General features: G+C 66.4%; 36 protein-coding genes, 1 tRNA gene and 1 pseudogene (2 of these 38 cut by a window edge). 19 read left to right on the top strand and 19 right to left on the bottom strand.

What is annotated here, in order from left to right; translation table 11 throughout:
* The 3 genes in view from AAF604_06555 to AAF604_06545 are tightly spaced (each overlapping or abutting the next) and all read left to right on the top strand, a layout consistent with a single transcriptional unit that may run on beyond the window.
* Window positions 1-7, top strand: partial view of an ABC transporter substrate-binding protein gene (locus AAF604_06555; GenBank protein MEM7049299.1) — the end only. Its footprint begins 1,259 nt before the window's first position; 7 of the gene's 1,266 nt are visible here — the last part of the coding sequence; its start codon lies off the left edge, out of view; its stop codon occupies window positions 5-7.
* Entirely contained in the window at window positions 4-1,092 is a 1,089-nt protein-coding gene (locus tag AAF604_06550; GenBank protein MEM7049298.1) for an iron ABC transporter permease, read from the top strand. The genes AAF604_06555 and AAF604_06550 overlap by 4 nt, the downstream gene beginning before the upstream one ends.
* Entirely contained in the window at window positions 1,089-2,132 is a 1,044-nt protein-coding gene (locus AAF604_06545; protein ID MEM7049297.1) for an ABC transporter ATP-binding protein, read from the top strand. The genes AAF604_06550 and AAF604_06545 overlap by 4 nt, the downstream gene beginning before the upstream one ends.
* A 53-nt stretch (window positions 2,133-2,185) precedes the next feature.
* On the opposite strand, the gene AAF604_06540 is transcribed toward AAF604_06545, so the two are convergent.
* Window positions 2,186-2,992: a methyltransferase domain-containing protein gene (locus AAF604_06540; protein ID MEM7049296.1), complete on the bottom strand. Its 807-nt coding sequence runs from the start codon at window positions 2,990-2,992 to the stop codon at window positions 2,186-2,188.
* Window positions 2,993-3,102: 110 nt separating this feature from the next.
* Between AAF604_06540 and AAF604_06535 the strand changes: the two genes are divergently transcribed.
* Window positions 3,103-5,538: an ABC transporter permease gene (locus AAF604_06535; protein ID MEM7049295.1), complete on the top strand. Its 2,436-nt coding sequence runs from the start codon at window positions 3,103-3,105 to the stop codon at window positions 5,536-5,538.
* A 73-nt stretch (window positions 5,539-5,611) separates the two neighbouring features.
* On the opposite strand, the gene zigA is transcribed toward AAF604_06535, so the two are convergent.
* On the bottom strand, window positions 5,612-6,856 hold the full coding sequence (zigA, locus tag AAF604_06530; protein MEM7049294.1) for a zinc metallochaperone GTPase ZigA: 1,245 nt from the start codon (window positions 6,854-6,856) through the stop codon (window positions 5,612-5,614).
* 152 nt (window positions 6,857-7,008) lie between these two features.
* On the opposite strand from zigA, the gene AAF604_06525 reads away from it, so the two are divergent.
* Complete coding sequence (locus tag AAF604_06525) at window positions 7,009-7,455, top strand: Fur family transcriptional regulator (protein MEM7049293.1); 447 nt, start codon at window positions 7,009-7,011, stop codon at window positions 7,453-7,455.
* 13 nt (window positions 7,456-7,468) lie between these two features.
* Here AAF604_06525 and AAF604_06520 read toward each other — a convergent pair whose 3' ends face one another.
* Together AAF604_06520 and AAF604_06515 are read right to left on the bottom strand one after the other, a co-directional pair.
* A complete protein-coding gene (locus AAF604_06520; protein MEM7049292.1) occupies window positions 7,469-8,401 on the bottom strand; it encodes a hypothetical protein in 933 nt (310 codons plus the stop codon).
* Window positions 8,402-8,514: 113 nt separating this feature from the next.
* On the bottom strand, window positions 8,515-9,378 hold the full coding sequence (locus AAF604_06515) for a DMT family transporter (protein MEM7049291.1): 864 nt from the start codon (window positions 9,376-9,378) through the stop codon (window positions 8,515-8,517).
* Between the two features lie 241 nt (window positions 9,379-9,619).
* Here AAF604_06515 and AAF604_06510 point away from each other — a divergent pair, with 241 nt between their 5' ends.
* Complete coding sequence (locus AAF604_06510) at window positions 9,620-10,564, top strand: LysR family transcriptional regulator (GenBank protein MEM7049290.1); 945 nt, start codon at window positions 9,620-9,622, stop codon at window positions 10,562-10,564.
* 897 nt (window positions 10,565-11,461) lie between these two features.
* Here AAF604_06510 and AAF604_06505 read toward each other — a convergent pair.
* A tRNA-Glu gene (locus AAF604_06505) sits at window positions 11,462-11,537 on the bottom strand.
* A 406-nt stretch (window positions 11,538-11,943) separates the two neighbouring features.
* On the opposite strand from AAF604_06505, the gene AAF604_06500 reads away from it, so the two are divergent.
* Both AAF604_06500 and AAF604_06495 read left to right on the top strand, forming a co-directional pair.
* Entirely contained in the window at window positions 11,944-16,803 is a 4,860-nt protein-coding gene (locus AAF604_06500) for a choice-of-anchor D domain-containing protein (protein ID MEM7049289.1), read from the top strand.
* 341 nt (window positions 16,804-17,144) lie between these two features.
* Window positions 17,145-21,995, top strand: coding sequence for a choice-of-anchor D domain-containing protein (locus AAF604_06495; protein ID MEM7049288.1), 4,851 nt, complete (start codon window positions 17,145-17,147; stop codon window positions 21,993-21,995).
* A 351-nt stretch (window positions 21,996-22,346) separates the two neighbouring features.
* Here the strand turns inward: AAF604_06495 and AAF604_06490 are convergent, their stop codons facing one another.
* Window positions 22,347-25,694: an ABC transporter permease gene (locus AAF604_06490; protein ID MEM7049287.1), complete on the bottom strand. Its 3,348-nt coding sequence runs from the start codon at window positions 25,692-25,694 to the stop codon at window positions 22,347-22,349.
* Entirely contained in the window at window positions 25,679-26,347 is a 669-nt protein-coding gene (locus AAF604_06485; protein ID MEM7049286.1) for an ABC transporter ATP-binding protein, read from the bottom strand. Before AAF604_06485 ends, AAF604_06490 begins: the two co-directional genes overlap by 16 nt.
* A 264-nt stretch (window positions 26,348-26,611) precedes the next feature.
* Here AAF604_06485 and AAF604_06480 point away from each other — a divergent pair, with 264 nt between their 5' ends.
* The gene (locus AAF604_06480) at window positions 26,612-29,461 is read left to right on the top strand and encodes a tetratricopeptide repeat protein (GenBank protein ID MEM7049285.1); all 2,850 of its coding nucleotides are present in this window, start codon (window positions 26,612-26,614) and stop codon (window positions 29,459-29,461) included.
* Window positions 29,462-29,628: 167 nt separating this feature from the next.
* On the opposite strand, the gene AAF604_06475 is transcribed toward AAF604_06480, so the two are convergent.
* The 4 genes from AAF604_06475 to AAF604_06460 form a co-directional block, all read right to left on the bottom strand.
* A complete protein-coding gene (locus AAF604_06475; protein ID MEM7049284.1) occupies window positions 29,629-33,438 on the bottom strand; it encodes a DUF4038 domain-containing protein in 3,810 nt (1,269 codons plus the stop codon).
* Window positions 33,439-33,665: 227 nt separating this feature from the next.
* The gene (locus tag AAF604_06470; protein MEM7049283.1) at window positions 33,666-35,024 is read right to left on the bottom strand and encodes a hypothetical protein; all 1,359 of its coding nucleotides are present in this window, start codon (window positions 35,022-35,024) and stop codon (window positions 33,666-33,668) included.
* 123 nt (window positions 35,025-35,147) lie between these two features.
* Window positions 35,148-36,431, bottom strand: a complete 1,284-nt coding sequence (locus AAF604_06465; GenBank protein MEM7049282.1) for a tetratricopeptide repeat protein — start codon at window positions 36,429-36,431, stop codon at window positions 35,148-35,150.
* 119 nt (window positions 36,432-36,550) lie between these two features.
* Window positions 36,551-37,915: an MATE family efflux transporter gene (locus AAF604_06460; protein MEM7049281.1), complete on the bottom strand. Its 1,365-nt coding sequence runs from the start codon at window positions 37,913-37,915 to the stop codon at window positions 36,551-36,553.
* A 353-nt stretch (window positions 37,916-38,268) separates the two neighbouring features.
* Between AAF604_06460 and AAF604_06455 the strand changes: the two genes are divergently transcribed.
* Window positions 38,269-38,928, top strand: coding sequence for a pyridoxamine 5'-phosphate oxidase family protein (locus tag AAF604_06455; GenBank protein MEM7049280.1), 660 nt, complete (start codon window positions 38,269-38,271; stop codon window positions 38,926-38,928).
* 174 nt (window positions 38,929-39,102) lie between these two features.
* Here AAF604_06455 and AAF604_06450 read toward each other — a convergent pair whose 3' ends face one another.
* Both AAF604_06450 and AAF604_06445 read right to left on the bottom strand, forming a co-directional pair.
* Window positions 39,103-39,729, bottom strand: coding sequence for a matrixin family metalloprotease (locus tag AAF604_06450; protein ID MEM7049279.1), 627 nt, complete (start codon window positions 39,727-39,729; stop codon window positions 39,103-39,105).
* A gap of 18 nt (window positions 39,730-39,747) precedes the next feature.
* Window positions 39,748-40,305, bottom strand: coding sequence for a hypothetical protein (locus AAF604_06445; protein MEM7049278.1), 558 nt, complete (start codon window positions 40,303-40,305; stop codon window positions 39,748-39,750).
* 268 nt (window positions 40,306-40,573) lie between these two features.
* On the opposite strand from AAF604_06445, the gene AAF604_06440 reads away from it, so the two are divergent.
* Window positions 40,574-41,143, top strand: coding sequence for a DinB family protein (locus tag AAF604_06440; GenBank protein ID MEM7049277.1), 570 nt, complete (start codon window positions 40,574-40,576; stop codon window positions 41,141-41,143).
* Window positions 41,144-41,245: 102 nt separating this feature from the next.
* On the opposite strand, the gene AAF604_06435 is transcribed toward AAF604_06440, so the two are convergent.
* Window positions 41,246-42,400: an AAA family ATPase gene (locus AAF604_06435; protein MEM7049276.1), complete on the bottom strand. Its 1,155-nt coding sequence runs from the start codon at window positions 42,398-42,400 to the stop codon at window positions 41,246-41,248.
* Window positions 42,401-43,091: 691 nt separating this feature from the next.
* Here AAF604_06435 and AAF604_06430 point away from each other — a divergent pair.
* Complete coding sequence (locus tag AAF604_06430) at window positions 43,092-43,883, top strand: delta-class carbonic anhydrase (GenBank protein ID MEM7049275.1); 792 nt, start codon at window positions 43,092-43,094, stop codon at window positions 43,881-43,883.
* A gap of 1 nt (window position 43,884) precedes the next feature.
* Here AAF604_06430 and AAF604_06425 read toward each other — a convergent pair whose 3' ends face one another.
* Window positions 43,885-44,118, bottom strand: a complete 234-nt coding sequence (locus tag AAF604_06425) for a hypothetical protein (GenBank protein MEM7049274.1) — start codon at window positions 44,116-44,118, stop codon at window positions 43,885-43,887.
* Window positions 44,119-44,424: 306 nt separating this feature from the next.
* Here AAF604_06425 and AAF604_06420 point away from each other — a divergent pair, with 306 nt between their 5' ends.
* Complete coding sequence (locus AAF604_06420; protein ID MEM7049273.1) at window positions 44,425-45,504, top strand: hypothetical protein; 1,080 nt, start codon at window positions 44,425-44,427, stop codon at window positions 45,502-45,504.
* 217 nt (window positions 45,505-45,721) lie between these two features.
* A complete protein-coding gene (locus tag AAF604_06415) occupies window positions 45,722-48,403 on the top strand; it encodes a cation-transporting P-type ATPase (GenBank protein ID MEM7049272.1) in 2,682 nt (893 codons plus the stop codon).
* 18 nt (window positions 48,404-48,421) lie between these two features.
* On the opposite strand, the gene AAF604_06410 is transcribed toward AAF604_06415, so the two are convergent.
* The 4 genes and pseudogenes from AAF604_06410 to AAF604_06395 all read right to left on the bottom strand — a co-directional run bounded on the left by AAF604_06410 (window position 48,422) and on the right by AAF604_06395 (window position 50,165).
* Entirely contained in the window at window positions 48,422-48,811 is a 390-nt protein-coding gene (locus AAF604_06410) for a hypothetical protein (GenBank protein ID MEM7049271.1), read from the bottom strand.
* An 11-nt stretch (window positions 48,812-48,822) separates the two neighbouring features.
* The gene (locus AAF604_06405; GenBank protein MEM7049270.1) at window positions 48,823-49,089 is read right to left on the bottom strand and encodes a hypothetical protein; all 267 of its coding nucleotides are present in this window, start codon (window positions 49,087-49,089) and stop codon (window positions 48,823-48,825) included.
* 91 nt (window positions 49,090-49,180) lie between these two features.
* Window positions 49,181-49,645 carry a hypothetical protein gene (locus AAF604_06400; GenBank protein ID MEM7049269.1) on the bottom strand — a complete coding sequence of 155 codons (465 nt, stop codon included), beginning with the start codon at window positions 49,643-49,645 and terminating at the stop codon, window positions 49,181-49,183.
* A gap of 268 nt (window positions 49,646-49,913) precedes the next feature.
* Window positions 49,914-50,165: pseudogene (locus AAF604_06395) on the bottom strand (RNA-binding protein).
* A 318-nt stretch (window positions 50,166-50,483) separates the two neighbouring features.
* Between AAF604_06395 and AAF604_06390 the strand changes: the two are divergent.
* From AAF604_06390 to AAF604_06370, 5 genes are all read left to right on the top strand, one after another.
* The gene (locus AAF604_06390) at window positions 50,484-52,550 is read left to right on the top strand and encodes a hydantoinase/oxoprolinase family protein (GenBank protein MEM7049268.1); all 2,067 of its coding nucleotides are present in this window, start codon (window positions 50,484-50,486) and stop codon (window positions 52,548-52,550) included.
* Window positions 52,547-54,451, top strand: coding sequence for a hydantoinase B/oxoprolinase family protein (locus AAF604_06385; protein MEM7049267.1), 1,905 nt, complete (start codon window positions 52,547-52,549; stop codon window positions 54,449-54,451). Before AAF604_06390 ends, AAF604_06385 begins: the two co-directional genes overlap by 4 nt.
* Window positions 54,448-55,464, top strand: coding sequence for a chromophore lyase CpcT/CpeT (locus AAF604_06380; GenBank protein MEM7049266.1), 1,017 nt, complete (start codon window positions 54,448-54,450; stop codon window positions 55,462-55,464). The genes AAF604_06385 and AAF604_06380 overlap by 4 nt, the downstream gene beginning before the upstream one ends.
* Window positions 55,461-56,537, top strand: a complete 1,077-nt coding sequence (locus AAF604_06375) for a VOC family protein (GenBank protein MEM7049265.1) — start codon at window positions 55,461-55,463, stop codon at window positions 56,535-56,537. The genes AAF604_06380 and AAF604_06375 overlap by 4 nt, the downstream gene beginning before the upstream one ends.
* Window positions 56,538-56,650: 113 nt before the next feature.
* Window positions 56,651-57,671, top strand: the 5' portion of a protein-coding gene (locus AAF604_06370) for a PQQ-binding-like beta-propeller repeat protein (protein MEM7049264.1). It continues 776 nt past the right edge of the window; 1,021 of the gene's 1,797 nt are visible here — the first part of the coding sequence; it begins with the start codon at window positions 56,651-56,653; its stop codon lies beyond the right edge, outside the window.

The raw sequence follows: 57,671 nt of genomic DNA, 5'->3' as shown, positions 1-57,671 counted from the left end.
GGCGTGAGCGAGACGCTGACTGCGGACCGCGCTCCGGCGCGCCCGGCCAGCCGCCGCATCGGCTTGAACGCGGTCATCTTCCTCGGTCTGGTCGTCGGACTGGTGGCGCTCTTCCTGTTGGAGGTCACCATCGGCTCGGTGCGGATTCCCCTGGGCGACGTGGTGAGCATTCTCGCCGGCGAGACGCCGGAGCGCGCCAGCTGGGCGCAGATCGTGTGGGAATTTCGACTTCCGCGGGCGGTCACGGCGATCTTCGGCGGTGCCTCCCTGGCGGTCTGCGGACTGCTGCTCCAGACCCTGTTCCGCAACCCGCTCGCCGGCCCCTGGGTCCTCGGCGTGCTCGACGGCGCCTCGGTCGGGGTGGGATTGATCGTGTGGGCGGCGTCGTCCGCCGGGCTGGCGAGTCTCGGCCCGTTCCACATCCTGGGCGACCTGTCCCTGGCCTTCGGCGCGACGGTGGGAGCATGCTTGATGCTCGCCCTGGTGGCGGTGGTGGCGCGGCGGGTGAGCACGGTGACGCTGCTGGTCGCCGGCATCATGATGGCGGCGATCGCCAAGAGCTTGCTCAGCCTGCTGTTTCACTTCATCGACGAGACCGACGTGCGGGTGATGCTCAACTGGCTCGACGGTAGCTTCGCGTCGGTGACCTGGGATCAGATCGGAGTGCTGATGCCGGTTTCCGCGGTCGGCCTGGTGGGGGCGCTCGCCATGGTCAAGCCGCTCAATGCGCTGTTGCTCGGCGAGCGCTACGCCACCAGTCTGGGCGTCGGGGTGGGGCGGGCGCGCCTGCTCTGCCTCGCCATGACGGCGGTGCTCACCGGCTCGGTGACGGCGTTTTGCGGCCCGATCGCCTTCCTCGGCCTGGCGGTGCCGCATCTCTGCCGCGGGCTGTTCAACACCTCCGACCACCGGGTGCTGATGCCGGCGGTGGTGCTCGTCGGGGCGACCCTCGCCCTCGGCGCCGATCTGGTCACTCACCTGCCGTGGGCGCGGCAGTTCCTGCACCTCAACACGGTGACCTCGATGATCGGTGCGCCGGTCGTTCTGTGGCTGGTTCTTCGGCGGCGCCATCTCAGGAGCCTCGAGCTATGAGCGGGTCGGACGTGACCCTCGTCGCCCGAGAGCTGGCGGTCGGCTATCGCAGTCGTGGACGCGAATCGGCGGTCATCGCCGGCCCGCTCGATCTCGAGCTGCGGCGCGGCGAGCTGGTCTGTCTGCTCGGTCCCAATGGCGCGGGCAAGTCGACCCTGATGCGCTCGCTGACCGGCATGCAGGCTCCTCTCGCCGGAAGGGTGGAGCTGGAGGGCAAAGCCCTCGCCGATCTCCCTCCTTCCGTCCGGGCTCGCCGGCTCGCCGTCGTCCTCACCGACCGGGTGGCCGTCGGAGTGCTCACGGCGCGGGCGGTGGTCGAGCTCGGGCGCTATCCCTTCACGCCCTGGCACGGCCGCCTCTCGGCGCGCGATCACGCGGCGGTCGATCGCGCCCTGCGTTCGGCGGGTGCCGAAGAGCTCGCGGAGCGCAGTGTTGCCGAGCTCTCCGACGGTGAGCGCCAGAAGGTGATGATCGCCCGTGCCTTGGCGCAGGAGCCGGCAGTGCTCGTGCTCGACGAGATCACCGCCTTCCTCGATCTGCCACGGCGGGTCGAAGCCATGCGCTTGCTGCGCGAGCTGGCGCGCCGAGAAGGCACCGCAGTTCTGGTCTCCAGCCATGACCTGGAGCTCTCTCTGCGCACTGCCGATCGGGTTTGGCTGCTCGCCAAGGGCGGCGCCTTCGCCTCCGGCGTGCCGGAGGAGCTGGTGCTGCAGGGTGCCTTCGCGTCCACCTTCGCCAGCGAGGGCTTGACCTTCGATCGCGCCAGCGGCAACTTTCGCCTCGACGCCGAGCAACGCGACTCGATCGCCGTCGCCGGCGAGGGTGTCCTGGCCACCTGGACGGCGCGGGCCGTCGAGCGCCTCGGCTATCAGGCGAGGTTGGATGGTGCCGAGGCCGACCGGCGGGTCGAGGTCGAGGGCGACGACGAGGTCCGCCGCTGGAAGCTCCACGGCGTTGGCGAGGAGCGCGAGGGCTCGACCCTTTCCGAGCTGGTGGTCGTGCTCGCGGCGTTGGCTGCGGAAGGAGATCGCGAGCGATGAAGGCCAGGCGGTCGCACAGGCCGGCGCTGCCGAAGGCGGGTGAGAAGGTCGGGCTAGAGAACCCGCCCGGTGACCGTGAAGCCGGTCAGCGACGCGACCAAGGGGCCGCGCTGTTCCCGGCGCTCGAGAGCGGTCAGCCAGCGCGCCACCTCCTCCGGCGTCAGGTGGTCCGCCTCGAGGGCTCGCAGCGGCGCGCTGGCGATGCCGAACAGGGCATCGGCGCTGGCGTAGCCCTCGACCACCAGGGTATGAGCCTCGGTGGTCACCTCCGCCAGTCCGGCCGAGCGCATGAGCGCCGGCAATCGGCGACCGATCCAGCCTTGAGGCACCAGGTCGCAGGCCGCCGCCAGCACTTTCCTCGTCAGCCCCTGGTCGTCGAGGTCGATGGCCAGCGTGCCCCAGTCCGGTTCGCTGATCGCCACCCGGCCGCCGCGGCGGCAGACGCGGACCAGCTCGGCGACGGCTCGGGCCGGGTCGGCGACGTGCTGCAGCACTCGTTCCGTTCGGCAGCCGTCGAAGGACGCGTCAGAGAACGGCAGCTCCAAGGCATCTCCTGCCGACAGAGCGGGACCGTCGGGCTTCGCGCCGCCACGGCTCCGCGCGGCCGCGAGCAGGCCGATGCTGAGGTCCATTCCGATCGTCCGCAATCCGTGGGTCGCGAGGCGGGCACTTTCTGCGCCTGTACCGCAGCCGACGTCGAGCACACGAGCGCCGGTGGGCAAATCGAGCTGCTGCTGCATCCGCTCGCGGTAGGCGCGCACGGCGGGCAGCTCATTGACCAGCTCGAGATAGGCGGCGAGACCGTGCGGTCGCGCCGCGGCGTCGACCTGTTCGAATCCGGCAGCGGGCAGGGTGCTCACCGGGTGGTCTCGCGGGCGCGCAGAACCTCTGCCGCGGCGGAATTGGGGATCGACAATCGTTCCATGACTGATATGCAAGTTTATCAATTCGAAGGAGTCGAGGTCGACCGATGATCGTACGATTCTTCACCTGGCTCGGAGCCTTGGTAAGGCCATACCGGCGGCGCCCTGGGGCGGCGCTTCTGATCGTGTTCACCCTCGCTCTCGGCATCGGCGCCAACGCAGCGGTGTTCAGCGCCATCGACGCGATCCTCCTTCGTCCTCTACCCTTTGCCGAACCCGATCGACTGGTGGTGGTGGAGGCGGTCCGCGGTGGCGAGGCGGGGCCGCTGGCGATGCGCGAGGTCGCCGACCTCGAGGAGCGGCGGGATCTTTTCCAACAGGTGGCGGCCTTCCTGCCGGACAGCTCCTACACGCTCTCGGGGCAAGGCGAGGCAGAGAAGCTACCGGCGATCCTGATGACCCACGATCTGATTTCGGTGCTGGGGATCGATCTCCTCTACGGCGAACCCTGGCCGGAGAGCTTCGACCGTGAGCGCAACTTCGGAATCCTCCTCGGCCATCGCGTCTGGAAGCGCAAGTTCGGGGGTCGCCCGGATGTCGTCGGCACCACCGTCGCCCTCGACGCCTCGCCGACCTACACGCCGTCATACACGATCTACGGGGTCCTGCCCGAAGGCTTCGAGTTTCCGGAAGACACCGCCATCTACCGGTCGATCTTCATCAGTCGCTTCTTCCCGAACATCGAAGACCGCAATGCCCGTCAGGTGGTGGCGGTCGCCCGCTTGGCCTCCGGAGTCGGGGTCGAAGAGGCGCGCCAGGGGATCGTCGCTTTGGGGCAAAGGCTGACCCAGGAGTACCCCGACACCAACCGCGGCGTCGGGTTGCAGCTCAGCCCGCTGCGGGAGCGCTTCCTGGGTCCGGTGCGGCCCTATCTGTTTCTGCTCTTCGGCGCCACTGTGGCGGTGCTCTTGATCGCCTGCGTGAACGTCGCCAACCTGCTCCTCGGCGTGGCCCTCTCGCGCGATCGTGAGATGGCGGTGCGCGCGGCCTTGGGTGCCGGCCGCCGGCGCCTGGCCGCTCAAGTGCTCGGCGAGGGGCTGGTGCTGGCGGCGGTGGGCGGAGTCGTCGGGCTCGCCGCCGCCGTGCCCGCCTTGAACCTGCTGCGGTTGGCTCTGGCCGACCGTTTGCCTTTGTGGATGAACCTCTCCCTCGACGGGCGAGCGCTGATCGCGGCGGCCGTGCTGAGCCTCGTGGCGGGTCTCGGTGCGTCGCTGGTACCGGCCCTGAGGGTGTCCTCGGCTCGCCTCCACGACGCTCTCAAGGAGGGCGGTCGCGGCGGCAGCGCCGGCCGTCGTCAAACGTTGGCGCGCCGCGCTCTGGTGGTCTCGGAAGTCGCTCTCTGTCTCGTGCTCCTGGTCGCCGCGGGGCTGGTGGTGAGAACCTTCCGCGCTCTGATGGCGGTCGATTCCGGTGTCCGCACGGAAGGCGTGGCGAGCTTCAAAGTCGCCCTTCCCTGGACCTACGCGGACGAGGATGCCGAGAGGTTTCAGCGCGAGGTGCTCGAGGGATTGCTCGGCTTGCCCGGCGTCCAGGGTTCGGCCTTCAACTCGAATCCTCCGTTGACCGGGATCGAACGGGTCGACCGCTCCTTGGTGCGGGCCGAGGGACAAGACGATGTCGAGGTTCAGAGCAACCCCTATGCCTTCAACCAAGTGATCAGTGATCAATACTTCGAGGTCGCGGGGGTGCGACTGGTCACCGGCCGAGCCTTCGACCGGCGCGACCACGCCGACGCGCCCTCGGTGGCGATCGTGAGTCAACGCCTGGCGGAGCGCCTTTGGCCGGGGGATTCGGCACTGGGCAAGCGGATTCGGGTGATGGGCGATAGTCCGGAGGAGGTGCCTTGGCAAGAGGTGGTCGGCGTGGCCGGGGACGTGCGCCGCGAGGGCCCCAGTGGAGAGCCGGGCTTCGACCTCTATTGGCCGCTGCGCCAGCGTCCCGAAGCCTGGGGACACTTCTTCGCTCGCACCACGGCCTCCGCCGAGGCGCTGTACGGACCGGTCCGCGAGGTCGTCGCCGGCGTCGACTCCGGCCAGCCGGTGTTGGATTTCCGCACCCTCGAGCAGCGGGTGCTCGACAGCGTTTGGCGGGAACGCTTGACGGGCACCATCTTCGGCATCTTCTCGGCCCTGGCGCTGGTGCTCGCCGCCACCGGAGTCTTTGGCGTGATGTCCTACCTGGTTCGGCAGCGGCGGCGCGAAACCGGTGTGCGCATGGCCCTCGGCGCCCGCCGCCGCGACGTTCTCACCGCGGTCCTGCGGGAAGCCCTGATTTTGGTGGCGGTCGGTGTGGCGGCCGGGGCCCTGGCCGCCCTGGTCGCGGTGCAAGGACTGCGAGGAGTCCTCTTCGGTGTCGCCCCTTGGGACCCCGGAGCCTTCGCCGCCGGCGCCGTCACATTGGCCATCGTCGGGCTCCTGGCCGCCCTCGGACCGGCCCTCCGCGCCATCGGTGCCGACCCGGCGGAGGTGCTGCAGGCCGAGTGATCGAGGGGATTCGCTTCGGCCTGCAGCAAAGCTACGACGACTTTGCCGTCGAAGTGATTCGGTTTCCTGGGGTTCAACCGTCCACGCTATCGATCATCTGAAGCTTCGGGAAGGGGTTCGGTAGCGCTGCCCATTCTTGACTGTCGCAGGAGGCGAGCCCCTCGTCGAGCAGGCACGCAGCCAGTCGGGCTCGCATCGCCGCCTCGTCCATCTGCTGGCCGATGAAGACGAGCGCCTGGTGACGATCACCGTAGCGTGGGTGCCAGTTGGGCTGCTGATCCGGCCGCGCACCCTCGGGGTGTTCCCAATGCTCGCGCGGCAAGGCGGCCCACCACATTCCGGCGGGGTTCACGTTGCTGATACCGCCGGCCTGCGCCCACTCATAGGCAATCCGATGATCGGCGGCGACCCAAAAGAAGCCCTTCGATCGCAGCACGCCGCGCCAGGCCTCTTCGTCGTTCAGGAAGGCCCAGAGCTTTTCAGCGTCGAACGGCGCCGAAGCCCGAAAGGTGAAGCTCGAGATGCCGTACTCCTCGGTCTCGGGCGTGTGCTCCCCCTGGAGCTCTCGGATCCAGCCGGCTGAGCTTTCGGCCTTGACGTAGTCGAACAAGCCGGTGTCGAGCACGAGCTCGAGGGGCAGATTGCCTCGCGTCGCCCGGTAGATCTTGGCACCGGGATTGAGGGCTCTCAGAATGGCCTCGACCTCGAGGGCGTGGTTGTCACTGACGAGATCGAGCTTGTTGAGCACGATGACGTCAGCGAACTCGACCTGATCGATCAGCAGGTCGGTGACCGTGCGTTCATCCTCCTCACCGAGCGACTCACCACGGTTCTGAAGCGCCTCGGCGGCGTTGTAGTCCTTCAGGAAGCTGGCGGCGTCGACGACGGTGACCATCGTGTCGAGGCGCGAGACATCACCCAGGCTCACCCCTTGCTCATCCTCGAAGGTGAAGGTCTGAGCGACCGGAATGGGCTCCGAGATGCCGGTGGATTCGATGAGCAGGTAGTCGAATCGCCCCTCTTGCGCCAACCGCGAGACCTCGGCGAGAAGGTCCTCCCGCAGGGTGCAGCAGATACAGCCGTTCGTCATCTCGACCAGCGTTTCTTCGGTCCGCGAGAGCTCGGCTCCACCGCGCTCCACCAGTGCTGCGTCGATGTTGACCTCACTCATGTCATTCACGATCACCGCGATCCGGCGACCCTCGCGGTTGTTGAGCACCTGGTTGAGTAGCGTGGTCTTTCCGGCCCCGAGGAATCCGGACAGGACGGTGACGGGGAGGCGTGGGAGGTCGACTCCGGGTCTTTGGTTCAGTGTCATCGAGGGTCCACTTTCATGTAGTTCTTCGTCTGTCTCGCACGCAGGATGCTCCTGCAAGTCGGTTGCATTAAGCATAGATTCAAGTGACTTGTAGATGCAAGTCGCTTTGCCTATGATTCTCGTATCGACTGACCGAGCACCTCATATCGACCATGAGCATCACCAAAGACGAGGCACGAAAGCTGCTCCACGGAAGTGCTCTACGGGCCACGGCTCCGCGGCTGGCAGTGCTCCGGGTGCTTGCGGAAGCCCAGGGACCGCTTTCCCACACCGAAGTGCTCGAGCGACTCGGCGAGACGGACTGGGATCCCGCGACGATCTATCGGAACCTCGTGAAGCTTCGCGACGCCAGCGTCGCCCCCGTGGTGAGCCGCGCGGACGGTATCGATCGCTACGCGCTCATCGGGGCAGAAGGTGACGGCCATCGTCACCCGCACTTCTTCTGCGAGGACTGCGGCCGCGTCGCGTGCCTGCCGGCGCAGCTCATCGCGTCGATGTCGATGGACGGACCGTGGGCTGCGTCGATCCGAAAGGCGATGGTCCAGTTGAGCGGCGAGTGCCCAGACTGCCTTCAGAGCGCTGGTGAGGATCCTCGGTGAGCAGGGTCCTCTGTTAGGGGATCCCGTTGAGCTCAAGGGTCCGGTAGGTGTCGAGGATCGACGCGTCGACCCAGTAGATGTCCCGGTTGCTGGTGTAGAAGAGGTAGCGACCGTCGCGGGTGACGAAAGGACAGTAGTCCTGACCTTCGGTGTTGATTCCGGGTCCCATGTTCTTCGCCTCCGTCCATTCTCCGTCTGCCTTTCGGAAGCTCACGTAGAGATCGCCGTTGCCCAGGCCGTCGGGTCGACTGGAGGAGAAGATGAGATAGGACTCGTCCGGTGCCACGAAGACGTCGCCGTCATAGCCCTCGGAGTTCACCTTGTCCCCGAGTCGAACCGGTTGTTGAAATTCTCCGTCGACCATGGGGGCTGCATGAATGTCGAAATCGAATTCTTGCCCCTCGGCTGCGGCGCGATTGGTCGTGAAGTAGAGGGTTCCCTCGGCGGTGAACGAGACGTAGTACTCGTTTTGATCGGAGTTGAGCGGCGAGCCGGCGTTTTGGGGCGGACCCCAGCCGTCTTCCGTCCGAACCGAGAACCAGAGATCAACGTCCTTCGGTTCGCCCTCGCCACGGAGGGGCTGATTCGAGATGTAGTAGAGGCGTTTTTCGTCCGGAGACAAGGCGGCGTCCATGAAGCTGTAGCGCTCGTGAGAGACGATCGTCCGAGGCTCGGTCCAGGTCTCGCCGATCAATCGAGTGGAGCGGATCTCGGCGCTCCTTCCGTTACTCACGCCGAAGATGAGCTCCGTTCCGTCCGCCGAGAACACCGAAGCGAACTCGCCACGGTCCGGAAGCGAGATCTCCCCCGGGGCAAAGATCTCGGGAACTTGTCGAGGCGGAGTCTGGTGGAAGTAAAGACGCGATTCGGGGGCCGCTTCCGGATTCCCCGAAAGGCCGAGACATCCCGCCAAACCGAGGCTGCCGAGCAGCGCCAAGCACCTCAAGGCCGCAGATAGGGCTCTTTCGTTAAATCTCCGTTGCATGGTCAGACCTTCCTTTCAACCGTTCCTGATCTCCCCTGAGGGACCAGATCCTTGGCGTTGCTCGACCGGTCTGGTCACGAGGTTCTTCTTAAGACTTGTTGTGACCGAGTGCCCCTTTCCTCCCGGCGCGAGGTCAACCAGGCCCCCAGGATGACCAGCGCCGTACCCGCAATCGCCGAGGGATGCACCGACTCTCCAAGGAACACGACTCCGAGGACCATCGCGACAGGGGCTCCCAGGTAGATGGGCACGGACCCGCGAGCGCTCCCCACCCGTCCGACCAGGGCGATCATCATCACGAAGGCGAGGCCCGTGCTGAGGGCTCCCAAGGGAAACATCGCCAGGACGGACTTGGTGTTCCACCTCGAGCCCGCCAGATCAGCGAGGCCGAAGGGCACGACGAACACCAAGGAGATGAGCTGAGCCCGAAGGAGCACGGGCAAGGCTCCGTAGCGCTGCTGGAGCGGCACGGCAAGGTTGGCCGCCAGACCGTAGAGGACGACCGAGAATGCGAGCATGCCGACTCCCAGGGCCGTAGATCTCGAAGCCATGAGCTGCGGCCAGGCGATGGCGACCACTCCACCGAAACCCACCAGGAGGCCGGTCCCTTGACTCGGCCCCGGAAGACGCCTGAGCAAGAAGGTGGCCCAGGCAGCGGTGGCCAGGGGCACTGCTCCATTGACCATCCCCGCGACGGCCGAGTCGATCCACTGTTGAGCGATCGGAAAAAGAACCAGAGGCAGGCCCATCCAGAGAATCCCCATCAACGCGATGGAGCCCAGGTCCGAGCGCCGGACGGGCTTCCAAGCACTGGGAAAGCACGCGATCACGGCAGCACCGAGGAGCAGCCGGCTGGCGGCGATAACCCCTGGGCGAAGGCTCTCGAGGCCGATATCGATCCAAAGAAAGGAAGAGCCCCAGATCAGCGCGACGGCCACCAGGCGTGCCCATTCTCCTGGGCCAAAGGCCCTCGAGGACGTCCCTTCGGCAGTTGCCAGAAGGCGGGGCCGGTTGGGCGCCGTAGGCTCCGATGGGTCGTTTTCGGTTCTCCGGCTCTCTTCCGCTCGCATTTCGCTCTCCGGCCTTCTCTTGGCGCTCGTCGGTTCCCAAGCAGAATGAGGCCAGATCGAGATTAAGACAAGCGAAACATTCTTACGATATTCATGTAGAATTTCTAATGTGTTCGATCTCCATCGCCTCCGAATCCTGCAAGCCGTCTCCCGCTACGGCTCCCTCAGCGGAGCCGCCGAAGCCCTTTACCTCACCGCTTCGGCGGTGTCCCAGCAGCTGAGCAAGCTGGAAACGGAAGCCGGCCAGAAGCTCCTGGAACGGCAAGGCCGTGGCGTTCGCCTCACCGATGCTGCCAGTCTGTTGGTGAGCCACGCCGACCGCATCCTGTCCCTGGTGGAACAGGCCGAGGCGGATCTGGAAGAGAAGAAAGGCGCCGTCATCGGGAGCTTGACCCTCGGGGCCTTCGCCACCGCCGCCCGCAGCCTGCTCCCGAGGGTTCTGCGCGATCTTCAGGATCGGCATCCCGGCCTTGCCGTCAGCTTGCAGGAGTTGGAGCCCGAGCACGCCTTGACCGGCGTCATTCGGGGCACGCTGGACCTCTCCGTCGTCGTCGCCTGGGCCAACGCACCCATGGAGATCTCGGACGACCTCACTCGGGAAGTCCTCTTCACGGATTGCGCGGACTTGGCTCTACCTCTGGATCACCCCTTGGCCGAGCGGGAATCGGTGAGCCTCGAAGAGTTCCAAGACCAAGCCTGGATCAGCTGGCCGCAGGGCTCCATCTGCCACCATTGGCTGGTGCTCACCCTGCGCGGTCTCGGAACTGAGCCCCAGATCGTCCACACCGCCCTAGAGCACGCCACCCAAGTCGCCCTCGTAGAAGCCGGCCTGGGCGCCGCCGTCCTCCCCCGCCTCGGTCGCGGTCCCCTGCCAGAGGGCGTTCGCATCGTTCCGGTAGTCCCAGCCCTCGAGCGCCAGGTCTTCGCCGTCTGGAGAAAAGACGCCGGCCGGAGACCCGCCATCACCGCCCTAGTCGACGCCCTACGCCACCACGCCAGCCATCAGCTCGTTGACACGGAGATCGAACAAGAGAGCCACCAACCTCCGTCCTAGGCTTGCCATCGAGGACGTCCCCGACCCTTGGCCGAAATCGCCGTGCCCAAACGCCATGCACAAGAGGCGAGCGTAGCCGTTCTTGAAACCGCAGGTGCTGCCCCAAGAGGTCGACATCGTGCTCCTCGACGGAGGTTCGCCGCCCTCGACCGTGCCCGCTGCCGAGTCAACACCCTGAGCATCGGGGCCCACGGTTGAGCGCCTTTCTATCCCTGCCCTGCTAAGGCGAAGGAGATTCCCCGGTCGTCGGCAATGCGTACGGCCAGCCATGGAGGTCGTTCGATCGCGGTGTGTAGAGCGGATCGGAACCGAAACCGCTCATCGAGCCGACGGCCAGTCCATCGGAAGAAGGATCTTCAGCTTCGGCGTCGCGAAGATGCGAGAACGGGGACTGAGAGATGACATTCGGCCCGACGTCTGTCGGGAGATGATCGGCTATGGCCCGCAAGCGAGAAACAAAGTCCCTTCTCCAAGAGTCGAACAGGTCGGCAATCGAGCCGACACGAGAAATCTCGGCATCCGATTCCGAAGTCGCCCCAGGGCCCACCGCCCCGATTGGAGTAGCAGTCCCCAGTAGAACCAAGACACAAACCACGGCGAGAGCTCGCATCACAGACACCTCCATCTAGTTGTTCAAGGCTTACTTCAGAGGTGCAGGGCAAACGGTCGTTGGGGACGGCAAAGTTCGCCGAGCCCAAGAGTCGAGCGTAGTCTGGCGAGCAACCGTTCGCGTCGCCCAAGGATTCGCCGTGCCCAAGAGTCGAGCGTAGCTCGACAATCAAGAATGCGGCCCCACCCCAGGATTCGCCGTGCCCAAGAGTCGAGCGTAGCTCGACGATTGGGCACACCGAAGCCCGTACGGGGTACTACTCAGAGCGACTGAAAGGGAGCGAGGAGTGGTAGCGCGTACGGGATTCGAACCCGTGTTACCGGCGTGAGAGGCCGGCGTCCTAGACCCCTAGACGAACGCGCCACAGGGATCGAGAACTTAGCAAAATCGCCTCAGCGGTGCAAGAGCCCGGCGCAACCCGGGAGTGAGGCCGGTACTGCTCCTCGGAGTCGCCGATCCTGGGAGGTTTGCGTCGAGCCGTGACGGCATCGGCGGAGTCGGGGCTCTCGTCTTTCCGGTCCGAGCCCTCTCCCCACCCCCAACCTCACTTTTCTGCGGCTCCCGGATCGGTCTTGAGCGCCCTTAAGGGATCTCTTTGTTTGCAGTAAAACTGTTTTGTGCAAATAATCTCATGCGTCACTAAACCTTCCGGTGAGCCCGCAGTACCTCTATGCATACAACCAGTTGTGTCGTCGGGTCGGCGACCGGAGGGCTCTTCGGGGCCGGCCCGCTTTTCATGCATGGGGCCCAACCCGGAGGTAGCACCAGGATGAGAGTTCGCTTGCCTTGGATTCCATTGTTCGCCGCCGCACTGCTGACGGCCGTACCCGCGGCCGCCCAGATCCAGTTCCGACAAGGGGGAACCGTCATTCCCAACGGCTCCACCTACAACTTCGGTAGCACGCCGATCGGGGTCGATCTGACCAAGCCGATCACGATCGTCAACGTCGGCTCGTCGCCGATCAACGTCTCCCACACGTCGGTGTCGTACAACGCCAACGACCCGGGGAGGTTCGTCCTCTCGAACATCGATATCGGGCTGCTCAACCCCGGCGACAGCGGTGGCTTCGACGCCACCTACACGTCGACCGGTGCGGGGACCGTGAGCAACGAGATCCGCCTGCTGGTCGGTGGGGTGCCGACCTACAGCTTCTTCGCCCAGGCGACGGCGACGGAGCCGATCGGCCCGGTGATCGAGCTGCGTCAAGGCGGCACGGTCATCCATCGGAACGACACCTACGCCTTCGGCTCGACGGTCCTCGGAACGGACGTGGTTCGCACCTTCACGGTGACCAACAGCGGTGACCAGAACCTGACCATCAGCCACATCGGAATGGGCGGTGACGGCAGCAACCCGATCATCTTCTCGCCCGAGAACAACAACGTCCAGAACGTGACGCCGGGCAACAGCGCGACCTTCGATCTGCGCCTCGAAGCGGACACCGTGGCCAGCGTCACCAACCTCGTGCGCCTGTTCGTCAACGGCACCTCGAACTTCGAGTTCGACGTCACCGGCACGGTCAACCCGGCGCCGGCACCGAACATGGTGCTGAAGCGCAACGGCACCACCATCAGCCACACCGGGAGCGTGAGCCTGGGCTCGACGGAGTTCGGCGACGAGATCCTGGAGACCTTCACCATCACCAACAACGGCGATGCCACCCTCCATATGGGGGCGGTGACCTGGACCGGCGACGAGGTCAGCATCGCCACCAGCCCGCCGGCGACGGTGCCTCAGGGGCAGAGCCGCAACTTCACGCTGCGCTTCGCGGCGTCGACGGAAGGACCGCGCTCGAGTGTGATCTCGGTGGCGTCCGACGATCCCAACCCGAACCCCTACCAGTTCACCGCCAACTGGACGGTCGACGATGCCATCGGACCGATCATCCAGTTGCGCCAGGGAGGCACGACGATCAATGGCGGATCGACCTTCGACTTCGGTGACACCGGCTTGGGACAGCAGCTTACGCGCACCTTCACGGCGACCAATGCCGGCGACCAGCCGCTGACCATCTCTTGGATCTCGATCTCGAGCCATACGTCCGATCCGGCTTCCTTCGGCTCTCAGAACAACAATGTCCAGAACATCCAGCCTGGAGCTTCGGCGACCTTCCAACTGGTCTTCGATGCGGCCGGTCTGGGCGAGGTGACGAGCGAGATTCGCCTGTTCGTGGGCGGGGTCTCACGCTTCTCGTTCTTCGCTCTGGCGGAGACGCGACCGCCTTCCTTCACGGTCAACGTTTCGCCGGGCTCCCGGACGGTCGAGCGTGGTCAGGCCACGACCTACACGGTGACGGTCAACGGTCAGTTCGGCTTTAGCTCGAACGTGGCGCTGTCGTTGAGTGGTCTGCCGGGATCGACCAGCCACACCTTCACGCCGGTGAACGTGTCGCCGGGATCGAGCTCGACGCTGCGGGTGACGACCACCTCGTCGACACCTCTGGTGACGCGAACCCTGACCGTGACCGGCACCGGCGGTGGCTTGACCCGCACCGACACGGCCCAGCTCACGGTGGTCGGCGACCAGGACTTCACGGTGGACGTGAATCCCTCGGCCCGTTCGGTGCAGCGCGGGAGCTCGACCACTTACACGGTCGCGGTGAATCCGATCAACGGCTTCAGCACCGGAGTCACTCTGTCCCTCTCCGGGCTTCCGGCCGGGGCCAGCCACACCTTCACGCCGGTGACGGTGACCCCGGGCAACACCTCGACGCTCGAGGTCACGACCAGCTCGTCGACTCCCCTGGGCAGCCGGACGCTCACCATCACCGGCAGTGCTGGAGGAGTGAGTCGCAGCGACACCGCCGAGCTGACGGTGACGGACACACCGCCCGCCGGTGTGCCGGTGATCAACAATGTCTCACCGGAGACCATCATCCACGGAGGGGTGAGCTTCTTGACCCTCCAGGGTGCCAACTTCCAAGGCTCCTCGGTGTCGATTCCGAGCCAGGCTCCGGATCCCAACGATCCGGTGCAGCGCTGGTTCCCGACGGTGTCGGTGCAGAGCATCAACGGCGCCGGCACCTCGATGGTGGTGCGGGTCGACGCGACCGATACGCGCATCATCGACTTCTACAACCTGTTGGTGACCAACTCCTCCGGCGAGGATGGGATCCCCTTCCGGGTTCTGCCGCCGGGACCGCTGGTCGACACCTGGACTCCGGGTGAGCCGGAGCGCGGTGACGCCTACGTTCTCTCGCTGGTGGGACACAACCTGAGAAACGCCACGGTGTCGCCTTCGCAGGGTGGCCGGGTGCGCATCTTCGGCATGGACAACAGTCGGTCCAACCGCCTCAACGCGATTCTCGAGGTCTTCCCGAATGCACCTCTCGGGCCCTTGAATCTGATCGTGCGGGATCCGTCCGGTCGCACCGTGACCCTGCCGATCACCGTTCGGGCTCCGGGAGCGGCCAGGCTGTTGACTCGCAACCTGATGGCCGAGCAGTCGCCACCGACGACCCTCAACCCGGGGCCGACCCAACCGCGGGACGGATCCCCCCAACCGGCCGTCTACTTCCAGGACTTCACCCAGCGGGCGGCTCCCTTGACGGTGGTCGACGGAGAGAACGTGGTGGTGCTCGATCCGGCCCTCGCGCCGGCCCGGGCGGGGCTGATGGAGGGAGGCGAAGAATCGCTCGGAATCGCCATCTACTGTCGCTTGACCCTCAACCTGGTGCGCTTCCACTGTCAGGTGGCGTTGATCTTCGATCCCGACACCGGGAGGATCGGCGATGCGGTGCTCCAGGGGCTGGGCCTCGGCAGCCGGGTCTCGATCGGTGCCTTCGTCTTGTCCTTCTACCTCGACGTCGATCTGACCATCTACTTCCGATGTGACTTCCAAGGCTGGAGCTTCCCGCTCTTCTGCCTGCGGATCACCTCGGGGTTGGAGATACCGGGCCGGGGCGGTTTCGCTTTCGTGATCGACTTCTGCTTCGGCGGCGGTGGGGATGACTTCACCTCCGGCAGCACAGACACCCTGGTGGTCACCGGCGGACCCTGCGCCGAGGTCACGCAGCAGGGGCCGCCCTCGGAGGGCTTGGTCTTCGCCGAGGTCGAGCAGACCGATTGCTGCGAGCAGCCGATCGCCGTGAGCGGCTCCGGGTCGACCTTCACAGGATTCAGTTTCGGGTTACCCAACTTCAATACTTTCAACCCGGAGGCGGGGCGAACGTCGCCCCTGTGTGGTGGCCCCTGTTCGGTCAGTATCAGTCAGCCGCCAGCCTGTATCGCACGCAACCGCATGCGCACCTACAACGCCTCCGGAACACCTTCCGGCGGCAACTACCAATGGAGCATCGAGGCGGGCGGAAGCAGCGCCTCGATTCAGGGGGCGAACGACCAGTCGAGTGTCTCGGTGAAGGGCAACGCCGCCAGTCAGTCGGCGGACGATGTTCGGCTGCGGGTCACCTACACGGATCCCTCGGGCAACCTCTGCGCCAAGACGACGGAGCTGTCGGTCATCGACATCGAGCTGACCTATAAGGACTTCGGCGTCCTCGATCCGGCGGCCGATATTTGGCTCGACCCGACCCAGGGACTCCCGAAGCTCGGACCGGTCTCTCCTGGACTCCCCCCGGGGACCACCGGCTGGTACAAGAACATGCAGGTCAAGGGGCGGATCACACCGTGTGATCCAGAGCTGCGTTGCGACTTCGACTTCAAGCGCGATCGGCAGGGTACCGCCGGTCACCTGGCGGTCTATCCCGACCGTCCGCCCATCTTCTTCGCCGAGCAGGGCATCGATTGCCCCCAGGGTGGCTGCGACGACGACCTGACGAACAACGACGAGGATCTCGACATGGATCCGGGTCCGAGCTGCGCGGTCTTCGTCTTGGACTCGGCCGGCGGACGTCCCGGATTCACCTGTGGTGGGCCCACCCTGCCCCAGGGGTTGTTGCTCAACTGCATGAGCTTCGACGAGTGGCTCAACGTCGACGGAGTGCGGGTCACCCCGAATCTGCCTTGGTTCGCCAGCACGCGAGTGGCCTGTGACGGCGTCAGCTGGCAGGCCCATCCTGGCGGTCAGGGCAACCAGATGGGACAGGGGGTTCTCGACTGCAGCCGCCAGGCGGTGTTCCCCACCGCGCCGTCGCCGGTGCAGGCCGACGAGAGCTATAGCCGGGCCGGAATCCTGACGCTGCTGCGCTCGGCCGAGCAATACCAGCGGATGGAGGGGGCGGCGATGGTCCAGGCCTGGGACGCCTCGGGCAAGCTGACCGGCAACCCGCGCACCAAGCTGATCGGCAACCTGATCAACTTCGCCAAGAAGCGCTGGGGCGGCAACGTGCCCTTCTCGAAGCCTTTCCTGGCGGTCCGCCTCCTCGGCACCCTGAAGGCCGAGGAAGCGGTGCCCCTGCTGATCGACCGTGTCCTCGACGAGTTCACCCGCTCGGAGTTCTCGGGACTCGCACCGATCACGCCGGCGGCCTCGTCCCTGGCCCAGATCGGGGTTCCCGCCATCGAGCCGATCCTCGATCAGGCGGCAGTGGCCAGTGAGCCCGAATGGGCGGAGCTGACCAAGGCGCTGCGCCGCATGCCGGATCCGGCCGATGTCGCCGACGCGGTGGAAATGCGCATGCTCCACGCCAGCGACCTCGAGGAGAAGCGCTTGAGCGAGCTGATGGAGTGATCTTCCGGTAGTCCGGGACCCTCTCGCGAGGACCCCGTTCAACGGCGGGCTTCCGTCCCTTACGGATGGGAGCCCGCCCTGCTTCTGGATGGTCGGCACTCCGTTCGGAATTGAATCTGACGCGCCGCATCGCGAGCCACAAATCATCGAATCTGGCCTGCTTATTGGCGTCGTCGACTTATTTTCATCGAAGAATTCTGAATATACGTCTTTGTGCCGATAAACCTTTTCGGTTCAATCTCGGTATTTGAATTGAGCATCCGTGTCATCGGGATCGCCTTCCGGGACCTCTCGGAGGACGGTCCACTTCACCGAGGGGCCAGACTGGAGGTAGCACCAGGATGAAACATCGTTTGGCTTGGGTTCTTCTTGTCGCCAGCGTGGCGCTCGCCGGTTCGGCGAATGCCCAGATCCAGTTCCGACAGGGCAGCACGGTCATTCCCGACGGCTCCACCTACGACTTCGGCAGCACGCCGGTCGGGGTCGACCTGACGCGCCCCATCACGTTGGTCAATGTCGGCTCGACGGCGATCAACGTCTCCCACTTGTCGGTTTCGAGCAACGCCTTCGATCCCGGCCGATTCACCACCTCGAACGCCGACATCGGGGTGATCCCGCCGGGCGGAACGGGCGGCTTCGACGCCACCTACACCTCGACCGGTGCCGGCACCGTGACCAACGAGATCCGCCTTCTGGTCAACGGGGTGCCGACCTACAGCTTCTTCGCGCGGGCAACGGCGACGGCGCCGATCGGTCCGGTGATCGAGCTGCGCCAGGGTGGCACGACGATCCAACGCAATGACCTGGTCAACTTCGGCACCACCACCGTCGGCAGCGATCTGGTGCGCACCTTCACGGTGACCAATGGCGGTGATCAGAACCTGACGATTGCGCCGATCGGCTTTGCCGGTGGCACTGGCAATCCAATCTCCTTCTCCGTCGACAGCAACAACGTCAACAACGTCGCTCCCGGCAACAGCGCCACCTTCACGCTGCGCTTCGAGGCCGACAGTGTCGGCACGCGGACCAACCGGGTGCGGCTGTTCGTCGGCGGCGTTTCGGACTTCGAGTTCGACGTCCGCGGCACCGCCAATCCTGCGCCAGCGCCCAACATGGTGCTGAAGCGCAACAGCGCGACCATTTCCCCCGACGGCAGCGTCAGTCTCGGAGCGACGGACTTCGGCGACGACCTGTTGGCGACCTTCACCATCACCAACACCGGCAACGCCACCCTCAACGTCGGCGGGGTGACCTGGACCGGCAACGAGGTGAGCATCGCCACCAGTCCGCCGTCGACGGTGCCGGCCGGAGGCAGCCGCAACTTCACTCTGCGCTTCTCCGGCGACAACGAGGGCGGTCGCGCGAGCGTCATCTCGGTGACCTCCGACGATCCCAGCCCGAACCCTTATCGCTTCACGGCGAACTGGACCGTCAACGACGCCATCGGCCCGATCATCCAGCTGCGCCAGGGCGGCACGACGGTGGCCCAGGGCTCGACCTTCGACTTCGGGGACACCGGTGTCGGCCAGCAGATCGTGCGCACCTTCACGGCCACCAACGGCGGCGATCAGCCGCTCACCATCGCGCCGATCTCGATCTCCAGCAACGGCAGCGATCCGGCCGCCTTCCACGCCCAGAACAACCAGGTGACCAACGTCGCGCCGGGTGCCTCGAGAACCTTCCAGCTGCGCTTCGACGCTGCCGGGCTCGGCACCGTCACCAGCGAGATTCGGCTGTTCGTCAACGGGGTGTCGCGCTACTCCTTCTTCGCCACGGCGGAGACCAAAGCGCCGAGCTTCGTGGTCAATGTGTCGCCGGGGACGCGCACCGTGCAGCGTGGTCAGGCGACCACCTATACCGTGGCGGTTTCCGGCCAGTTCGGCTTCAGCTCGAGCGTCGCGCTCTCACTGAGCGGCCTGCCCGGAGGGACCAGCCACACCTTCACGCCGGTCAACGTGTCGCCGGGCAGCACCTCGACGCTGCGCGTGACGACCACGGCGTCGACACCGCTGGTGACGCGAACCCTGACCGTCACCGGAACCGGGGGTGGTTTGACCCGCACCGACACCACTCGCCTGGTGGTGATCGGAAATCAGGACTTCACCGTCGACGTTTCGCCTTCGGCGCGCAGTGTCCAGCGCGGTCAGTCGGCCATCTACACGGTGTCGGTGAATCCGGTCAACGGGTTCAGCACCGGGGTGAGTCTCTCGATCAGCGGTTTGCCGACGGGCACCAGCCACACCTTCACGCCGGCGACGGTGACGCCGGGGAACAGCTCGACGCTCGAGGTCACGACCAGCAGCTCGACGCCGCTGGTGACTCGCACCCTGACCATCACCGGCAGCGGCGGAGGTATCAGTCGCTCGGATACGGCACAGCTCACGGTGACCGACCAGCCACCGGTGGGCGAGCCCGTCATCGACAGCGTGTCGCCGGACACCATCGTCCACGGCGGGGTCCATTTCCTGACCTTGAGCGGTGCCAACTTCCAGGGCGCGACGGTGTCGGTGCCGGACGAGGCGCCGGATCCGTCGGACCCGATGACGCGCATCTTCCCGCCGGTGTCGGTGGAGAGCATCAACGGCAACGGCACCCAGATGACGGTGCGGGTCGACGCCAGCGATACGCGGGTCCTCGACTTCTACAACCTGCTGGTGACCAACAGCGCCGGCGAGGAAGGGGTGCCTTTCCGGGTGCTGCCGGCGGGTCCCCTGGTCGACACCTGGACCCCGGCAGAGCCGGAGCGTGGCAATGCCTACGTGCTGTCGTTGGTGGGCCACAACCTGCGCAACGTCACGGTGTCGCCCTCGCAGTCCGGCCGGGTGCGCATCTTCGGTCTCGACAACAGTCGCGCCAATCGCACCAACGCCATTCTCCAGGTGTTCGACAATGCGCCCCTCGGGCCGATCAACCTGGTGGTGAGGGATCCGTCCGGTCGCAGCGTCAGCTTGCCGATCAACATCCGGGCCCCAGGCTCGGCCAGCTTGCTGACTCGTAACCTGATGGCCGAGCAGCAGCCCACCGATCAGCTCGGACCGCGGGGCGCTCCGAGCGCTCCCCAGCCGGCGGTCTTCTTCCAGGACTTCACCCTGCGCGAAGGACCGCTGACGGTGGTGTCCGGAGAGAACGTCGTGGTGCTCGACAAGGCGATGGCCGGTGGCCGATTGGTGGAGCCGGTGGAGGCCAATCTCAACATCGCCATCTACTGCCGTATCAAGCTCGACCTGGTGCGCTTCCACTGGCAGGTGGCGCTGATCTTCGATCCCGATACGGGAGAGATCGGCGATGCCGTGCTGCAGGGCTTGAACCTGGGGCAGCGGGCCGATATCGGGGCCTTCGTGCTGTCCTTCTATCTCGATGTCGATCTCTTCATCTACTTCCGCTGTGATCTCCAGGGCTGGAGCTTCCCGCTCTTCTGCCTGCGAATCACCTCGGGGCTCGAGATCCCGGGGCGCAGCGGGTTCGCCTTCGTCATCGACTTCTGCTTCGGCGGCGGTGGTGACAACTTCACCTCCGGTAGCACCGACACCCTGGTGGTGACCGGTGGACCGTGTGCCGAGGTCACGCCGCAGGGGCCGCCGTCGGAAGGCCTGCTCTTCGCCTCGGTCGAGCAAACCGACTGCTGCGATCAGCCGATCTCGGTGGCCGGCTCCGGTTCGACCTTCACAGGATTGGGGTTCGGCACAAACTTCAATGTCAACAACCCAGAAGCCGGCACCTCGACATCGGACTGCGGCCCCGGCGGCTGCTCGGTGTCGATTTCGCAACCGCCGGCCTGCGTGGCGCGCAACCGTATGCGCACCTTCAACGCCTCCGGCAACCCGTCCGGTGGAAGCTTCCAGTGGAGCATTCCCCAGGGCGGCAACCGGGCCTCGATCGAAGGGGCGAACAATCAGTCGAGCGTGTCGGTCAAGGGCACGGCCACCAGCCAGCAGGCGGATGACGTCGAGCTCAAGGTGACCTACACCGATCCGCAGGGCAATAGCTGCTCGCAGACGACGGATCTGTCGGTGATCGAGGTGGATCTCATCTGGCGCAATTCCGGCACCCTCGATCCCATGTTCAACGCCCCGGCGGTCACCGACGGCAACTTCGGACTCCCGACGCTGGGACCGGTGTCGCCGAACAATCCACCGGGCACGGTCGGATGGTTCAAGAACATGGAGATCAAGGGCAAGGTGACGCCCTGCGATCCGAACCTGAGGTGCGACTTCGACTTCAAGCGCGATCGCCAGGGCACCGTTGGCTTCCTGCAGCTCACCGGTCCGGGTCAGGCGCAGTTCCAACCGGAACCGAATCTGGATTGTCCCCAGGGTGGCTGCGACGACGACCCCAACGAGCTCGACGAGGATCACGATCTCGATGGGCCTCCGGGGTGCGGGGTTTTCGTTCTCGATGTGCCGGGTCTTTCGGTGGGCAGCGCCTGCACGCCGACCAGCAACAATGGGCTCTTCATCATCAACTGCCTGACCTTCGAAGAGTGGCTCAACGTCGATGGCGTGCGCGGTTCCGACATTCAGCGCTGGAATGCCAGCACGCGCGTCTTCTGCGACGGCAATAGCTGGCAGCTCAACGGCCTGGGTCAAGGCAACCGGATGGGTGTCGGCACCCTCGACTGCAGTCGGCAGGCGGCCATTCCCACCGGCGGTCCGGCCCCCAACCGGATCGAGGTCGCCTACGACGTCGACTCGATCCTCAAGCGCCTGTTCTCGGGGACGGCGGCGGAGCGTATGGCCGCCGCCGCCGAAGTGGTCGACTGGGATGCGAGCGGAACCCTCAACGGCGGCAGCCGCGACGACCTGGCCAAGATGCTGCGCCGCATGGTCGGTCGCCCGGCCCAGGCGGGCGAGGAGTTCGCGACTCCGCTGCAGGCCATTCGCCTGCTCGGAACGCTGCGTGATTCGGGGTCGACGGCGCTGTTGATCTCGCACATCGGCGACGAGTTCGTGCGACCCGATGTCGACGCTTTCGAGGACATCACTCCGGCGGCGGTGGCCCTGGCTCAGATCGGCCAGCCCGCCATCGGAGCAATCCTCGATCGTGCCGCCGTCGCCGACGAAGCCGAATGGTCGATGTTGACCAAGGCGCTGCGTCGCATGCCGGACTCGGCGGACGTCGCCGACGCCCTCGCTCCGCGGCTGGCCGCCGCCAGCGATCTCGAACTGAAGCGGTTGAGTGAATTGATGGAGTGAGCGTCGACCATCGGCGGAAACGCCGATAGCGACGCTCCGTTCGATCGCGGGCTCCCGACCTTTGGGTTGGGAGCCCGCTTTGTTTCTCGAGGTCGGGCTAAACCCTGTGGCGGTGGCTCGGCACTAACGGGCTGGAGCCTCGGCTCCGAGGTGGCAGGGCCGTGCGGAGTCTCGCGGCATCGAAGCTCCGAGGGGCCAGCCGGCCTGCGTCACCTCGCCGTGAGTCTTCGCTTCCCGAATCCTCCTCGGGCGCGAGGCTTGGCTCGACCCGGAAAACGGTGCCCGGGTCGAGCCTCTTTTCTTTTCGTTGCCGACAGCGAGGTGGCCCCGGCCATCACTCCGGCCCTACCGTCACTCCCGTTTCAAGGTCTCCAGCAAGGGAATCCTCAGGCTGCCGAAGGCAGCCACCAGACCGGCCACCATGCCGACCGAGAAGATGCCCGCCAGCAGTCCGGCCAGCGAGCTCCAGGGGGTACTGCCGTGGCCTGCCAACAGGTGCGGAGCGACCGCGGCCAGGCCGGCGACGCTGCCGATCACCATGCCGATGGCGAGCAGCAGGGCATTCTCCGTCGCCACCAGGCGGGCGAGCCGAGAGCGCCGGAAACCGAAGGCGCGCAGCGCCGCCAACTCGCCGCGCCGCTCGAGGACGTTGCGCACCATGACGATCGCCAGACCCAGAGTGCCGAGCAACAGGCCGAGGCCGCCGAGGGCCTGGAAGGTGGTCAGGTACATGTTTTCGACCGCCTGGTAGGTGGCGATCTTGTCGCGCGTCGCCTGGCCGTCGAAGCCGTAGTCGGAAAAGCCCCCTTCGAGCTGCGCCAGCAGCTCCGGCGAGCCGTCTTCGATGACGAAGTAGGAAAAGCCGCCGCGGCTCGGGAAGTGCTCGAGGAGGCGCTCCTCGGCGACGATCAGCTCGCTCTGGAAGAAGCTGCCCTCGAGCTGCGCCACGATGCGCAGCCGCACCTCCTCGCCGTGCTCGTCCTCCATCACCAGGTCGTCGCCCTGGGCGAGCTGGAGAATCCAGCGCACCGAGGCGTAGTCGCCGATCGCCGGCACCACCCCCGGTCCGTAGTCTTTGGCGAGCAAGGACCAGGGATTCTCGACTTCCTCGAGGGCGCTGCGGAAGTGGAACCCGCCGCGCTCCCGGAAGGCCGCCGGCGCGCCCAGCACTCGCGGGCTCTCGGGCTTGTAGAGGTTGAGACAGCTGGCGTCCTCGCCGGGCAGCAAGCGGAACGGGAAGAGTCCCGCCTCGGCGACGCGGGCCGCCTCTTCGGGGCCCCAGCCCATCGCCTCGAGACTCTCGAAGCGGGTGGGATCGCGCCGGATCGGAACGTCCGTCTCGGCGACCAGGCCGTAACCGCCGGTACCCTCGGCGCCTTCTTCCGGCGTCGCCTTGCGATTGGCCGTGACGCTCACCAACACGAAACAGGCGCAGCCCACCAGGATGACGCTCAGCAAGCTGCGGCCGGGGTTGGCGGCGCTGTTGCGCGCCGCCAGATTGGCGAGGTGGCCGGCGGTCAGCGGTCGGCGGCGATCGCGGCTCCAGGCGGCGAAGGCGGCGAAGCCGGCGCCGCAGAGGGCGGCTCCAACGCCGAAGAAGAGGGCCGGCGAAGGCTCGTCCTGGGCCAGTCCCAGGGCGATCATCAGAATTGCGAGCACCAGGCCGACCAGGGCGCCGCGGCGGGCGCGGGAAGATCGGCGCGGCGAGGCTCCTTCTCGCCCCCAGCGTCCGGCGAGGAGGGCGAGGGTGCGCTGACGGCCCATGCGCCGTACGGTGCCGAAGAGCACCAGAGCCACCAACAGCAGCGAAGCCAGGGCTCCGGCGATCAGAGTCAGCGGGTTGACGGCGAGGGTAAGAAACGGCGAATCGACGATCGGTGACCACCAGCTCGCCAACGCGCGCAGCAGCGCCGCCGCGTAGGCGATGGCGAGGCCGGTACCGAGGAGGACGCCCAGCAGAGCCAGGCCGAGACCCTCGGTGAGCACCTGCCGACGCACTGTCTTGAGGGGAAAGCCGACGGCCAAACGAAGACCCCACTCGGGGGCTCGGTTCTCGACCGCCAGGCGGAAGAGCAAGGCTACCAGCAAGGCCGCGGAGGCGATCAGGAACATGCTGAAGCCGAGGAACAGGCCGGTGAAATCGGTCGCTCCGGCAGAGCCCTCGAGACCTTCCTGCTTCAGCGAGCGGAAGACCAGGCCGGCGGGCTCGAGGGGGAAGCGCGCCGGCAGCTCGTCCCGCAGTCTTGCCTCGATGGCCGCTGCCCCGCCGGCGCCTTCGCCCGCGGCGAGGCGCAACGCCGTCAGTTGGCCGAAGCGATTGCTCCACAGGCGCTGGCCGGTGGCCAGTGAGACGAAGGCTTTGGGGGCGGCTCGATGGAGATCCCAGTAGTCCTCGTCGCGGGCGGTGACGGCGTCGAGATCCACCGGAAAGGGTGGGTCCCAAGAGGCGATGTCGCCGGCCTCGGCGATGCCCGGAAACTCCGGTGTCAGCCGCTGGTCCACCGCCAAGCCGTCGAGCTGCACCACGCCGGCGACCTCGAAGTCGGCCTGGCGGGTGATCAGCTCGTCCCGCGGGCCGACGGCGTAGTAGCTCAGGGTCAGGGCGTCGCCGGCCTCGGCCGCCAGGTCCTCGGCGAGCCAGGCGTCGAGCAGGATCTGGTTGCCGGTGAGGGCTGGCGCGGCGGCGCCGCCGACCAGGGTGAGCTCGCCAAAGGACGGCGCCACCGGGGTCTGGAGCGCTGCCACCGTGGCGTAGGAGGCCGAGCGGTCGCCGATCACCAGCTCGTTGGCGAGATAGCTCAGCAGCGGCTGGCTGTCGGCGGCGGCGACTGCGACCACTTCTTCGGCGATGGCGGGCCGCAGCACGAAGTCGCGACTCTCGACGATCAGGCGTTCGCCGTCGCGGCTCACCGAAAGGCCGAGATCCTCGAGGGAGAAGGCCTGGCGCACGGCGCTGTCGAGCGCCTGCGGGGAAACGGCACCGGTCACGAACAAGGCGTTGATCCAATCGTCCCGGTCGTCGCGCGGATTGCGATTGGCGGCCCGCTGCAGGGTGCGCAGGGGGACGAAGGCGGAGCGCGGTAGCTCCTGGGATGGAGTCAGACCGAAGCGGCCCGGGCCGCGATTCGGCAGGATGGCGGCCACCGTCACCCGCACCGCTTCGAGCGTTTCGTCGGAGTCGGCGCCGCCGACCAGCGTCTCTTGGGGAATCTCCTGGCGGCCCTCGAAGGACAGCAGCAGGGCTTCGCCGACGGCGACTCCGAGCTCGTCCGCCAGGGCGCGGTTGAGCACCGCCGGAGCGAAGATCTGGCCGCTCTGGCGCGCGATGCCGGCGAGCAGGGCAGCGCTGTCCGCGAACAGATCTCCGAAGTTCTCGTCGATGCCGTAAATGCCGACGCGGGAGGCGCGCCGCTGAGACTCCGGGTCTTCGGCCGTACCTCGCAGGACGACCGCCGGCACCACCTCGGCGGTCTCGTCGGCGATGGCGGTCTCGAGCTCTTGGGCGACCTCTCGCCGGAGCTGCGTCGGCACGATCAGCGCCTGCTCGATCGCCCCGAGGCGGTCTTCGGTCAGCTGCCGCAGGCTCTGGCGCATCGAGTCGCCGACCACCAGGGCGCCGGTGAGCACCGCCGTCGCCACCGCGGTACCGGCCACCACGGCGAGCTGCGAACGCCAGAAATGCTTCAGGCCGCGGAGCATCGGCCTTCCGTCAACCGGCAGGTGCGCTCGCAGCGCTCCGCCAGCTCGCGGCTGTGAGTGACCACCACCAGCACGTTGTCTTCTTCGCGGTGGAGCTCGAAGAGGAGATCGGCGACGGCGGTGGCGGTGGCGCCGTCGAGGCTGCCGGTGGGCTCGTCACAGAGCAGCAGGCGCGGCTTCTGGATCAGCGCCCGGGCCACCGCCACCCGCTGGCGCTCGCCACCCGAGAGCTCCGCCGGCCGGTGGTTCAAGCGCGGGCTCAGGCCGACCCGGTCGAGGAGCTGTCGCGCTCGCGCCAGTTGGCCTTCGCGGTCCCCCGGAAAGGCGAAGGTCGGCAGCAAGACGTTCTCGAGCACCGAGTACTGGGGCAACAGCCGGTGCTCTTGAAAGATGAAGCCGATGCGCTGATTGCGGAAGCGCGCCAGCTGTGGCTCGCTGAGCTTCGACGGATCGTCACCGTCGAGGCGGAAGCTGCCGGCGGTCGGCTGGTCGAGGGTGCCGAGCAGATGCAGCAGCGTGCTCTTGCCGGAGCCGGACGGACCGATCACCGCCAGGGCTTCGCCGGCCTGCAGTTGAAAGGTGACGCCGCGCAGCACTTCGACGGTCTCGCCACCGAGGGTAAAGCTCTTGTGAATGTTGTCGACTTCGAGCATCGAATCCTCCCGCGGGGATTCTCCCAGAGGAAGGGTTCAGGACAAAGGCGATTCGCCTCCTCCGGAGTCCCGAAGCAACCGTCCGGGCAGGCGAGACATTCCAGAAGCTCGCCAGCGGGCCTCTTTCCATCTCTTGACGGCACGGAAATCGTTGCGACACCCTAAGCCGAGGCGAGGAATCCCAGCACTTCGGGAACCCGGCGGTTCTCGAAAGCAGCGCGAGCTGGCCCACCGGGCGAGGCCCGCGCAGGAGCGAGCTTCGCCATGAGCACATCTCATTCCCCGAACGAGCCCTTTCTCCTCGGCGATTGGACCGTCGAGCCGACCGCCGGCACCCTGCGGCGCGGAGGGACTCTGCGTCGCCTCCGGCCTCAGGAGATGGACCTGCTGGTGGCTTTGGCCGAGCGCCGCGGTCGGGTGGTGCCCCACGAAGAGCTGATGACCACCATCTGGCGCGGTGCGGTGGTCGAGGAAGGTGCCCTGGCGCGCTGTGTCTCCCTGATCCGCAAGGCCTTGGGCGACCAGGCCCGGCAGCCGCGCTTCATCGAAACCGTTCCGAAGCGCGGTTACCGCTTGATCGCCGACGTGCGTTGGTCGCCAGACTCGCTGCGCGCGAGCGGTAGGGAGCCGGCCGTAGCTCCACCGCGCCACCAGCCGCTGTCGCCGGCCGACGGGCGCTGGCGCTGGCTGACCCTGAGCCTGCTGGTGGTGGGGGCGGTCGGTTGGCTCGGCTGGCAGTCTTGGCGGGATTCGCCGCAGGCCGGCGTGGCGCCGGTCCTCGAGGCCGAAGCTCCGACCGTTGCCGTGCGGAGCTTCGAGGACCTGTCGGGCCGTGAGGAGCTCGCCTGGCTGTCCCGCGGACTGGCCGAGATGGTGGCCACCGAGCTCGCCCTGTCGCCGCGAGCACAGCTCTTGCCCCGCGAGCTCGTCGAAGGTCGTGGCTCGGAACCCGGGACCCCGCCGGCGGAGCTCGGAGCAGCCCTCGAGGTGCGGGGGTCGTTTCTGGTCGAAGGGAACGGCATCCGACTGGATCTACAGCTCCGCGAAGTCGAAGGCGGCCGCGTCGTCGCCGGCGTGGTCGAGGGCGGAGAGCTTTCCGATCTCGCTGGCTTGGTGCGCCAGGCCGGGAGCTCCCTGCGCCAGCGATTGCCGGGCGCCGCCGACGATGGCGGCGAGGAACGGGCGGCCCTGCCGGACGATCCCGAGGCGATTCGCCTTTACACCGACGGGCTGCTCCAGCTCGGCCACTTTCGGCCACGGGCGGCGCGCGAGTCCTTCGAGAGGGCGCTCGCCATTCAACCGGACCAGCCCTTCACTCAACTGGCTCTGGCCGACGCGCTGCAGTCCCTGGGGCGGGCCCGGGAGGCCAGCGAAGTGGCGACCTCGGCGCGGGCTGCTTCGGCCCGGCTGCCGGTCAATCAGCGGCTTTGGATCGAGGCCCGGTCCCTGGGCGTCGCGGCGCGTTGGAAAGAGGCGTCGGTGGTCTTTCGACGCCTGTGGGATGCCTTCCCTGAGAACCTCGAGTACGGCCTCGGCTACACCAACAGCCTGACCCAAGCCCGCGACTTCCATGGCGCCCTGGAGGCCCTGGCGGAGCTCAGGGGGCGCCTCGGGCCGGGGGATCTCGATCCGCGGATCGACTATCACGAGGCCTTGACGGCTCGATTGATGGGGCGGCAAGAGCGGGCGCGCGGAGCCGCGGAGCGAGCCGCTGCCGGCGCTCGCCAGCGTTCCGACGTCCACCTCGAAGCGCGGGCCTTGCACCTGCTCGGAGCCAGCCTCTACGCCCTCGATCTCCCCGACGAAGCGATGGCGAAGCAACTCCGCTCACTGGAGAGCTTCCGCGCCGTTGGCGATCAGCGCGGCATTGCCTGGTGCCAGACCATGCTGGGCCGGTGGAGCTATCACGAGGGCAAGCTCACGGCCGCCGACGAGCACTTTGCCGATGCCCTCGCCACTTTCCAAGGATCGGGAGATGAGAAAGCCGCAGCGGTGGTCAGCCGCCAGCGGGCCGAGGTCGACCTCGTCCGCCAGCGCAATCAGCCGGCCCTCGAGGCGCTGGAGTCGGCCCTCGCCACTTTCCAGGCGCTGAATGACGACTTTGAGCAGGCTCAGACCTACAACTCCCTCGGCATTGCCTTCAATCAACTCGGTCGCCGCGCCGAGGCGGTCGAGGCCTACACCCAGGCCCACGCCCTCTACCGCCGAACCGGAAATCAGGAGATGGAGGCTTCCACCCTTTACAACCTGGCCACGGTTCAGATGAGTCAGGGGCGTTGGCGCGATGCCGCCGAGCGCTTCCGCCAAACGGAAGTCAGCTTTCGCGACCTTGGCAACAGGTATGCCTTGGCTAACGTCCTGTTCTCGGTGTCCCTGTCGGGAATGTACCTGGGGAATCTTGAGGCCGCGGAGCAGGCCGCCGTCGAAAGTGTCGCCCTGGCGCGCGAGATTCAGAATCCGCGCCTCTTGGCCCAGTGTTTGATCCAGCGGTCTCGGGTCTTCTCGCTCCGTGGTCATCATGGCGAGGCCCTGGCGGCCGCCGACGAGCTCGGCAAGATCCTCGGTGATCTCGATGAGCCGGGCTTCGAAGCCGAGGGCCAACGTGCGATGTATCGCGTGCGCTTCGCCGCCGGGGAAGGCGAAGCGGCAGCGGTGGCGATTCGCCGCGCCATGGCGTTGCACGAGGACTCCTACCGCGATCCCTACTTTCTCGCCCGGGCGCTCTTGGCTGCCGGTCGGCCGGTCGCAGCCTCGAGGGCCTTGCCGGGCGGGGAGATCGCCGGAGGTCCGGTCGACCTGATCGAAAACAGCTTGATCATCGCCGATGTCCGACGCGCCAACGGACAGCCCTCGGCAGCCCGCGACCTTTTGCTCCGGGCTTTGCCGCTGGCGAAGGAGGGCGGCCTGTGGTGGTTGGTCGTCCAGACCGAGGGGAGACTCCTCCTTCTCGACCTTCAGGAACGCGAAGATCCGGCCGCCGCCGAGCGCCTCATCACCTTGCTGGAAGAGCTGCGCTCGCGTTCTTACGAGATGTCAGCCTCCTGGCTCGAGGGCGAGCTGCGGCGCCTGCCGCCGGGACGAGCTCCCGGTTTCGCTGCGGAGGAGCTTGATTGAGGGCGGCCCTCCCGGGGCCCCCCACCCGCGTGGGAGCAGGACGCGGGTGGCCGGGAGGGCTCATGGAGGTTTACGTCGGGGGGAACGGAATCCCGCCATGGTTTCCTGAACGAATTCTGGCGACGACGGGAGATCCGCGGAAAATGGCGGCCCTCCAGGCGAAGCGCTCACGGACAGCTTGGCGACCAGATCCGAACGTCATCGAAGTGGGTGGTTCCGACGCTTCTGGGATCGAGGCCACTGACGACACCTACCCGAAAGGTTTCGACCGAGCGCTGCGAGTTGTCGAGATCGGGGATCACTCCGGCGGCTACGCCATCGATCCACCAACGCAGTGAGCCGTCGGACGATCCTGGCGTGCTGCCGGTCTGGTGCTCGATCCTCACCGTCACGGCGGCGTCGGCGATGGCAGTCCAAGGAGTCAAGAAGACGCCTCCGTTGTCGTCGCGCGCCATCGCGCGCAGTCGATAGCCGCTGGCGGATCGGCCGAGTCGAACGTCGAAGGCGGTGGCGCCGGTCGCGGTCATGGCGGCGGCGACGCCGTGGGTGCTGCCAGTGTTCATGGCGAGGCTGTTGGGATCGATTCGAAAGAAGACCTCGAGGGGATTCTCGCCGCTCGGTGCCGAGCTGGCGGCGAACACGAAGGTCGATCCCGCGACCGCTTCGACCGCCAGGCCCGCGTCGCCCTCGAGGGCAGCTTGGGCGCTGACCAGCAGCTGGCCACCGTTCGATACCTGAGTGCTGCTCCAGGCGTTCAGGCTCTGCGACTCGAGATCATCGAAGAACACCGGCGTGCGGCTGCAGCTCCCTCTCCACAAGCGAAAAGTGTCGAGAGCGAACCGGCCGCTGGTGCCGGAGTCGAGACCCCCGGCGATGCCGGCGCGCAGGGTGTCGACGACTTTGCCGGCGTTGTCGAGGTCGAGCATCAGGCCGATCGGCTGGTGCCCCAGCCACAGTCGGAGACCGCCGTCTTCGGCGTCGGGATGGCTCGCTGCCCACCACTCGAGACGCAGCGGCACTGGTCCGTCGGGAATGAAGTGCCACGGGGTGCTCGAAGTGGTTTCTCCGAAGGCGAAGGTTCGGAGTCGAAAGCCGCCGGGATGCCTGGAGATCCTCAGGTCGAAGACGTTGCCGTTCCGTCCGAGAGCGGAGGCGACGATGAAGCTGTCGCCCTCGGCCATGTCGAGGCCCACGGCATCGAGTTGAAGAAAGAGGTGTAGATGGTCTTCGGCCTCGGGGGCTGAAGACTGGGCGAAGGCGAAGGTCGTCCCGGGCTCGCTCTCTACGGAGAGTCCGAAGGCGCCGTTGAGAGCTCCTTCGGCATTGGCCTCCACCGAGCCGCCCTGTGGAACGTAGGTCGAGGTCCAGGAGCCCAGATCTCCGCTCTCGAGGGCGTCTTCGAAGACCACCGGTTGGGAAGCTGGGGTGGAGAGACGGACCCAGGCTTCGGCGGTCATGTCGGATTCGTCACAAATCGTGTACTGAAAGGCGTCGCTTCCGGCGATAGGAAAGAGGGAACCCGGGGTGTAGACGAAGGAGTCGGCTTCGCGGACCAGAGTTCCGAAGCCGTACTCGTAGCTCTGTCCGCAGACGGCCAGAGGCTGGCCGTCCGGATCCGAGTCATTGGTCAGCAACAGCGAGTCGGGGATGACCCAAGAGGTGGCTCCGGCCGGAATCGAGATCTCATCGTCGCCGGCGATCGGGGGCCGCGTCGCTTCGACCAGGACCGTGATCAGGGCGCTCGCGGTCGGCGAGATCTCGCCGTCCGGACCGATGGTGTAGCGGAAGGTGTCCTCTCCCGAAAATCCGGCGGCCGGTGGCGTGTAGCAGAGGCTGACACCGGACGTTCCGGTGCCGCAGGCTTGGACGGTTCCTGCGGTGCTTCCCGTTGGCTCGATTCCCAGGGTCCAGACGCCGCCCGGCGGCTGGTCGTTGTCGAGGATGCTGGTCGGCAAGCGAAGGTTCTCGCCGGGGCGCGCGACAAGACCGCCGACCGCGGTCCAGTGGTCGTCCCGGGCCTCCAGCGGGGAGCCTTGCTGACCTCCGCCGCCCGAGCCCGGGTCGTTGCGCTCGATCGTCAACAGCCAGTCGCAATTGGCGTTTGCAAGGTTGCAGAAAGCCGTTCCAGGCTTGGTCAAGGTGACGGCGGTGCCGCCTTGTGTCGAGGAGCAATGGACGGGAATGTTGAGAGCATTGCTGCGCGGATCGAGCCAAGTGATGGTCCACGTGCCCGAGTCGCACGAGAGATCGGAGATTCCCTGGTTCGAAATGGTGATTTCGGACGAGGCTGGATCGCTCGGCAGATAGGCGACCACCAGGTCGCTGCCGTAGGTGGCGAGCACTTTGCGGAGCTCGTCAGGGGTTCCGGAGCCCTGGCCGACGATCCACTGGTGGTTGGGCTGGAGGGGGATGAATTCGCCGTTCGAGGCGAAGGATGTGAAGCGCTCGAACAGTCGCTTCATGTCGTTTGCCGAGGGCAGTTGAAAGTAGGCCCCGGGATCGTGCCAAGCCCAGATGCGGTCGACCCCGTAGGTGAATCCGGTGGCTCCGGAAAGGAGACTGAGATGGGCGGCCTGGCGCACGCCGTAGCGGGTGTCGGGAAGGATGTTGGGCGGACTGGAGTGGCTCGACTCGAGGCCGTCGTAGGGCCCTTCACCGTTGATGACCGGCATCTCGGGGTCGCTTTCAGCGGCCAGCACAAGGGGCATCGTTCGAGCTCGGCGGATGGCGCCGCGGTAGGCACTTTCACCGGCACTGCGGCCCGGACAGAGTCCACCCAAGGGTCCGTTGCCCTTGGCGTGGCCACTTTGGAAGAGATAGAAGGTCATCCAGCTCGATGATTCGAATGCCAGATAGTCCTCGCAGGGGCTGCGGCCCGCGAGGTGGTTGGTCACCAGGTGCCGTGGCGTCGCCCGTCGGAGCTCCTGGCCGACAGCGTCCATGGAGTCACCGGCGGTGATCGCGCTCGAACCGCTGGGTGAGTTGAAGACCAGGTCTCCGACCTTGGTGTCGAACCCTGGAGAGAAGACCACGTGGTTTCCGGCCAGGCGAGCGGCGAGGTAGCGGGCGAAGGCTCGGGCGTGGGCCATCTCCGGATAGGTACCGTTCGCTCCCAAACCCACCGGATCGATCAATCCAACAATCGTCACCAAGAGGTCTTGGTCATTGGCTTCCTGGATCATGGCGTCGAAATCCCGCCAGTAGCCCTCGACCGGTGTCGAGCAAGCGTTGGGTATCGGCTGGCCGGCACAGCCAGGGATCTGATCGAAGGAAAAGCTGACGGCGGTCGGCAGAGCCGGCCAGGTCTGGGGAGACTGCGGCTGCCAGGCGACCGACGGAGCGATGAGGATGGTGGTGAAGCTCTGTTGCCGGCGCGTGGCGAGGTAGGAGCTCCACAGGCCCGAGGGCAGGCCGGCATCGATGGTTCGGGCTGGAGCGGTCCAGGCCGTGTCGCCAGCCCAGAAGAAATTGGTGCCGTCGTCGTACCAGAGATCCGTGAAGCGCTGGGACCCCGGGCCGATCACGCCGAGCTGCTTGAGAGCGCCGCGTTGGTAGAGGCGAACGGTGGTGGAAGGTGGTGTGGGGTCCGGGTCGACCTGGATGGTTCCCGAGGCGGGAGTCCACGACACTCCGCTGGCGCAGCTCTGTCCTCCCGTCGTACCGGTACAGCCGACGACCATCCAGTCCCAAGTGCCCGGTGGCAACATGGTTCGAACCTTGAAGTCCCGAGGCGACGAGGGGCCGGTCCAGAACGCGTCTTGGACGAAGGCCTGGGTTCCGTGGCGCTGTCGGAACTCGATTTGAAGGACGAGGTCTCGGTACGGATTGCCACCGCCTTGGGTGAAGTCGGTGGAGCTGGTGATCACGGTCTCCCAGCGGCGCCATGGATCGACGTCGTCGGGGATCTGTCCACGGGCTGCGGGAGTCAGGAGAAAGCATAGGCCTGCGAGGAGGATGGAGGCGAAACTGCGCGGCATCGAGGGCACTCCTTTCTGCCGGCGTCGGCGAGGACGCCGCACGGTTGGTCAGCAACTGGAGGGGTAGCTCCAGCGCTCCTCACCGTGTCCTGGGTCGCCCCCACTCGCCCTGCGAGGAAGCTTCGAAAAACCTTCCGATTTCTTTTGCGCACGAAAAAGCCCCGCGAATCGCGGGGCTGGTGGAGTCTTGGAGCCGCCCCCGGCGGCGACCGGGACGATGAGCCGATTCAGTTCACGACGCAGTTGGAACCGTCTTCGAGGGTGGCGGCACCGGTGGCGGCGTTGCCCTTGGTCCAGGCGGCTTCGACCTTGAAGCGGCACCAGCAGCTGCCGTCATTGCCGTTGACGAAACTGATGAAGTCGTTCTCGATAGTGCCGGAGTCCTGGCCGGTCGCGCCTCCGGGAGCGTCGTACCAGCGAAGGGTCTGAAGGCTGGCCCGCCAGACCGTGCTCGCCGAAGTGTAGTTGTCGGCTCCGAAGAGTGGTTTGCTGCTTTGAGTGGCGCCGAAAGCTGGTGCCCGGGCCCCGTTGGCGACGGTCGCGATGGTGAGCGATCCGATGGTGACGTCACTGCCGCCAGGGGGTGTGGTGCTGGTCAGCGGATTGGTTACCGTGACTCCATCATCGACGTAGGTGGACTGGACGTACTGGCCCGCCGAGCACTCACTGAGGTCGTCCGTGTCTGCCGACAGTGCAGCGCTTGGCTCGAAACCAAAGCGTAGTTCGCCGTTCTCAGAAATGACCCCCAAGGGACAGCGAAACGCGTTGCCCGGGCACGTTCCGTCGATCACCGCTTCACAACCGGGGACGCCCGGTGGGTTGCCGCAGTAGTTGCCGCTCCACTCGCCCGCGGTGGCCCGGATGGTGAGCCGGGTGCAGCCGCACTTCTCGTCCTCTTCGAGGTTGCCCTGCTGTGGGCCTTTGCCGGCGAATTTGATCGGACGGAGGATCTTGTCAGTGCCGCCGAGGCCATCGAAAGCGTCGACCTCGAGGTTGTAGGAGTCGGCTCGCCGGACGTAGCGGTGGCGCCAGCGGGGCTCTTTCGTCTCGACCACCGGAGTACCATCGCCGGAGTGCCAGGTGTAGCGCTCGACGGGCAGGCCCGACGGAGTGTCGACATGGGCCCGGAACTCGACCTCGACAGACCTACCCACCTGCTGGATGGAGACGATCGAGATGCGTTCGATCACCGGTGCCGCATGCAAGAAAAAGGGCACCGAGTCGCGCTCCTCGTGGCCTCCGCGGCGACCGGTGACGGTGACTCGCCATTCACCGGGCTCGGCGCCCTCGACCCGCCAGCGGGCGCGGGCATAGCCGTCGCGCCAGGGTTTGGTCTCTTCGAGGACGAGGGGGATGTAGGAGTTGCCGCGAGACACCTCGACGTGGAGACCCTTCGCGCCGAGGGTGAAGCGGTCCCCGAGGCGGAATCGGAACTCCACCATCTGGTGGTTCGAAACGGTTTCGAACTCCGACGGGTAGAGAATCTTGAGGCCTTCTCCCCGCAGCGCGGTGGTCGAGCCACAGGCGGCGAAGAGGGCGGCGCCGGCGAGCAGTCCGGCGAAGCGAAATCGGAAAATCGAAAGCATGGACAGTCCTCCCTGGCCCAAGGGCCAAACGAGCGTTCCTGGTGCGGCCGAGGCGAAGGCTCGGCTCGCTGAAAGGACGCTCGAGGAGGACCGGCTGTGATTCGGGCTGGGCTGGCCGGCGGCTCAGATTTCGTCGTCGATCGCCGTCTGGGCGGCGACGTACTCGGCCGCCGAAATCGCCTTCTTGGCCGCTTCCGGATTGCCGGCGGCTTCTTCGTAGCGAGCCACCAGCCGTAGGTCCGATTCGCCGAGCTGCCCCTGCTTTGCGGCCGACAGGAAGGTCAGGAGCTCGCCGGCGCGCTCGATATTGGGGGGTTCTTGCTGAAGCTGTAGTCGCGCCAGAGCGCGCAGGGAAGGGAGGTGAAGGGGCGGCCGGGAGCAATTGCCGGAGGCGCAGCTCGGAGCGATGGCCACTTCCAGGCAGTCGATGGCGTCGTCCGGCTGTCCAAGGGCTTCGTGGGCGCGCGCCAGAAGATAGGGAAAGGCCTGAACCCTCGGGAAGTGGTGCGCTGCGGCGGTGAGCACCCGCTGGGCGTCGGCGTAGCGCTCGGTGTTGAGGAGAGCGAATCCGAAGAGCTCCGCGATCACCGCGCCGCCGGCGGTGGGTTCTTCGAGCAAGGGGTCCGAGAAACGCTCGACCATGGCTTCCGGCTCCCCGGCTTCGAGGCTGGCCTCGGCCCACAGGCGGGGTACGGAGAGCTCGTCGGCGCGGTCCAGGGTTTCTGACCCGAGACCTTCCCAGGCGATCTCGAAGTCTTCGCGGGCGGCCAGCGGCTCACCGGCCACTAGCCGGGCTCGGCCGCGCTCGAAATGCAGGATCGGGTCGCCGGGGGTTTCCTCGATCAGCGCGTTGAAGGCCTCGAGGGCGGCTTCCGGGTTGCCCTCGTTGACGTCGACGACGGCTTCACGAAACGCGCTCTCGCGGTGGGCGTAGCGCTGGGCGGCTTGCGGTGCCAGGGAGTCGACCCAGGTGGCGAAGAGGGTGTCGGCGTCGAACCCATCGCCGTGCGGATCGCCGGGATCGTGGGCACTCGGAATCTCCGGCTCGAGCACGAACTCCGGGGCCGCCGCCTGCTTGCGGGCGACGCGCGCGAGCTGCTCCCTCACGGCGTCTTCCCGGTCGGTGCCGATGGCGTGCTCGAGGGCCGATCGCAGCCAGTCACCGGCCTCGACGAGCTGGCCCTGCTCTTCGGCCAGGGTGGCGTTCTCGAGGGTGGACTCGAGCATCGCTCGCCGCGCCTTGCGAGTGATCGTTTGGGCGCGTTCCCGCACCGAACCCCCGTGGCTCGCTTGCAAGCCCTCGGCGAGCTGGCGCGCGCGCAGCAGGTTGCCACGCTCCAGGAGCTCCTCGGCGGTGGCGAGGGTCGCTTCCGGGTCGCGGCGGAACCAGCGATCGAAGAATCCCATCGTGCTCTTCTCCCCTGGGGAGTTGAAGTTGCCCGTCCGGCTCGGGGCCGGCCGCTGATGGGCCGGGCAGACCCCATTCGCAGGAGTCTACCGGTTCTCGGTCTTTTCTTCCCGCGTTCCTAAACCTGCCTCGTTTTCCAGCGTCCGAGGCGGAACACCAGCAGGCCCGTGATGGTCAACAACACTTCGGCGATCAGAATTGCCAGGAAGACGCCGCGCTCCTCGAAGCCCGCGACTCGCGCCAGCACGTAGGCGAGGGGAATCTGCAGCATCCAATAGCAGAAGAAGTTGATCACCGTCGGCGTGTTGGTGTCGCCGGCACCGTTGAAGGCCTGCACGATGACCATGCCGAAGGCGTAGAAGGCGTAGCCGTAGGCCATCACCCGCAAGCAGTCGGCGGCGATCGGCAGCACTGCCGCCTCGCTGGTGAACAGCGACACGACGGCCTCGGCGAAGAAGATGAAGATCAGCCCCAGGGAGCCGAGGAACGCCATGTTGTAGAAGCCCGTCAACCAGACGGCGCGCTCGGCGCGCTCCGGTTTGCCGGCCCCGAGGTTCTGTCCCACCAGCGTTGCCGCCGCATTGCCGAGACCCCAGGAGGGCAACAGGGCGAAGATGACGACTCGGATGGCGATGGTGTAGCCGGCCAGCGCCGAGCTGCCGAAGAGGGACAGGATGCGCACCAGGCCGATCCAGCTCGAGGTGGCGATCAGGAACTGCATGATGCCGCCGAAGGAGACCTTGAGCAGACGCCAGGTGACCTCGGGATCGAAACGCAGGTGGCGGCGGGAGACGGTGATCCGTCCGCCGGGGCGAAACAGCATGTAGAGCTGGTAGGTCACACCGACGCCGCGCCCGATGTTGGTGGCGATCGCCGCACCGGCCAGCCCGAGCTCCGGAAACGGCCCGAGGCCGAAGATCAGGCAAGGATCCAGGATCAGGTTGATGCCGTTCGCCAGCCAAAGGGATCGCATCGCGATGGCGGCATCGCCGGCGCCGCGAAAGATGGCGTTGATCAAGAACAGCAGCACGATGGTGATGGAGCCGCCGGTCATGATGCTGGTGTAGGTGGTGCCGCCCGCGATCACCGAGTCGCTGGCACCCATGACGCCGAGGATGCGTGGCGCGAACAGAATTCCGATCACGCCCACCACGAAGCTGACGGCGATTCCGACCAGAATCGCCTGGACCGCGGTCAGTGATGCCTTTTCGGGGTCCTTTTCTCCGATGCGGCGCGCCACCACCGCGGTGGTCGACATGCTGAGGCCGATGGCGACGGCGAACACCAGGGTCAGGACCGATTCGGTCAGGCCGACGGTGGCGACGGCGTCCGCTCCCAGGCGGGCGACGAAAAAGATGTCGACGACGGCGAACACCGACTCCATCGACATCTCGAGAACCATCGGAACGGCGAGCAAACCGATGGCTCGGCCGAGACTTCCGGTGGTGAAGTCTTCTTGCGTGCCGGCGATGGCCTGGCGCATGAACAGCCAAGCGCGGCGGAGACGCGAACTGCGGACAGGGGGAGTCTTCGGAGTCGTATTCATGAGGGGTACCGGCGGCCAGCATAGTCGAAAGGAACCAGGTCGTGGGCTTTCCCTTACGCTACGAAAGCCCGGACTATTTCCCGCAAGGCGAAGAAATCCTCGAAACCGTTGACCGGCGTCGCGGCGGAGCGCCATCATGCGTCTCGGAAACCGGGCAGGCCGACACCTTGGCCTTGACGGTCCGTGGTGTGAAGGCCACCGGATCGAATCATCTGCGATGTCGTGCCGCTTTCAGATCGGGTGCCGGGGCCGAATCCGAGCGCGAGGGCGGCGAGGAGACCAGCGACGCGATGACTTTGAAAACAGAACGCACCAAAGTACGCCGTGCCCGTGAGCGCGGTGCCTACGACCGCGAATCGGTCCACTCGATTCTCGACGAGGGCATGGTCTGCCACGTCGGCTTCGTCAGCGACGGCCAGCCCTACGTCATTCCCACCGCCTATGCTCGCCGCGGCGACGAGGTCCTGATCCACGGCTCGATCATCAGCCGCATGATGCGCCGTCTCCAGGAGGGCGTCGACGCCTGTTTGACGGTGACTCTGCTCGATGGCCTGGTGCTCGCCCGGTCCACCTTCCACCACTCGATGAACTATCGCTCGGTGGTGATCCTCGGCCGTATGTACAAGGTCGAAGGAGACCAGGCCAAGCTCGACGCTCTCGATGCCCTGGTCGAGCACCTGGTGCCGGGTCGCTCGCGCGATGCCCGTCTGCCGAGCCCCAAGGAGCTGGCGGCCACCGACGTGCTCACCTTGCCGATCGACGAAGCCTCGGCCAAGGTGCGCAGTGGGCCGCCGGACGACCCCAAGGGCGACATGGCCCTCGACTATTGGGCTGGGGTCGTGCCGTTGGCGAGAGGTTTCGGGGAGCCGGAGCCGGACCCGGTTTTGCGCGAGGGCATCGCCTTGCCGGACTACCTAAAACCCTTCCGGAGGCCCGGGCAGGAAGAGTAGGCGAACGCGCCAAGCCAGGGTTGAGAGTCCAGGGCACCCGCGAATCTCGGCTGCCGAACCTGCGGGTTCACGCCAAGTGGGTCGCTGTATGCAGAAAGAGGCAGGGCGCTCCTCAGCACCCTGCCTCCGAGTCGGGCCGCGCAGGCCCGAATGGGGCCGAGAGCCCCATCGGAATCAATACAGGTTCCGGATCGCCGCCTCGTCGTCCGACGCGGTGGTGCGCGGACTGTCGTTGCAGGGTCCGGTGGAGGCGAACATCGTCGCGTTGCCCACCGGCGTATGAGCCAGTCCGAGGAGATGGCCTACCTCGTGCACCATCACCGCTTCGACGTAGAACTCATTACCGCTGCAGGTCTCGCCGCGGGAAGCCCAGTTGTAGGCCGTGTTGGTGACCATGTCGGCGTCGAAGATGCGATAGGTGCCGTTGGACCGGCGGGTGAAGTAGCCGGTAAAGGTGGCGGCTAGGCAAGAGCCCGAGCAAACCCCGATGGGATCGCGGAAGTTCAGCATCGGGATGCCGTCGCCGAGGCGATAGTTGGCCACCGAGCCGGTGCGCGCCCAGACCACTCGACCGGCGCCGGAGCCGTTCCAGCCGGCGTTCGAACGGATGGCGTTGCGGGTGCGGCGCCGACCACCGTCACCGTCGGCGACGCTCGACAGGCCGCGATTGTCGACCACGATGGTGGGCGGGCTGTTCCAGGTGCGGCGCGGGCTCAGCAGCACGAAGGCCGAGACGCTGGAGGCGACCAGGAAAGCCAGAACGGAGAAGGTGACGAGGGTGATGAAACGCTTGTTCTTCATAGCTTCGTCTCCTTCCGCTCAGCGGTTGATGAGGCCGAGGGCGGCCGCGTCGTCGACGATCGAGGACTTCAGCTCGTCGAGGGTCTGGGCCGACGGCAACGAGGCCTTCTGCCCATCGAGGGTGATGATGTTGGTTTCGAGCTCGGTGGCGGGAATCGCCATCTCCACGCCTGCCTCGTCGGAGACGATGCGGAAGAGGCCCTGCTGATAGCCGGCGACCTTCAGACTGTCCTTGGTGTCGGGCTGCAAGAACATCAGGACCCGGTCGTCGACGTCGAAGGTCGGAAAACCGTGGGCATCGACGTGAAATCCATCAACTTCACCGCCGACAGTACGTACTGTAATGAGGGCATCGGCTTTGCCGAGCACCTCGTCTTCGACCTCGACAAGAACGTCCGAGAAGATGATCTGGTTGGTGTCATTCCAGTAGGAGTCGACCTGCAACACCTTGCCCTGGACCACTGCTGTGGAGCTCTTCAGCAGGTCGTCCTGGGACATCGCCACGAAGGTCGAGGCGGAGGCCGAAAGGGTGAGGGTGACAGCGAGAACCAAACCAAGCGAGAGATACCTTTTCATGCAACCTCCTTGTTGCAAAAAGGAGTAGAGAATCTGCGAAATCGTCGAGCGAGCTCGGCGTTTCCGCACACATCACGCGCTTGGAGGCCTCCTAGCTGAATGAACTATATTGAGATAAGCGCATGAATGCAAATTTGAACTTGCGGTTTATATACCCATTGATCCTGTGATTGGAGGGGTTCCGGCTCACCTGACTTGACGGCCGCCAGGGCGCTGAGAATCGCCCTCGGCTACGGGGCTGGACTCGAACCCCCGGAGATCAGCGAACATGACTCGAGACGACGTTTTCAAGCAGTTGTCCGCCCAAGCCACGACCGTGAGAAGCGAGGTTCAGGCCCGTTTCGCCGACCTGTCGGCCGCCCAGCTCAACTGGAGCCCCGAGGTCGGGAGCTGGAGCATCGCGCAGTGTCTCGACCACTTGATCATCGCCAACGCGAGCTACTTTCCGGGTTTCGATCGCGTTCTGGCGGGTGACAAAGGCAGTGCCCTGTGGCGCTATCTGCCGTGGGTTCCGGCGATGTGGGGCAAGCTCCTGAGTCGATCCGTTTCCCCGCAGACGCGAAAGATGAAGGCTCCCAAAGGCTTTCGGCCATCGACCAGCGCCATCGACGACGGCATCCTGGACCGGTTTGACGACCAGCAGGGTCGCGTTCTCGACTATCTGGCGAAGATCTCCGCGGCGGGAGTCGGCGACGTCATCATGAATTCACCACCGGTGCCGGCGATCGTCTACAGCGTTCTCGACGCCTGTCGGATCGTCGTCTTCCACGAGCAAAGGCACCTGCAACAGGCGGCGCGAGTCGCGGCCCTGCCAGAGTTTCCTGGTGCGGCAGGTTGATTGAGGTGCTTCTGCGTGTGCTGGGGTGCCTCGAGCCCCCCTGAAGGGAGGTTCGGGGGCCCGGCCATGGATGCCGCATGGTCCGAGCCCCCGACCTGAGTCTCAGGCGACGACTTCGTCCGCCGCCATCCCGCTGCGGTAAAAGGCGAGGCCGTCATCCTCTGCTTCAATTTCGAGCACATCGCCGCCTTGGATCTGCCGTGAGGCGATCAATCGCGACAACGGATCCACCAGCAACCGCTCGACCGCCCGGCGCAGGGGCCTCGCGCCGTAGCGCATATCGCTGCCGGTGCTGAGCAGGAGCTCGCGCGCCGCCGGGCTGAGGCGCAGCAGCAGCGGTACGTCGGCCTGTTTGAGGGCGCGCTCGTGGATCTCCGCCAGGAACTTGTCGAAGATCGCCTCGAGCTCGTCGCGGCCGAGGGCCGAGTACACCAGGACCTCGTCGAAGCGGTTGAGGAGCTCGAGGGGAAACTGGTTCTCGGCGGCCTTGACGGCAGCGTCCGAAAGGTCGAGCTCCACCGGTACTTCCTCGCCCCCGAAACCCATGGTCGGCTTTTCGAGGAGCTGGGCCATCTCCCGGCCACCGACGTTCGATGTGACGAAGATGATCGACTGGTGGAAGCTGGTGGTGGTGTTGTTGCCGAGGGTCAGGATGCCGTCCTCGAGAATCCCGAGGAGCGACGACCAGAGGACCGGATGGGCCTTCTCGATCTCGTCGAAGAGCACCACCGAGACGAAGCCGTCCTCGGTGGTCCGCATGCGCTCGGCGAGAAAGCGCTCACCGGCCTTCTCCACCGCCTGGCGATGGCCTTGATCGAGGCGGTTCTGGCTCAGTAGCGGCTCGACATGATTGCCCACGTATCCCGGTGGCGAACCCAGGATCTTGGCGACCTCGTGGCTGTGGGCGAACTCTTCACAGTTGATCCGCACCAGGCTGGCCTCGTTGCCGAAGATGCCTTCGGCCACCGCCTTGGCGGTTTCCGTCTTGCCGATGCCGGTCGGCCCGAGGAGCAGGGCGCTGAGGTGCGGACGGTTGGGATCCTTCAGCCCCGAAAGGGGGCGGGAGAACGCGTTGACGAGAGCTCCGAGGGCGCTGTCCTGACCCTTGATGCGACGCTCCAGGGTGTCGGCGAGGGGGCGAAGATCGTCGGTACAGCGGTGGGAGTCGAGGCGCCGGCGAGCGGCGGGCAGGGCCGCGATCGGTGGCGCGGGAGGGAGTGCTGCGGGAGCGACGGAGCGAGCGAGGTTGTCGGCCATTCGAAACCTCCTTCCGGTCGTAGTGCCAGGTTCCTAGAACCTCGACCGCCCCCGGCCTCGGCTCCTTCCCCCGGCGGTTTTCCTACACTCGAGTCCTCCTTCAGGTTGGGCCCGCGCAGTTTCCATTCGCGGTCGGGCCGTTCCTTGTATCCCTTACGTACGTTCCGCCCTCCCGAATCGTTCTATCGCCGAGGGCGGTGGCCGGCGATGTCGCCCCCGCGGCATGGGAAGACTTTCGCGCCGAGCACGAGACTGCGTTCGATCTTGGGGAAGCTCGCCACCTGGTGAGGACAGAGCTCAACTGGCAGTAGCACTGGTCTGATCGCCGAGGCTGGCACTGGCCCGAGATTCTCACCGGTTCTCTGCTGCCAGGTCGTATGTCACAGTTCTGCTACATCATCCGTTGCAATTGTCGCGACGCAGCCTACGGCGGTATTGCGGCACGGGTGGATGCCCACCATCTTCAGCAAGATAGAACCTTTCGCCTGAGGATCCGGTGAGAAGGGCCGGGCTAGCCCTCACCACTCTCGGACCTTGGGGCGGAAGTCGAAAAGGTCCGCTCGCCGGGGCCAGGCCCTTGATCGAGCCGACGCTTCCATTCAATACTCGATGGCGCTTGCAGTTCGCTCCAGCGGTGCCATCACGGCGCTGCCATGCTGAACCTCTGTTTCAAACTCGCTTAGGAGACATGATGAAGACACTCAGGATACTGGGAGTGGTGGTGTGCGGACTCCTTCTCGCGGCGGTCGCGGGAGCCGAGATCTGCCAGGGCTTCGGGCCGCAGACGCCTCGCGACATCGACCAGAAGGCCGGCGAGAACGCCCGGATCTTCTCCTTCGCGCCGTCGCATTCGCAGATGAACCTCTGCAACATCCACTTCCACAACCACGCCGAGCACAAGGCAGCCGACTACTCGATCGATGCCGGCCCCGGAGACGGTGGCTATGGCGGCGGCTTCCAGTGCAACGACACGCCGAAGCTGGCGGCCAAGGCCTTGCGTCCGGTGTCCGACAAGGTCTGCAAGGGCATCAAGCCGGGCGACACCATCGAGGTCCACTGGGTGTTCTCGTCCTGCGACGTCACTCCCGGCGAGGGTCTCGGCTCCTGCCTGTCGGACGCCTGCGCCAATCCCAACCTGAGGGTCGAGGCCCAGGTCTTCTTGCTGGTCAACGATTCCGACGCCGCCGACTTCGCCGACTTCATCTACGGCGGCAACGTCGTCGATGGCTATCACCAGCCGAAGGCGGTTCCTGCCGACACCGGCGACCCGGTCCAGTTCCTCGGCTCGACCACCGGCCCGAGTTTCGACGCCAGCAAGAAGTGCTCGCCCCTGCAGGTGAGCTGGAGCGTGCGGCCGCGCTGCGCCGAGCTCGACATCAACAGTGTCCACGCCTGGTGCAAGGACAACGTCTTCAACGAAGACCACGCCCACGGCGTGCGTGTCCTGGTCACCGACACGCGCTTGCTGTCGGCGATCGAGTAGCTCAGCGGAACAGGGCAATGCCGGCGACGACCAGCCCCAGGAGCGTCGTCGGCAAGCCCGCCCAGCGCAGCCCCCTGACCCGCTCGGGAGTGCAGGCGGCGATGCTGCGGACACCTGCCTCGGGTGCGACGAGGTAGAGCTGGCCTTTCGCCAGGACGGTCAGTTGGACCTTCTCAGGGGCGCTTAGACGCCAGGCAGGATGGACGAGATCGGCGAGGGAGTCGTTCGAAGCCATCGAAGCTCCTGGCGCGATGAGGTTCGACCCGAGCCAAGCGATTCGGAGGCCGAAGGACCTCTCTTGTCCTGTGAAGGAAGATCCCGACTCGATGGCCGGGCGTCGGAGGAGCACTCCGTTCCACAGCCTGGTGGCAGGTCTTCTCGAAAACGAAGAAATCCTCTCGTTTCCGAAATCGAGGACCGCTTTTTCGAGACCGAGGGTGGGTGTGGTTTCTCGGAAGACAGGAAGAGTCTGCATCCTTCGCGGAGGCCGAAGGAACTTTCCAATCGGTTCGTGGGTCTCCTGAGGTAAAGGAGGGTGCCCATGAAGATTCCCACGGTGGTGGTTTCCGCGGTCTTGGTCGGTTTGTTGACGATTCCGATGGCGACGGGCTGTCCGTCTCATGACGATCTCGGTCTTTGGGAGCTGGTTCGGCGCTCTGATGCCGTGGCCATCGTTCGCGTGACCGAAGTGCAGCGGGAGTCCTCATTCGACGTAGCCCGACTTCAGAGAATCGTCGCCGCGGCCGGCGTTGGGTTGTCAGGCTGGATCAAGGAAGTCTCTTTCGATGCGGCCCTCCTTTTGGAGGACGTGGCGAGGGAGCTCGAGACCGACTTCCCCGTGGATCAGGCTTACCGCGCCGAAGTCGTGGCCGAGGAGGTCCTCGTGGGAAGCCTTCGGGAACGCGAGGAGGTGGGCTTCAATCTCGGCATTCCGTTCTTGCCGGGGGAACGCATGGTGATCTTCTTGGAGCGTCCCGCCGCTGGTCTCCTTTCCGGATTCTCGATCGGGGCCTGGCCCCTGCGTGATGATCTCGAGGCCGCCGACCTCAGGTCTGCGGTGCTGACGGCCAGGGCTTTGTGGGAGTCTGGAAATGCGGAGAACGGGAAGCGAGAGTGGCTGGTTCGAGCGGCGATGCTGCCCTTCGCCCGGCCTTTGGTCGCTCGTCAACTCGCGAGTTCGACGTGGCAGGAGAGAGCGGACGGAGCCATCGGCCGAGAGCTCTCGTACGAGCTCTCATCGGCACAACGAGCTGATCTGGCGTCGGCCTTGATCTCGCGCCCTCGGGCTGACGACTCCTTGTCGTCGCTGCTTCACCTGCTCCGTGAGCATCGCAGCGAGGAGCTCGATCGCTTCGCCCTCGCCATCGCCCTTGCCCTCGATGAAGCGGGCCAAGACCCCACGGCCGACATGCCCTCCCTTGCCTGCGTCGTGATGGCACGCCTCGGAGCCTCCTTCGACTGCCTCGATCCGGTGGCCGGCGATGTCGCCCTCTCGGCCTGGGACGACTTTCGCACCGAGCACGAGACTTCGTTCGATCTTGGGGAAGCGCGCCACCTGGTGAGGAGCGAGCGGACCTGGCAACAGGGTTGGCTCGACCGTCTGAGGCAGCACTACCTTTAGCTGACGGGCCGCTTAGGGTCGCGGCAGCGCGGGTCGAGGGGCCAAGGGTTTGCCTGCCTTGCTGGTTCCGTTCGATACTCCCCGTGTGGACAGAGCCACCCGCAGGCAGGTCATCGCCCGCCGCTTCTCTTTGCCAGGAGGCAAGAATGCTCTTGGGTGAGAGCGCCTGCGCCTACTCATCGGTGCCGTCCTGTTCGTCGCCGTGCCAGGGGAACGAGTGACCACAGAATCCGCGCCCGGGGCGATGCCCCAGCCGGAGGCCGGGAACTGGCATGCCCTGCCCGCTGCGGATCTTCTCGAGGCCCTCGGTACGTCTTCCACCGGACTTAGCCAAGCCGAGGCGGCACGACGACTCGAGCGTTTCGGGCCGAATGAGGGCGCTCCTCCGGAGCGCGATCCCTGGTACCGCATTCTCGGCCGCCAGCTCAGCAGTGTGGTGGTGCTGCTGCTGGCGGTGGCGGCGCTGGTCGCCGCCGCCTTCGGTGAAACCGCCGAGGCGGTGGCTGTTGGTGTCGTGCTGCTGATCAACGTGGTTATCGGCTTCGTCGTCGAGCTGCGGGCTCGCGGGGCGATGGAAGCCCTGGAGGATTTGGAGGTTCCCGAGGCGCTGGTGTTGCGCGATGGGCGCGAGCTGGCCCTCGCGGCCCGCGAGCTGGTGCCCGGTGATGTCGTGGTGCTCGCTGCCGGCGACGCGGTTCCCGCCGATTCTCGTTTGCTGGTCGGCTCCGAGCTGAGCACGATCGAAGCCGCTCTCACCGGCGAATCGCTGCCGGTGGTCAAGTCGGTGGACCCGGTCCCCGAGGACACGGTCCTCGCCGAACGCTGCTCCATGGTCTATCGCGGAACGCTGGTCGCCGCCGGCGACGGTCGCGCCCTGGTGGTCGCCACCGGAGGACGGTCGGAGCTGGGTCGCATCCGCGAGCTGTTGGTTTCTCTACGCTCCGAGCCGACTCCCCTCGAGCAGCGGCTGACGGTGCTCGGGCGCCGCATGGTGGTGGTCGCCTTGGGGTTGGGGGCGGTGGTTGCCGCGGTCGGGATTCTGCGTGGCAACGAGCTGTGGCTGATGCTCGAAACCGGCCTCGCTCTTGCCATTGCGGCAGTTCCCGAGGGCCTGCCGGTGGTGACCACCATCACCTTGGCTCTCGGTCTGCAGCGGATGGCCGCTCGCCAGGCGTTGGTGAGGCGGTTGCCGGCCGTCGAGACCCTCGGCTCGGCCACCGTGGTCTGCAGCGACAAGACCGGCACATTGACCTCGGGCCGCATGTCGGCCACTACCTTGTGGACCTCTGAGCGGGAGCTCGATCTCGGGGCGCAGCCGGCCGGCAGCGTGCCCACTGCCCGGGCCGCACTTCACTGCGCGGCGCAGGCGAACCGTGCGGCCCTGGATCCCGAAGGTGAAGAGGGTGTCGGCGATCCTACGGAGGTAGCCCTGTTGGCGGCCGCGCGGCGCGCCGGCCTCGAACGCTCCGCTCTGCTCGCGGCCGAGCCGGAGACAGGCGAGGTTCCCTTCTCGAGTCGGCGCATGTTGATGGCGACCTTCCATCGTCCGATCGAGGGTGGTCGGGAAGGCGACGTCATCTACGTCAAAGGCGCGGCCCGGGCTCTGATCTCTCGGGCGACGTCTCTGCTCGGGCCGGGCGCAACGTTGCAGCCCCTCGATGACGCCGGTCGGGACCGTTTGCTCGAAGTCAACGGCGAGCTGGCGGGCCGCGGTCTGCGCGTTCTGGCTTTGGCTCGCGGCACCTTGGCCGCCGGTTGCGCCGCCGACGAAGAGGCCTTGTCGAACCTGACCTTCCTCGGCCTCATCGGTCTCTTCGACCCACCTTCGGAAGGCGTCGCCGAGACCATCGAGGCGCTGCGGGATGCCGGCGTCCGCACCATCATGCTGACCGGCGACCAGGCGCGAACTGCGGAAGCGGTCGGGCGCAGCCTGTCGATTCTGGGCCCGGGCCAACATGTCGTCGATGGCCGGGAGCTGCCCCGCGAGACCGAGGAGCTGAGCTCGACCCTGGCTACCCTCGGCGGACTCAGCCGGGTGACGCCGAAAGACAAGCTGCGGGTGGTGCGAGCCTTTCAACAGGCGGGAGACGTGGTCGCCATGCTCGGCGACGGGGTCAACGATGCCCCGGCACTGCGCCAGGCCGACATCGGGGTGGCGATGGGAGGTCGCGGCACCGACGTCGCGCGCCAGGCGGCAGATATCGTGCTTGCCGACGATCGCTTCGAGACCATCGCCGTGGCCCTGCGCGAAGGGCGCACCATCTTCACCAACATCCGGCGCTTCGTCTTTTACCTCTTCTCCTGCAATCTCGCCGAGATCTTGGTGCTGTTCGTCTCCGGCTTGCTGGGCCTGCCGCTGCCCTTGCTGCCGTTGCAGCTCCTCTGGCTCAACCTGGTCACCGACGTCTTCCCGGCCCTCGCCCTCGCCGTCGAGCCGGCGCCGGCGGGAATCATGAGCGAGCCGCCACGGCCGCCCAGGGAAGGCATTCTGACCCGTGATTTCACCGCTCGCATCGCCGGCTACGCCGTCGTCCTCACCATCGCCACCCTCGGAGCCTTCGTCCTTACTCTCGAGGCCGGCGGACCTGCGGCGACCGAGCGCGCCGTCACCGTCGCCTTCGCCAGCCTCGCCTTCGGCCAACTCTTCCACCTTTTCAACGCCCGCAGCGGAGGCCGGCCGCTCGGCTTGCGGCGCCTTCTGACCAACCGCTGGGCATGGGGAGCCGTCGTGCTGGTGGCGGCTCTCCAGCTCGCGGCACTCTTCCTTCCTTGGTTGCAGAGGCCTCTCGGAACCGTCGCCCTCGAAGCCGGCGACTGGCTGCGGGTGGCTGTGGCTTCCATCCTGCCGCTGCTCGTGGGGCAGGCCTTGGCCTGGTTTCGGCCAAGGAAGGAACGGTAGGTACTACGCCGGAAGCGGCTACGGGATGAGCGCAATGCCGGCGACGACCAACCCCAGAATCGTCATCGGCAGGCCCGCCCAGCGCAGCCTCCTGGCCCGCTCGGGAGTGCAGGCGGCCATGCTGCGTACACCGACCTCGGGTGCGACGAGGTAGAACAGGCCTTTCGCCAAGACGGCCAGCGCCCAGTAGGTCAACAGGGCGCGCCAGCCGAAGAAGACCGGATGAGAGGCGACGAAGAAGGCGCCGACGCCGGCGTGCATGAGTCCGTTGCTCAGTGCGCCGGCGTTGCCCTTTTCTGCCAGGCGGGCGAAGTGCTCACTCCAGGCCTCGGGGTGCAGCCAGTGGGAAATACCGGTGGCGCAGAGGCAGGTTGCGCCGACCAGCTCGACAACGATCGTTCCGTTCACTTCGTTGGGACCTAGTAGCGGCGTCGATATCCTCCTCCCCCTTCGTTGGGATCGAGGTACTGCCTCACCTCGAGGAGGTTTCCCAACTCGAGCTCTTTGTCGTGCAGATCTTGGATGGCCCTTTCGCCCTCTTGATCGTCAATCGTACCAATGGTGTAGGGCTTTCCCGTGATTCGACGGGTACTTTCTGCGATAGGTCTCCAGGTCGGGTAATTGGCGAACAGCGCGTCGAGCTCGTCCTCAACCCAATTTTCATAACCGGTAACCTTGAGTTTCACGGAGGACTCTCCTTTTGGAAAATGGGGCCTCCAACGGCTGTGGAGGATTTAGGGGTTCGGAGTCGTTGCGATCCAAGGACTTCCGGATGGCCTACTTCGGCTGATCGGAGGGATCGCCCAGGAGCAAGATCTCCAGGCCGTACTTGGCTCGCAGTAGCTCGACCTTGCGCTGCAGCGCCTCGACTTGGGCCACCAGCTCCGGCTCGTCGCCGCGGAAGCTCGCCTGCTGCGCGTCGACCACCACTTGCCTCGTCTGGCTCGAGCGCTCGTCGAGGTCGGCGGCCTTCTCTGCCGTCTGCAGGGCGACATACTCCGCCTCCACCAGGGTCTTGGTGGCTTGGGCGTTGGTCAGCCGGGCCTTGGCCAGCTCCTGCTCGACAAGGGCTTTGAGGTAAGCCTCGCCGAGCTCGCGCTTGTTGCCCAACCAAGGCGCCGCTCGGCGCAGCCAGCGGACGAAGCGCCGCCAGCGTTTGCTCTCGCCAGGGGCCTCCGGCAGCTTGGGCCGTCCTTCGTAGATGGCCGCCGGTGGAGACTCCTCCTGGGGCTCCTCAATCATGGATCGCCAGGGAGTGGGATTCGCTGAAGCGGAACTCGACGCCGCTGCCGCTCACCGAGCGAAACAGCCCGGAGAACTCGGCGAGGATCTCGGCCACTACCTCCGGCGGGGCGCTCCCCGGGTCGACCAGGAGCTCGACGGGGGAAGCTGGGGGTTCGGCTGAGGCTGAGGCCTCTTCTTCCATGGGCTCGGCGGGGGCCGGTGCTTTGTCATCCGACCTCTCGGCCTGCTTGGAATCCCCGACCGAGCTAGATTGAGGTGTCGTCGAGCGCTGGGGGCGGGGCCGCGCTTCATTGATATTCAGGGCACGACCACCGAAGGTGGTTTGGTGCAGAGCCTCGATGGCCTGAGCACCGCCCTCGCCATCCATCTCGACGAAGCCAAAACCCCGCGGTCGGCCCGTTTCCCGATCCGTGATCAGGTGAACCGAGTCCACCCTCCCGAACTCGGCAAAGAGGTCCCGAATCTCATCCTCCGTCGCCGAGAACGGCAGGTTTCCCACAAAGATTCGCATTGACAACAAGCCCTCCCCTCAAGCGCAGGCCTCGTCCTTGGACGACCTGCTTCGAACCTCAATAGCTACTCATTTGAGCTACCTTGAAGGATAGCAGTCAAGGTTGCGGAGAACGCAGAGGAAGCCTCGATTCGCGACTCCAAGGTTTGGCGCTGGGCCGACTCAGGACCATGAAAATCGACCATCAAGTGGTGGATTTTCATGGTTGCGGTTGTGTTGAGCACCTGTCGTCATCGAGTGGTACTATTAGTATTACAATCGGACATATCGGGGCGAAGGCCCCGGTTTTGCTGGGCATTTCGAGAATCTTAGGAAGGAGATGACATGGCGTATCGCCTCGGGGTGGACGTCGGTGGCACGTTCACTGACCTGATCCTGATCGACGACGCGAGCGGCGCGACGTTTCGGGTGAAGACACCCTCGACGCCGGCCGATCCGTCGCAGGGTGTGTTGACCGGCGTGCGCCGGATTCTGGACGAGAGCGGCGCCGAGCCCGGGGCGCTCTCCCACGTCATGCACGGCACGACGGTGGCGACCAACGCGGTGCTCGAGGGCAAGGGCTCGCGGGTCGGCTTGATCACCACCCGGGGCTTCGGCCAGATCCTGCACCTGGCGCGCTCCCAGACTCCCGGCCCGCTGGCCGGTTGGATGATCATGATCAAGCCGGAGCCGCCGGCGGCTCTCGAGGACACCCGAGAGGCGGTCGAGCGCATGGATGCTCGCGGCGAGGTGGTGGTGGCCCTCGACGAGGAGCAGGTACGGGCGACGGTGCGCGACCTGGTGGACTCGGGCGTCGAGTCGCTCACCGTGTCGCTGATCAACTCCTACGCCAATCCAGACCACGAGCGCCGCATCGGGGCGATCATCGCCGAGCTCTATCCGGACTTTCCGGTCACCCTGTCCTCGGACGTGCTGCCCGAGTTCCGCGAGTACGAGCGCACCTTGACGGCCTGCATGAACTCCTATGTGCGGCCGAAGGTGGCGAGCTACATCCACAACCTCGAGAGCGCCCTGCGCGACGGCGGGGTCACCGGCTCGGTCAACATCCTGCGTTCGGACGCCGGCCTGATGAGCACCCAGGTGACCCAGGAAAAGCCCGTCTACGGCATTCTCTCGGGACCCTCCGGCGGCGTCGCCGGCGCCCTGGCGGTGGCCCAGCGGGCCGGCTTCGACAACATCCTGACCTTCGACATGGGGGGCACCTCGACGGATGTCGCCCTGTGCGAGAACGGTCAGCCGACGCTGGCGCGGGAGACCGAGCTCGGCCATTTCCGGGTCAAGGTGCCGAGCGTCAACGTGCACTCGGTGGGTGCCGGCGGCGGCTCCATCGCCCACGTTCCGGAGCTCACCAAGGCGCTGCGCGTCGGGCCGCAGTCGGCCGGTGCCGATCCCGGGCCGGCCTGCTACGGCCGCGGCGGCACGGAACCGGCGGTGACCGACGCCAACGTCGTGGTCGGCCACCTGCCGCCGCGCTTGATCGGTGGCGAGATGCAGCTCGATGTCGCCGCCGCCGAGACCGCCGTCGGCACCATCGCCGAGGCTCTCGGTCTGGAGCTCCACGCCGCCGCCCAGGGCATTCTCGACATCGTCAACGAGAACATGGCCGGTGCCCTGCGGCTGGTGTCGGTGCAGCGTGGCTATGACCCGCGGGACTTCGCGCTGGTGGCCTTCGGTGGCGCCGGTCCGCTGCACGCCAATGCCGTGGCCGCCCTGATGGGCGCCTTTCCGGTGTTGGTGCCGCCGGGGCCGGGCCTGCTGTGTGCCAACGGTGACCTGGTGGCCGATTTCCGCGAAGAGTTCGCCCGCACTTACATCCGCAACGTCGACCAGGTGACCCCGGCGGAGGTCGCCGGGGTGCTGCGCGAGCTGGGCGACGAAGCCGACGCCTGGCTCGAACGCGAAGGTGGCCTGGTGGAGCAGCGGCGGGTCGACTACAACGTCGACATGCGCTACTACCGCCAGGGCTACGAGATTCCCATCGCGGTCAAGCCGGGAGAGATCGAAGTGCAGGGTGTCGAGCTGCTGGCGGAGCGTTTCAACGCCCTGCACGAGCAGTTCTACGGCTACCGCATGGACGACACCGTGTGCGAGATCGTCAACCTGCGGGCGGTGGGCGTCGGCTCGGTGCCGGAGCCGCCGACGACCGCCGGCGAGACCATCACCGGTCCCAATCCCGCCGCCGCGGTGGTCGAGGAGCACAAGGTCTACTTCGAGGGTGAGTGGTTGCCGACCCTGATCTACGACCGCTCCCTGCTGCGGCCGGGCAACCGCATCGCCGGCCCGGCGATCGTCACCGAATTCGACTCCACCACGGTGGTGCTCGCCGGCTATGTCGCCGAGGTCGATCTCCACCTGAATCTACTCATCCGTCCCCAGGAGGCCGGCCAATGATTGGCGTCAAGGTAGCCCAGATCCCCGATCTCGAGATCGATTCGGTGACCCTCGACATCATCGAGGGCGCCCTCAAGAACGCTCGCCACGAGATGGACGCGGTGCTCTTCCGCACCGCCATGAGCCCGGTGATCCGCGAGCAGCACGACGAGTTTCCGATGATCACCGATCCCCTCGGGCGGATGGTGGTGGGGCAGTTCGGCTCCTACATCGCCGAGATGATGGAGTCCTACCAGGACACCGTCGAGCCCGGCGACGTCATTCTGACCAACGATCCCTACAAGTGCGGTGGCGCCATCTCCCACGTCAACGATTGGCTGGTGCTGGTGCCGATCTTCCACGACGGCGAGCTGGTCGGCTGGTCGAGCATGTTCGGCCACATGATGGACATGGGTGGTCCGCTGCCGGGCTCCCTGCCCACCGGCGCCAAGTCGATCTACGGCGAGGCGATGATGATTCCGCCGGTCAAGATCTTCCGCCGCGGCGAGCCGGTGCAGGACGTCATCGCGATGATCTTGAACAACGTCCGCATGCCGGAGATGAACCGTGCCGACCTGATGGGCATCGTCGCCGGCTGCCGCACGGCGGAGAAGCGCGTCGTCGAGATCTGCGAGCGCTTCGGCAAGGACGTCTACCTGGCCGCCTGCCAGGCGCTCCTCGACCGCACCTACCGCGCCATGCAGCAGCTCATCCTGCAGAACATCCCGGAGGAGCCGCAGTCCTTCGAGGACTGGGTCGACGACGACGGCCTCGGCCACGGCCCCTACAAGATGAAGCTCACCATCTGGCGCGAGGGGGATCACGCCTACTTCGATTGGAGCGGCACCGACCCGCAAGCCATCGGCCCGATCAATTTCTACCTGAACGAGGGCATGTTCAAGATGTTCATCGGGGTCTACCTGATCATGGTCTTCGACCCCCAGATCTTGTTCAACGACGGCTTCTACCCGCTGCTCCACGTCATCATTCCGGACGGCAGCCTGCTGCATCCGAAGTTCCCGGCGGCCCTCGGCTGCCGCACCCACGCCCTCACCCGTCTGTTCGACGTCCTGGGCGGTGCCCTGGCGCGCAAGGCTCCGGAATACACCACCGCGGCGGGCTATGGCACCTCGCCCTACATGCTCTACTCCGGCTTCGACGGCCGCGGCGACTTCTTCTACCTGATGGAGATCTCATACGGCGGCATTCCGGGCCGACCGGTGGGTGACGGCATGGACGGCCACTCCTGGTGGCCGCTGTTCGAGAACATCCCCACCGAGTATCTCGAGTCCTACTACCCGGTGCGCATCGACGGCTACACCACCATCACCGACTCCGGCGGCGCCGGCCTGCACCGCGGCGGCAATGGCATCGAGAAGCGCTACGTCTACCTCGAGCCGGGCGAGGTCTCGATCCACGACGATCGCTGGCTGACCTATCCCTGGGGCATCCTCGGCGGCACGCCCGGGCGGCGCTCGGAAAAGATCCTGCGGCGCGCCGACGGCAGCGAGCAACGGCTGCCCTCGAAGTGCGATGAGGTGGTGGTCGCCGAGGGCGACATGCTGGTCTACCGCACCGCCGGCGGCGGTGGCTGGAAGGATCCCCTCGACCGACCGGCGGAGAAGGTCGAGGCGGACGTCGCCAAGGGGCTGGTGTCGGCCGAGAAGGCCGCTGCCGAGTACGGCGTGATCGTCGGCGATGCCGCCGCCACCGAAGCCCAGCGGGAGAAGCTGCGCACTGCCCGCGGCCAGGTCAAGGACTTCGACCTCGGACCCGATCTCGACGACATCCTCGCTCGCTGCGAGGAGGAGACCGGCTTGCCGGCGCCGGTGCGCCAGGAGCCCCTCGCCTGGGCTCCGATGGAGACCGCCGAAGAGGCGATGGCGCGGGTGCGGGCGCAGGACGAAGGGCGGAAGTCGTGAGGCCTTCCGCCTTCGTCCGCCGTTTCGCGCTGCTGGTGGCCCTGCTGCTGATGGTGCCGCTTCTGATGGTGCCACCGGCCGCCGCCGATCACCACGCCGAAGCGGACCTCGATGCCGACCTGGCCCAGATGATGGAGTGGTTCACCGGCGAGTTCGACAACTTCTGGCAAGCCCGCACGGAGAAGGCCGAGGAGGTCGAAGAGCCGCATGGCCGCATCCACTCGATCTTCGCGCCGGTGAGCTGGCCGGAGCTCGGCGAGCACGTCTTCTACGTGCAGCAGTACGCCGACGGTGATCCGGACAAGATCTATCGTCAGCGTCTCTACAGCTTCCGGCCCAACGCCGAGGAAAAGGCCATCGAGCTGGTGATCTATGCGCCGCCGGACCCGGCGGCGGTGAAGGACGCCCACCTCGATTCGTCGAAGCTCGAGGGGATCGAGGTCTCCGACCTCAAGAGCTACCCCGGCTGCGAGGTCTACTGGCAGCGCCGCGATGATCATTTCGTGGGCTTCACCAAGGAGGGCGCCTGCCGGGTGGTGTCGAGCCGCTCCGGCCGCACCTTGGTGATATCCGACGACCTCAAGCTCACCGCCGACGAGATCTGGATTCAGGATCGCGCCGTCGACGCCGAAGGCAACTACGTCTACGGCCACAAGGGCGGGGTGCCGCACAAGCTCAACAAGGTGCGCTGGTTCGAGTGTTGGGCGGCGGCCCCCAAGGGCGAAGCCCCGAAGGAGGGCGAAGGCAAGCAGGAGTGGGACCTCTGGCGTCCGATCCGGCTTCACGACCAGGGCGGCAGCAAAGTGCTCGAGCCCGAGGACGAGCGGCCGGCGCGCTACACCGTCGAGCTCTTCCAGGCGACCTACTCGGGCGAGAACACGGTGCCGGTGCTCGAGCTGGCGGTGCGCGAAGAGGGCCAGGAGAAGTCCATCGCCTACGCCTGGACCGAGCCCGCGTCGCAGCGCATCGGTATCAACCTGAGAACGGTGCAAATCGGCTGCAAGCAGCAATGATCCGCCCCGGGAAGGCCGTCCTGGCGGCGGCCTTGTGGGTCGGCCTGGTGGTGTCCGGTCCAGCGTCCGCCGAGGAGAAAGCCAGCTCCGTCGCCGAAGAGTTCGGCATGGGTGGTTTTCACGAGCTGGTGATCGTGGTCCACGACCGCGAGCGGGTCGCCGCCGCCTGGCGCGAGGTCGCCGGCTGGAAGGAAGTGGCTCGCGGTGCTCTGGCGCCGGAGGTGGTCGCCCTCTGGGGTTTGCCCGCGGGCACTCGGGGCGAGGAGACGGTGCTCGGCAACCCCGGCACCGACCGCGGCTTCCTGCGCCTCGTCGAGCTGACGGCGCCGGCAGACTTGCGGGACGGTCCGCGTCGGTTGATGCGTCCCGGCCAGCAGAGCTGGGACACCGGTGGCATCTTCGACTTCAACGTTCGGGCCATCGACGTCACCGCGTCGCTCGAACGGCTGCAGCGCTTTGGCTGGGACGCCATGTCCGAGCCGGTGGAGTTCACCTTCGGGCCTTTCACCGTGCGCGAGGTGCTCGCCCGCGGTCCCGACGGCATCGTCGTGGCGATGATCGAGCGGGTGGCGCCAACGCTCGAAGGCTGGCCCCATCTCGAGCGCCTGAGCCGGGTGTTCAACGCCACCCAGATCGTGCGTGACTTCGACACCGCCCTGGCCTTCTACCGCGAAGCCCTCGGTTTCGAGATCTACCTCGAGCATCACGGCGCCAGCAAACAGCCGGGGCCCAACGTTCTCGGCCTGCCGCACAACCTCGCCACCGAAATCCCGCGCCGGGTCGCCATCCTCAGCCCGGCCGGCGACAACGACGGCTCGGTCGAGATTCTGGCCTTCGAAGGGGCGGTGGGTAGCGATTACTCGGCCCGGTCCCAGGCGCCCAACCTCGGCATCCACTCGATGCGTTTTCCGGTCCGTCGCCTCGACGCCTACCTGGCTCGCCTGGCGGAACACGGCATCCAGCCGGTCGCTGCGCCGCGCACGGTGACGATCGAGCCCCTCGGCCAGGTCCGGCTGACCGCCGTGCGCTCTCCCGAGGGTGCCTGGATCGAGCTCTACGAACCGCTGCCGTGAGCCTCGCCACGGGGCTCAGATCGTGCAGCCTCGCTGCAGTCGGCCTCGCCTTTGCCTGGTCGCCGGCGGCCGGCGACTGGCCGCAGCTCCGCGGCCCCGATCGATCGGGTGCGGTGAATCTTGGAGATGCGGAAGCCGCCCTGCCGGCTTGGGATGACGGTCGCCCGCAGGAGCTCTGGCGCGTCCCTCTCGGACCTGGATTCTCGGCGGTGACGGTCGTCGGCGACGGTCTCTTCACCCTTTTCGGCGCCGAGGGCAAGGAAGTCCTGGCGCGCTTCGAGGGCGCCACCGGTCGCGAGCTGTGGCGACGGGAGGTCGGGCCTCTCTTCGAGGAGACCTGGGGCGACGGGCCGCGCTCGACGCCGGCGGTGGCCGGGGACACGGTGTTCGCGATCGGATCCGGAGGAACGCTGGTCGCCGTCGCGGCGGAGGACGGTCGCGAGCGCTGGCGTCGTGAGCTGGTCGCTTCGAAGGCTCCGCGCTTCGGCTACAGCCCGTCGCCGTTGGTCTCGAACGGCCGCGTGATCGTCGAAGCCGCGTTGGGTGAAGCTGGGCTGGGTGCTGGCCACCTGATGGCCTTCGACGCCGCCACCGGCGCGCCGGTTTGGTCGGCCGGCGAAGGGGCCGTGGGTTACTCCTCGCCGTTGGTGCTGGGCGACGGCGATCTGGCTTTTCTGTTGCGCGACCGGGTGCAGGCGATTTCTGATCGAGGCGAGGAGCTCTGGAGCTGGACCTTCTCCGGCGGCTCGCCGATCGACCTGCCGATCGCCATGCCCTTGGCTCTGGCGCCGAATCGGCTGTTCGTCGCCCATCGGGCCGATGGCGGCAGCGCGCTGCTGGGCCTGTCGCCGGCGGGACCGCCCAAGGTGCTCTGGGAGAGCCGTTTCTTTGTCAACCACTTGAGCTCGGCGGTGGCGGTGGGCGGCGATCTCTACGGTTTTCACAACGCCACCCTGGCGGCTGTCGAAGGGTCTTCGGGTTCGATCGCCTGGCGCCTGCGCGGGCTCGGCAAGGGCTCCCTGATCGCCGTCGGTGATCATCTGCTGGTGCTCAGCGACCGCGGCGAGCTGCTGCAGATGAAGGCCGGCCTCGAGGCCGGCCGGATCCTCGGGCGTTTCCAGGTCCTCGACGGCA

Source organism: Acidobacteriota bacterium (assembly GCA_039028635.1).
Classification (GTDB): domain Bacteria; phylum Acidobacteriota; class Thermoanaerobaculia; order Multivoradales; family JBCCEF01; genus JBCCEF01.
Note: the sequence above shows the minus strand (reverse complement) of the source record. Positions and strands in the feature narration are given on the sequence as shown.

Bases quoted from the DNA above. Each gene is read 5' to 3' on its own strand.
- AAF604_06545 (MEM7049297.1), top strand. From the start codon at position 1,089: ATGAGCGGGTCGGACGTGACCCTCGTCGCCCGAGAGCTGGCGGTCGGC.
- AAF604_06535 (MEM7049295.1), top strand. From the start codon at position 3,103: ATGATCGTACGATTCTTCACCTGGCTCGGAGCCTTGGTAAGGCCATAC.
- zigA (MEM7049294.1), bottom strand. From the start codon at position 6,856: ATGACACTGAACCAAAGACCCGGAGTCGACCTCCCACGCCTCCCCGTC.
- AAF604_06525 (MEM7049293.1), top strand. From the start codon at position 7,009: ATGAGCATCACCAAAGACGAGGCACGAAAGCTGCTCCACGGAAGTGCT.
- AAF604_06500 (MEM7049289.1), top strand. From the start codon at position 11,944: ATGAGAGTTCGCTTGCCTTGGATTCCATTGTTCGCCGCCGCACTGCTG.
- AAF604_06495 (MEM7049288.1), top strand. From the start codon at position 17,145: ATGAAACATCGTTTGGCTTGGGTTCTTCTTGTCGCCAGCGTGGCGCTC.
- AAF604_06490 (MEM7049287.1), bottom strand. From the start codon at position 25,694: ATGCTCCGCGGCCTGAAGCATTTCTGGCGTTCGCAGCTCGCCGTGGTG.
- AAF604_06485 (MEM7049286.1), bottom strand. From the start codon at position 26,347: ATGCTCGAAGTCGACAACATTCACAAGAGCTTTACCCTCGGTGGCGAG.
- AAF604_06480 (MEM7049285.1), top strand. From the start codon at position 26,612: ATGAGCACATCTCATTCCCCGAACGAGCCCTTTCTCCTCGGCGATTGG.
- AAF604_06475 (MEM7049284.1), bottom strand. From the start codon at position 33,438: ATGCCGCGCAGTTTCGCCTCCATCCTCCTCGCAGGCCTATGCTTTCTC.
- AAF604_06470 (MEM7049283.1), bottom strand. From the start codon at position 35,024: ATGCTTTCGATTTTCCGATTTCGCTTCGCCGGACTGCTCGCCGGCGCC.
- AAF604_06465 (MEM7049282.1), bottom strand. From the start codon at position 36,431: ATGGGATTCTTCGATCGCTGGTTCCGCCGCGACCCGGAAGCGACCCTC.
- AAF604_06460 (MEM7049281.1), bottom strand. From the start codon at position 37,915: ATGCGCCAGGCCATCGCCGGCACGCAAGAAGACTTCACCACCGGAAGT.
- AAF604_06455 (MEM7049280.1), top strand. From the start codon at position 38,269: ATGACTTTGAAAACAGAACGCACCAAAGTACGCCGTGCCCGTGAGCGC.
- AAF604_06450 (MEM7049279.1), bottom strand. From the start codon at position 39,729: ATGAAGAACAAGCGTTTCATCACCCTCGTCACCTTCTCCGTTCTGGCT.
- AAF604_06445 (MEM7049278.1), bottom strand. From the start codon at position 40,305: ATGAAAAGGTATCTCTCGCTTGGTTTGGTTCTCGCTGTCACCCTCACC.
- AAF604_06440 (MEM7049277.1), top strand. From the start codon at position 40,574: ATGACTCGAGACGACGTTTTCAAGCAGTTGTCCGCCCAAGCCACGACC.
- AAF604_06435 (MEM7049276.1), bottom strand. From the start codon at position 42,400: ATGGCCGACAACCTCGCTCGCTCCGTCGCTCCCGCAGCACTCCCTCCC.
- AAF604_06430 (MEM7049275.1), top strand. From the start codon at position 43,092: ATGAAGACACTCAGGATACTGGGAGTGGTGGTGTGCGGACTCCTTCTC.
- AAF604_06425 (MEM7049274.1), bottom strand. From the start codon at position 44,118: ATGGCTTCGAACGACTCCCTCGCCGATCTCGTCCATCCTGCCTGGCGT.
- AAF604_06420 (MEM7049273.1), top strand. From the start codon at position 44,425: ATGAAGATTCCCACGGTGGTGGTTTCCGCGGTCTTGGTCGGTTTGTTG.
- AAF604_06400 (MEM7049269.1), bottom strand. From the start codon at position 49,645: ATGATTGAGGAGCCCCAGGAGGAGTCTCCACCGGCGGCCATCTACGAA.
- AAF604_06390 (MEM7049268.1), top strand. From the start codon at position 50,484: ATGGCGTATCGCCTCGGGGTGGACGTCGGTGGCACGTTCACTGACCTG.
- AAF604_06385 (MEM7049267.1), top strand. From the start codon at position 52,547: ATGATTGGCGTCAAGGTAGCCCAGATCCCCGATCTCGAGATCGATTCG.
- AAF604_06375 (MEM7049265.1), top strand. From the start codon at position 55,461: ATGATCCGCCCCGGGAAGGCCGTCCTGGCGGCGGCCTTGTGGGTCGGC.